Genomic DNA, 54,766 nt, shown 5'->3' with positions numbered 1-54,766 from the left:
CACGTGCTGGAACCCCTGGATGACGGGCGCACGAGGGTCACCGTGGAGGAGTCGCTCGCCGGCCCACTGCTGCCGCTCTTCTACCGGGAGCCCACGCTCCGGGCCAACCACGAGCGATGGCTCTCCGATCTCGCTCGCGCCGTCGCCTGAGCCGCTCCGCGCCCTCCCGTCGTCCCGTACGGGGAAGAAACGCGGGTACACCAAAAAGGAAAATTCGGCTTTTCGGGTAATTCGAGCTACCCGGAGGGCCTGTGGAAAACGTCAGCGAGTGATGTCTGGTGATGCTTTGATGAGCGGTAGCGAAACAATCGCCGGTCAAAGGGCAAAATCATGTTTAAGATGCTTCTCCAGCAAATGGTGGCACTGCTCGACGAGGACGACCTGCACCTGGGCGACGATGCGCATGCGCTCGACCCGGACGACTATGCGGACGAAATGGACGATTTGGACGACGACTTCTGACGTTTTACCCAAAATCCCCCCATAATCTAGAAAGCCCCCAAATGACGTTCACGCTTCACGACGTACGCTCTCGGACATATAAGGCGCGCGACGCCTGGTGGACCGTTTTCCTGGTGGATCCCCTGGCGGGCCGGTTGGTGGTGACGACCGCCAATCGCACGTCCATCACCCCGAACCAGATCACCTGGGGCGCCTTCGTGCTCGGTCTGGGCTCGGCCTGGTGCTTCCTCCAGGCCGAGTGGCGGTGGCTGGTGGCCGGGGCCGTCGTCTACCACGTGAGCTTCGTCCTCGACTGCATGGACGGGAAGATCGCGCGGCTCAAGGGGACAGGGACGGTCCTCGGCGGCTGGCTCGACTACGTCTTCGACCGGATCCGGGTGCTGGCCTGCACCGCCGCGCTGATGTGGGGGCAATATCGCGCGACCGGGCAGGAGGTCTACCTGCTCCTCGGCATCGCCGTCGTGTTCCTCGACATGCTGCGCTATGTCGACGCCCTGCAGATCGCGAAGGTGCGGCGCCAGATGCGCCGCACGCTGCGGCTCGCCTACGAGGAGTCGGCGTCCGGGGGTGCGGCCGCGCTGCCGGCGTCCCTGCTGAACGACGACCTCGACGGCGACCCCGACGAGATCAGGGTCCGCCTGACCGAGGCCGTGGACCTGCAGCAGGAGTTCCGCAGCCGCTTCTCCTGGTATCCCGGCATGCGCGAGTGGCTGCGCGAGCACCGGATCCGCACACACCTGGTGAGCGGCATCGAGTTCCAGATGGCGGTGTTCATCATCGGCCCGCTGCTCGGCGCGGTCGTCCCGGTCACGATCGGCGCGGCCGCCCTGTTGCTGCTCTTCGAGGCCCTCATCATGTACAAGCTCGTGCTGTCGTCACGGGACCTGAACCGCGCGCTGGCCGCGATCCGCTCGTCCGCCGAGCCGTCCGCCTCGGGGACGCCCGCCGGTTGAGCGTCTCACCGCTGCTCAGACCGATAGAGGCACCGTTGCGAGGGGTAGCGGTGGGACATGATGACCGAACGTGAGGAACCCACCGGCCTGCCCGATCCCGACCACCGCCGCCCCGAAGGGCTGGACGACATCACGGTCGACGCGCTGGGCAGGCTCAGCAAGGCGCTGGAGACGATCCACCGGGTCAGGGGCCACCTCTACTCCTTCCACCAGCTCACCGGCACGGCCGACTTCGAGCTGGACAACGCCGTACGGCTGCTGCGCCAGGCCGGGCACGACAAGTGGGCCGACCGGATCGAACGCGAGCTGATCGGCCGCAACGTCATCCAGGGCCGTTGGACCTTCCAGATCGTGGAGGAGTACGACGACGGCTACTACGCAACCTTCCAGGAGCTGGAACGCCAGGCCCGCAACGAACTGGCCGGAGGCCGCCGTCACCTCTACGAGGCCGAGCTGAAGCAGCAGCGGCGCACACCCGGGCAACCGGGTCACGAGACCACCCCATGAAACCCCGGTCCTCGGCTGGCCGACCACGAACTGTCACCGGCTGCGAGGGGCCGGCGCACGTCCAGGCTGCCCGCCGAGCCGGATATGCCCGCCCTCCCCGGCGGACGACGTTCCCGCCGTCAGGACGACGTGCCCGCCCGTCACCGGAGCCGGATCAGTGACCATCACGCCCGGCGAGGAGGTCCCCACACGCCGAGCGCACCAACGCCGCGCCGAACGCGATGGCCGAACCAGGTCAGTGGACCCTCACGCCCGCACAGGAGGCCCCACGTGCCGAGTGGTGCCAACGCCGCGCCGAACGCGATAGCCAAGCCGGAGTCAGTGAGCGTCACGACCGCCGAGGAGGTGGTCCCGGCCCCACGCGCCGAGCGGCGCAAGCGCCTCGTTCAGCGTGACGCCGAGCGGGGTCAGCGAGTATTCGACGTGCGGCGGCACCTCGTCGTACACCTCGCGGCACACGATGCCGTCGGCCTCCATCTCGCGCAGGTGTGAGGCGAGCACCTTCTCGGTCACGCCCGGGAGCATCCTGCGCAGTTCACCGAAACGGCATCGGCGTTCGTTCAGCGCCCAGAGGATCGAGCTCTTCCACTTGCCGCCGATCACCTCCATGGCCGCGTCGATCCCGCATTCGGACGCTATCGGACGCCGCGCGGTCCGCATTGCCCATCCCCTCCCGGCTGCTTGCTCACCCCGGGGTAAGCACCCACTTCAAAGTGCGTACTTGATCCTCTCGGGGCTCGTGACCAGCCTAATCGGCATGACTCACACCGCTGAAAAGCCTGCGTTGTCCCTTCTCGGGCTGGGCGCGATGGGCGGCGCGCTCGCCCGTGCCTGGCTCGCCGCCGGGCATCCCCTGACCGTCTGGAACCGTACCCCGGGGAAGGCCGAGGCCCTGGACGGCGCCCGCGTCGCCGCGACCGCCGCCGAGGCCGTGGCCGCGAGCGACCTGGTGGTCGTCTGCCTGCTCGACCACGCCTCGGTGGACGACGCCCTCGCCGACGCCGACCTGTCCGGCAAGGACCTCGTCGACCTCACCACCGGCACGCCGGAGGAGGCCCGCGCCCGGGCACGTTGGGTGCAGGAGCGCGGCGCCCGGTTCCTCGACGGCGGCATCATGGCGGTCCCGCCCATGATCGGGGTGCCGGGCTCCGGGGCGTACGTCTTCTACAGCGGCTCCCCGGCGGTGTTCGAGGCCCACGCGGACACGCTGGCCGCACCCGCCGCCACCGTCTACACGGGTGAGGACCCCGGGCTCGCCGCCCTCCACGACGTGGCGCTCCTCAGCGCGATGACGGGCATGTTCGCGGGTGTGTCGCACGCCTTCGCGCTCGTCCGGGACGAGATCCCGCCGAAGGCGTTCGCCGACCTCGTCGCGGGCTGGCTGCAGGCGATGGTCCCGTACGCGTACGGGGTGGCCGAGCACCTGGACAGCGGCGACTACACGAAGGACGTCACCTCCAACCTCGCGATGATGGTCAGGGGCAACGCGACCCTGCTGCGTACGGCCGAGGAGCAGAAGGTCAGCCCCGAACTGCTCACGCCGTTCATGACTCTCATGGCGCGGCGGCTCGCGGACGGCCACGGCGACGAGGGCACCACCGGGGTGATCGACCTGCTGCGGCCCTGATCCGGGGCCCTGATCCGGGGCCCTGACCCAGACATCGGCCCGCCGATCTCGGTGGTTATCCTCACAAGAGGATTGCGAGGTGAGGCCGTGACCGAACGCAGGCCCCTCGGAGTGAGCTTCGAGTCGTGGATCGACCGGCAGATTCGCGAGGCCACCGAGCGTGGCGAGTTCGACGACCTGCCAGGCGCAGGCAAGCCCATCCCCGGTCAGGGCAAGCCCCACGACGACATGTGGTGGATCAAGCAGAAGATGCAGGCGGAGAACCTGTCGTTCCCGCTGCCGGGGACGCTGGCGCTGCGCAAGGAGGCCGAGGAGGCGAGGGCGGAGGCGCTGGGCGCGCGCACCGAGGCCGAGGCACGCCGGATCGTCGAGGAGATGAACGACAAGATCCGCGACAGCTACCGCAGGCCCCTGTCCGGTCCGCCCGTCGTGCAGCCGCTCATCGACGCGGACGAGGTCGCCGCCGAGTGGCGGGCCCTTCATCCGGTCGCCGAGCGGAAACCCGCCCCCGCGCCCGCTCCCGAGAAGCGTCAGAGGCGTTCCTTCCTCCGGTGGTTCGGCCACCGCTGACCCGCCGAGGCCGCTGACCGGGCCGGGCGACCTGACGAAAGTCAGGTGAGGACCTCCCGATCGCCCGATGTGCCGCCCCTCCGGCCGCTCCTACCGTTCATGACCTGCGAACGGAAAGAGCCCGGAGGGGAAACTCGGTGCGAATGCGCAGGATCGCGGCGACCGCCGCCATAAGCGGTGTGCTGCTCACGACAGGACTGCTCATGACGGGACTGCTCATGACGGGACTGCTCATAACGGGATCGGGGGCGGTCGCCGCCACGACGCGGGCGGCGCCCTCGGACGGACGGCCCGGCCTGACCGCGGAGTCCGTCGACCGATACGTACGCGACTACATGCGGCGTACGGACCTGCCCGGCGCCGTGGTGACGGTCGTCAAGGACGACACGGTCGTGTACGCCGCCGGGCTCGGTCACACGGCCGGCGGCGAGGCGATCACCGCGGACACCCCCATGCCGCTCGCCTCGTTGTCGAAGTCGTTCACCGCCCTGGCGGTGCTGCGCCTCGCCGACCAGGGCAGGATCGACCTCGACGCGCCGGTGCGGCGTTATCTGCCCGAGTTCACCATGGCCGATCCCCGGGCCGGGCAGATCACCGTACGGCAGTTGCTCCAGCAGACCTCGGGCATGAGCGACCGGACCTTTCCCGAGCTGACGCTGCCCGCGCCGGACGACCTCAAGGACGCCGTCGCGATGCTCAGGACCGCGCCGCTCGCCGCCCCGCCGGGCACCCGGATGATCTATCACAACCCCAACTACGCGGTCGCGGCGCGGCTGGCCGAGGTGGTGTCGGGGACGCCGTTCGCCGACTTCATGGCCGCCACGGTGTTCAGGCCGCTCGGCATGACCTCCACCCGCACGGTGGACACCACGGAGGAACTGCCCGGCGCGGGCGCCGGATACATCCGCGCGTACGGCCGGCTGATCGAGCGCGCGCACCCGAAGTGGTTCGTCAACGGCTCCTACGGGGTCGTCAGCACCACACACGACCTGGGCAAATGGCTGATCACGCAGAACGGCCACGGCGACGCCCTCCCCCGAGACCTCGTCACGGCCACCCAGACCCCGTCCGGCGTGGGCGGCAGCACGTACGGCATGGGGTGGTCGGCCGAGCGGACGGCCGGAGGGGCCCAGATGCTGCGGCACACCGGCTGGCTGCTCACGCACAACTCGGCGCAGACCCTCCTGCCCGCGAGCGGGTGGGGCATCGCGGTCGTCACCGACACCGGGATGATCTCCGGTGACGATGCGCTGATCATCAGCGACGGCCTGGTCGACATGATCGAGGGACGTCCCGACGCGCACGCCGTGCCGTTCACCACGAGTGCGGACCCCTGGCTGGGCGGCCTGTCGCTGCTCAACCTGGCCCTCGGCCTGACCGGGGTGCTGCGCTCCCGCCGCTGGGCCGCCCGCCGCGCGCGGCGGCGCACCTGGCGGATGGCCGCACGGCTGGCCCCGTACGCGCTGCCGGTCGCGTTCTATCTGGGGCTGGCGGAGCTGGCCGGGCTGCTGCTCAACCGGGTGGGCACGCTGGGCCAGCTCACCTACGTGTGGCTCGCCCTCTACGTCTGGGCCGCCACCGGGGCGCTGGCCGCCGTCGCCGTCGTGGCCGCCCGCCTCGTCCACACCGCCCGCCTCGTCCACACCGCCCGCCTCGTGCACGCCGTACGGCTCCGGCGACGGGCCGTTGGTAGCGTCCCCGCATGGGCGAGCGAAACACACTAATCAGTCCACAAGGCGCAATAGGCCGGATTGAGGGAGAAACGCGATGATCCGCGTCCTGCTGGCGGACGACGAGGCGCTGATCCGCGCCGGCATCGCGAGCATCCTGGCCACGGCCGGTGACATCGAGGTCGTCGCCGAGGCGGCCGACGGGCACGAGGCCGTCGACCTCGCCCTGCGGCATCGTCCCGCCCTCTGCCTGCTCGACATCCGGATGCCGCGGCTCGACGGGCTCGGGGCCGCCGCGGAGCTGCGCCGGGTCCTCCCCGACGTCGCCGTGGTGATGCTCACGACGTTCAACGAGGACGACTACGTGACGAGCGCGCTCGGCTCCGGCGCGTCCGGTTTCCTCCTCAAGTCGGGCGACCCACGCGAACTGATCGCAGGGGTCCGCGCCGTCGCCGCAGGCGGCGCCTATCTCTCCCCAGCCGTCACGCGGCGGGTCATCACCCGCCTCCGGGAGCGCCCGCTCGGCACGGAGTCCGCCGCCCGCGCCCTCGTGGACGGGCTCGGCGACCGCGAACGCGAGGTGCTCGCCCTGGTCGGGGCCGCCCTGTCCAACGCCGAGATCGCCCGGCGCCTGCATCTCGTCGAGGGCACGGTCAAGGGGTACGTCAGCCAGATCCTCGCCCGTCTCGGCCTTCGCAACCGCGTCCAGGCCGCGATCCTGGCGTACGAGGCGGGTCTCGTGCCCGGCAGTCCGCTCGACCGGAGGGCGTGAGGTGGTGCGGCCGTCCCGTCTGCTCGACCTCGCGCGGTGGCTCGCGGTGTGGATAGCGGTGTGCGGGCCGCCCGTCGCGCTGGCCCTCGACGACCACGACGCCCGGGGGATGGCCGTGGCGGCCGTGGCCGTACCGCTGTTCGGGGCCGCCACGGCGGTGAGCCGGAGGTGGCCGCTGGCGGCGCTCGCCATCCCGGTCGCCGTGAGCCTGGCCCTGGACGCGCAGATGTTCGGCCCCCTGTCCTGGACGTGGGCGGCGCTGGTGGTCTTCGGCTACCTGACCGGGCACCGGATGGCGAGCGCCCGCCCAGCGCTGTGGTTCTTCTCGGCCGTCGCCCTCGCGGGGTTGCCGCTGTCCGGGCTCGTCCTGCGCGACCTGTGGGGCTGGCCGACGCAGCTCGTCACGCTGCTGCTCGCGGTCGTGGTGCCCTGGCTGCTCGGCCGCTGGCGCCGTCAGCACGCCGAACTGGTCCGTACGGGCTGGCTGCTCGCCGACCGGCTCGAACGCGGACAGCAGGCCGTCGCCGACCGCGCCCGCCTGCGGGAGAGGGCGCGGATCGCGGGCGACATGCACGACTCGCTCGGTCACGACCTCACGCTCCTCGCGGTGCGCGCCGGCGCTCTGGAACTCGGCCCCGGCCTCGATCCGCGGCGGCAGGCGGCCGTACGCGAGCTGCGCGAGGCCGCCGCCGCGGCGACCGAGCGGCTGCGCGAGATCATCGGCGTGCTGCGCGCGGACGATGAGGACGTCGGCACACCCCCGCGTGAGGAGAGCGTCGAAACGATCGTCGAACGCGCCCGCGGCTCCGGTGTGCCGATCGTCATCGAGCATCCGGCAGGCGACGCCGGCGTCATCGACGGGCTGCCCCCGATGACCGCGCTCGCCGTACGCCGCGTGCTCCAGGAGGCGCTGACGAACGCCGCCAAGCACGCCCCCGGCGCGACCGTACGCGTCCGGGTCGGGTCCGACGACGGCGTGGTCATCCTCAGGGTGGTCAACGACCCCGCTCCGGCTGGGGCCCCGACCGGCGTGGCCTCGGGTGGTTCCGGTCTCGTCGGGCTGGCGGAACGGGTGCGGCTGGCGGGCGGCGTCCTGCGAGCGGGCCCGGTTCCCGGCGGAGGTTTCGAGGTCGCCGCCGAGCTGCCCGTCACCGGGAGCCGGGCGGCGCGCGAACAGGCGCGGACGACGGCAGGCCTCGGCGTGCCCGAGACCACGGCGGCCCGGGAGCTGCACCTCGCCCGGCGGCGGGTGCGGCTGCGGCTCGCGCAGGCGGCCGGGGTTCCCGTGGCCGTGCTGACGGGGATCTTCGCGCTCCTGATCCCCCTGAGCTTCGTCAGCTCGTCGTTCTCCGTCCTCGACCCGGCGACGTACGAGGGGCTGAAGGCGGGTCAGTCACGCCACGACCTGCGGCTGCCGGTGTTCACCCGGGACGGCGCGCCGGACGGCGCTCCCGATCCGCCGCCGGGCCAGGACTGCGTCTATTACACGATGACGGCCGATTCCGGCCGGGCCTACCGCCTGTGCTTCGTCCGCGACCGGCTCGTCTCGAAGACCCTCGTGCCATAAGCCTCGTGCCATAAGAGCTCTCGTGCCGTATGAGCGCATCGCGATGCTCCTGACGTCGGCGGCGTCCCGCTGCCGGATGACGGAAACGCGACGAATGGTCTCGGCCCCCGGTTTTTGTCGGCGGCGGCTGCCACGATGTCGTGAAACGACCAAGGGAGCCCAGGTGCCCGATCATCTCGCCACCTTCCGGTGGCTGACGGCCCCCGCGACGGACAACGTGCACACCCCGCTGGGTGACGTCTTCAGCGTGTCGTTCTTCCATGGCCTGGAGCCCGCCGACGTCGCGGCCCGTTTCGAGCCGACCGCGGCGGCGGTCCGTTCGATGACCCTGGACGAGCTTCACGACGAGGTCGCGGAGTTCATCGAGGAGACCGACGGCGACGACGGCGGCGGATACGTCGGCATCACCCGCATCGGCGAATGGAGCGTTGCAATCGAGCCGTGCGGCCGGCACACCGCGCTGGGCGACAACCTGGCGCGCCTCGCCCAGGAGTGCGAGGCGGTGGCCGTCGGACGCCACGACTACGCCGAACACGCTTTCCTGTACGCCGTGGACGGCGAGATCGTCACCGCCTTCACGCCGCACGCGTCGGTCAACCGCTGGGGCAGCGACCCCGATCGGCTGAAGGAACCGATGCGCAGGGTCGGGCTGCCGCTGACCGCCACGGCCGGCAAGGCGGCCTGGGACACGCGCTGGGACGACGCGCTGCCGAAGGCGTTCGCGCTCGCCGCCACGATCACCGGGGTGACCCTCACCCCGCGCTCCTTCGACGGGCCGCTGCTGGTGGCCCCCATCACCGAGTGGGCCCAGGTCTAGACGCCGGCGTCCTGGCGGGTGTCTTGTCCGGGTGTCTTGTCGGGGGGCTCTGCTACACACGTGTCATGACCTCACCCGCCGCCCAGAAGCTCGGCATCGTGCCGTCCGTGTTCGCCGTCCAGCACCTGCCGCAGGCGACGTTCCCCGAAGACGACGACTGGATCGCGCTCGTGCGCGCCCCGGAGGGCCTCACCGTGATCCGCGAGGCCTGGCCGACGGGCTCCGGTGAGCGGTGGATCGGCCTGTACGGCGGGGGCACCGGACACGCGCTCGACGTCCCGGGCATGCTGGCGGCCATCGTCGGCCCGTTGGCCGAGGCGGCCATCCCGGTGTTCGTCGCCTCGACGTTCCACGCCGACCTGGTCCTCGTGCCCGAGCCGAGGGTCAAGGAAGCGGTCACCGTCCTGGAGGAGGCGGGCCACCAGGTGGACACCCGCCACCTGCACGCACCCGGCTCGTAGCGCTCGACGTCGTCGTCATCCGGGGATGCCGGACGGCAGGCGAAGCGAACGCGTTCAGCCGATCGGGTTCCAGCCGTCGGATCCGGCCAGGTACTTCTGCGGGGTGTAGTTCGCCGCCTGTGAGTCGCTCATCTGTGGGCGGTTGGAGTTCACCGTGGCGCCGGCTCCGGTGTTCCGGTATTCGAAGAAGCGGGCATTCTTCCAGGAGTTGCCGGACATGTCGGTCCAAGGCTGCGAGGTCTTGATCGTCGAGCTGAGCGACGATTCCCGATAGAGCACCTGGGCGTCAGGGCCCCAGGGCCTCCCGAGCTGGGTGGTGTTTCCGGTCGCGCCGGTGATGCGGGACCGGTAGACGAGGAAGCCGTAGGTCTTGGCGGCGTCGGTCCTGGCGGCGGTGATGGGGGCGCCGCTGCTGCGCTTCTCGTAAATGTCGCAGTCGTCGAGAACCGCGGTGCCACCGCCGAAAATGAAGTCGACGGTGCCCTCGATGTAGGAGCTCTTGACGTAGGCGCGGGCGGAGTCGTTGATCAGGAAGGTGTCCTGGTCGCCGAGCAGGCGGACGTTCGACAGGACCGCCCGGTCGGCGTTGAGGTTCAGCGCGACGGCCTGCTGGTTGACGGTGCTGCCGTCCTCCACGTAGTCGTTGGAGATCGTCAGGTTGGTGAGGGCGGAGTCGTGGCCGTTCACGAACGCGGTGGCGCTGTTGAAGGTGCCGCCGTTCCCCCCGGCGTAGTGATTGTTGACGATCACTACGTCCCCGGGCGACGAGCCCAGACCCTGCAGCGTGATGTACGGCTTGTTCGCCGGGATCGTGACGATCTCCCGGTAGGTGCCCGGCTTGATCGTGATCACCTTCCGGCTGGAGTTGCCCGATGCCACGGCGTCGATCGCCGCCTGCACGGTCCGGTAGGTGCCGGTTCCGTCGGCGGCCACCGTGGGCTTCCCACCGGTGGGCGACGGCGAGGGCGTGGGTGAAGGCGAGCGCGTGGGCGTGGCGGAGGGCGAGGGCGAGGGCGTGGCGGAGGGCGAGGGTGAGGGTGAGGGCGTGGGGGTCGGCGAGGGTGATGAGGTGGTGACGGAGCCGGTGCAGGTGACGCCGTTGAGCGTGAACGACGCAGGCTTGGGGTTGGACCCCGACCAGCTGCCGTTGAAGCCGATGGACACCGACGCGCCGGTGGCGATGGCCGCGTTGTAGTCCACGTTCGTGGCCGTGACGTTCTGCCCGCTCTGACTGAAGGTGGCCGACCACCCGGTGTCCACCTTCTGACCACTCGCCGGGAACGCGAACCCCAGACTCCAGCCGTTGATCGCGCTGCCCAGGTTCTGGATCGTGATGGCGGCGGTGAACCCACCCGGCCAGTCGTTGGTCGTATAGGTCACGGCACACCCGGTGGCGGCCTGCGCCGCCGGGGCGACGGCCACACCGGCCAGGGCGACCACACCGGCCAGAGCACCGATCACCCCGGCACCCGTTCTGGTTCTGCTTGTCACAACCGAGCTCCTTGCAGGTCACGCAGGGCCCCTGACCGAGGAAAGACTCCCGACCCCACAAGGCTTTTCGTGCACCCGAACGACATCCACACCCAGACATCCACACCCAGGAACACCGCACAGCAACGTACGACCCCACCGATCACCGGTCAACGACACCCCACAGCGGCAACCGCGCACACCGGCCCCCACAAGCACAGAAACCACCGGAGACGGCACACCGGAACCCGGGAATGGATGAAACTTGCACCCCGAGCCGGCACCGTCCCGGTGCTGGGTCACGGCATCAGGGGCAGCTTTCCCACGATCTTGTCCACGCGGTTGCGCGGGCCGACGACGCCGACCGCGCAATACTCGACGTCGTCGGCCGCGGTCTCCTTCATCGTGGCGAGGTAGTCGGCGTAGACCCGCGTCCGCTGGGCCGCGGCGGGCATGTCCGCCACGAAGCACCCGGCGGACGACGCGGCCTTCGCGCGAATGGCGCGCAGCGTGGCGGCGTCCGCGGCCAGCACGGAGCAGCCCGCCCACGGCAGCCCGGGATGGGCGCCACCGTCGGCGTCCACCGCGTCGTCGCCGAGAAGCCCGGTCACCGCAGTCGAGGTCGCCGCGGCCACGCAGACTGCGGCGTTCACGGCACGGCCCGCGGGAAGGTCGCGGTCGACCACGATCACCCACTTCAGACGGGCCGCCCGGGTCGGGAGGGCCGGGTCGATCTCCTCGGGGGCGAACCCGACACCCGAGGTCGTCTGTTCATCGGCCGTCATCCGGTTCTCCTGTGCATACGTTCGGACGTACGCCGACGATGCTAGGCACTCGTACGATTGACCTGCAAGAAGTCCGTATTTATATCGGAAACAAGGGCGAACAGGCGGTCATGGACGAACTTGATAAGGCGATCCTGGCGGAACTGCAGTCGGATGCACGGAAGACCAACCGCGACGTGGCCGCCGCGGTCGGGGTCTCGCCGACCACGGCACTCGACCGTACGCGGGCGCTCCGGCAGCGCGGTGTCATCCGGGGTGCGATCCTCGACGTGGACCTGGCGGCGATCGGCCGCCCGGTCCAGGCCCTCATCGCCATCCGGGTGCGTCCCCCGTCGCGGCGCAACATCGAGGGATTCCGGAACTGGGTCAGCGCTCTTCCCGACACCCTGGGCGTCTACGTGACGGCCGGCACGGAGGACTTCATCGTGCACGTGGCCGTGCCGGACAACGCCAGCCTGTACGCGTTCGTGATCGACAAGCTCACCGAACGGCCCGAAGTCGCCGACGTCCGCACGTCTATCGTCTACGAGCACATCCGCAACAACCGGATCAGCCCGATGTGAGGCGGCATCACCCACCTGACGCCGTCCGAGTCGGCCGATTCCCGGCCTCCGCCAAGTGCCGCGCCGCCCAGGACCCGGCCCGAGGGCCCGGCGATGCTCGCCGGCATGCGCGAGCGCACAGTGCATCCACGAGTGCGTCCGCTGCCGCCGGCCGGACGTCGCCTCTCGCGGTTTTGTCAGTGGCGGGACGTAGCATGACCTGGGTCAACGGCCCAGGACACGGGACCGCACGACCATGTTCCGCGACTCAGGCATGTTCCGCGAGTCAGGCGTGTTCCGCGAGTCAGGCGTGTTCCGCGAGGCAGGGAGGAGTCACCCGGATGGGCCTGCACATCGAGAGCCGCTCGTCCGACTCGCCCTACATCGAGCGGGTGTGGCGGAGCAGCAGCCGTGACGTGGCACAGATGACGGCGGTCGCGACCGCCCATTGGGACCTGGTCTTCTGGGAGCAGCGCGGCCAGGTCAGCGCCTCCGTCCATGGGCCGGAGACGAAGGCGAGCCAGGCCCCCGTACCCGAAGACGCCACGTTCTTCGGGATCAGCTTCGCGCTCGGCACCGCGATGCCCCATCTTCCGCTCGGCCGGCTCGTGGACGGGTCCGCGGAGATCCCCGGCACGACCCACACGTCCTTCTGGCTGAAGGGCTCCACCTGGCATCTGCCCGGCTGGGACAACGCCGAGACGTTCGTACGGCGGCTGGTGCGCGAGGGTGTCGTCGAGCGCGATCCGCTCGTCGCCGCGGTGCTCGGCGGCGCGCCGCCGGACGTGTCGGAGCGCACCGTGCAACGACGCTTCCTGGCGGCCACCGGGCTCACCCGTGGCGCGATCCGGCAGATCGACCGCGCCAGGCGGGCGGCGGTCCTGATCCAGGACGGCGTGCCGATCCACGACGTGATCCACCGCCTCGGATACTTCGACCAGCCCCACCTCGCACGGTCCCTGAGCCGTTACATCGGGCGAACCGCCACACAACTGGGCGATCGGCGGCCTGCCCAACCGCTGTCGCTCCTGTACGCGACCTGACCGCCCGCCCCGGCGGGATCGATCTTCTTGCCAGCCTCGGCGTCAGTAACGTACGTGGGCGGCGATGGCCCGCGCGCATGCCAGGGACTCGGTGTGCGTGGTGTCCACCACGAGGTCGTAGACCACGCCCTCGTGAACCACTTCCGCCTGCAACACGGCCATCCCCTCGACGCGGTCGCCCCGCGCGATCTCGCGTCCCGCGGCGACCGCGCTGTCGCACTTCACGCCGACCCAGAGCACCTCCAGCCCGGCGAGGGCCTTCTGCCAGCGTTGCTGGGAGGCCGCCCCGCCGAGGAACACGTCGTCCACGATGACCCGGGCGCCCGCGCGGGCCATGGCGGCGATCCCCTCCGTCCACGCCGCGTCCAGCGCCTGGAACGCCGGCCCGACATCGACCTGGCCGTCCGGTGCGAAAGTGATCCCCGCGTCCGATCCGCGCATGGAGGCGGGCAGCGCCTCGACCATGGTGTCGACCGAGAGGGCGAGCCACGGATCCGGCAGGACCGCCTGCAAACACCGGGAGATCCCGGACTTTCCCGAGCTGGAACCGCCATTGAGGACAATCACCTGCGTAGCCACTGCGCCACGTTAAAGGGCGACCCCTCGCGGCTCCAACACCTTTTCCCCTGACCCGCCCTTACCGTCCACGACTTACCGGGAGGCGCCCGGCACACGCGATTTCCCGTACGGCGACAGGCGTCGGACGAGCCACGACGGGACGTGCGCGAGATTCTCCGTTCGCTTGAGCGAATACCGTGGGCGCTGTTAGCTTCACCCTGGTGGACGACATGCGTGCACGGGCGGAGGCGATCGAGGACTTCGCGGCGGCACTGCGAGAACTTCGCAAATCAGTCGGGAACCCACCTTTTCGCGAAATGTCCGGCCGGTCAGGCGCGATTTCCCATACGACATTGCACGAGGCCACCAAGGGCAACCGGCTCCCGAGCTGGGAGACCACCGTCGAGTTCGTCAAGGCGTGCGGCGCCGACCCGGCCGCGTACCGCGAACGCTGGGAGAGCGCGAACCTCGCGGTCAGGTCGGCGAGCGCCGGAGCGCCGTCGAACCGCGCGGGCGCCGTGGCGGCCCTCCCGCCTCACGAAATCGAAACCGCCGCCACGGACGTCGTACAAGGTCCGTGGCCGGCCGCTGAGACCCCGGCGACGAACGGGCCGGTTCCGTCCGCGCCAGGAGGCCGGGGACGGTTCCGCCCGGCCCGCCCGGCCGCGGCCGCACTCGCCGTAGGGGCCGTCGGTGTGGCGACAGTGGTCCTCGTCGCGGTCACCGGCGATCGAGGCGCCGGGACCGACGGGCAGAGCGCGAATCCGCCCGAGAGCCCGTCGAACGCGAAACTCTCGGCAGCCGACTGCCCGGTGCACCCCACCAGTCCTCCGTGGAGCCCGCCCGCGCACGCGGGCGATTCGGCGAAGTTCATCGGGGACATCACGCTGCCCGACTGCTCGCACGTCGGCCCCCGCCAGACCGTGACCAAGGTGTGGCGGCTCAAGAACGCCGGGACGGTGCCGTGGAAGGGATATTCGCTGCACCGCCTCGATCTCCCGCAGCAGCCCGACCAATGCCAGACCATCTCCGACATACCGATCAAGGACACGCGCCCCGGAGAGATGGTCGACATCCAGACCGACATCATCACGCCGAAGAAGCCGGGCCTGTGCTACGTACGGTTCAAGATGATGGAGGGTTCGGGACGGGTCGCCTTCCCCGGCGGCCGGCCGCTGAACTTCCAGATCATCGTCGACTGACTGCCGTAAGACGCCGGTTCCCCGCCGTGCATGGCGGGCACGGCGGGGAACCGAAGGCGTACGCGGGGTCAGGATCCGAGAGTGATCCCCGTGTAGTAGTACGTGAGGATCCTGCGGTAGCTCCAGCCCGCCTCGGCCTTGTCGCGAGAGCCGGTCTGCGACATCCAGTCGCCGGTGACCCAGTGACGGCACTTCGTCGTCGTGGAGCAGTACTGGGCCTTGAAGATCTTCCCGTCGCGGGTCATCCGGACGCCCCAGGTCGCGTCCACCGCGGCGTTCGTGGCCGCCGTCGCGGAGCCGGGCTTGTACACCTGGCTGGCCGTGTCGTCGGTGACGTCGTAGCACTGGCCGCTCGGCGTCTTGCTCGCCGACCTCAGCGCCCAGTACCAGCCGAAGTGCTTGACCGCGATCGCCCCGGCCTTGAGCGACTCCGCCGGCCAGTGCGAACGCCACTCGTTGGGCAGGACGTTCTTGATGTACGTCTTGAAGTCCACCCGGTCGACGCGGTCGAGGGCCTTCCGGTAGACGAGGATCGTCGTGGGCAGCCTGGTGTGCGTTCCGTCGGTCTTGCACCCAATCGGCGGTGCGGAGCTCAGGAACCGATGCGAGGCGTTCTGGTTCTTGAGGCCGGGCTTGAGGTTGCCCTTGGCCCCGGGCGCGAAGTCCTGGTAGACGCTGCCGCCGTAGTCGCTGTTGTAGTAGACGCGTACGGTCTTACTGCTGCGGTTCCAGACCGAGGCGGCCTCGTTCTTGATGCACTTGCCCTTGCCGGCGCCGGGCCCCTTGAAGTCGTAGCAGGACGGCTGCTTCGTACCGTAATCGGCCACAGACCCGGTGAAGTCGGACACCGACCCCTGGTTGTCGCTGTTGAAGTAGTAACAGAACTCACCGGCCTCGCACACGCCGTTGCGCGTGGCCGCCGACGCCGGCGAAGCGGCCGCGAGCACCGTCCCGCCGAGCGCCAGCGCGGCGGCAGCCGCGGTGAACGGCGAGATCAGCCGTGCAGTTCGTGGAGACACAGGTGTCTTCCTCCTCATCGCAGGCCGCGATCCGCTAGCGGATGTTGTAGCCCTGGGAGATCCAGAACGAGTTCGGGTTCGGGTTGCTCAGCGTCGGGTCGCCGACGCTCTTGGCGGCGAGCGTCTTCCGTCCGGGACGCATCTCGACGTGGGTGTGCGCGGCCGAGCTGGACGAGATCCCGTGCCACGCCTCTTCCGCGATGAGCTGGCCGCGCGCGATCTGCTGGCCCACGCGCAGCGAGGACAGCGGATCGGAGTGGAGATAGATGATCGTCTTGTTCAGCGAGGCGTTGTAGATGGCGATCGTGGAGAGCCCCTTGCCGCCGTTGCGCCCGCGCACGACGTTGATGACCCGGCCGCTCACCAGGGCGTGGACGTCCGAACCGATGCTGCGGGCGATGTCGATGCCCTCATGCCGCCCGGAAGTGTGGACGTAACCGTCGAAGCCGCAGCTGATGCGACCACCGCTGGTCTTGTACAGCGCGTACGACATGTCGACGCGCGCCGACGACGACGGGCCGAACTGGTGGGAGGCGTTCTGGTTCTTGAGGCCGGGCTTGAGGTTGCCCTTGGCCCCGGGCGCGAAGTCCTGGTAGACGCTGCCGCCGTAGTTGCTGTTGTAGTAGACGCGTACGGTCTTACTGCTGCGGTTCCAGACCGAGGCGGCCTCGTTCTTGATGCACTTGCCCTTGCCGGCGCCGGGCCCCTTGAAGTCGTAGCAGGACGGCTGCTTCGTACCGTAATCGGCCACAGACCCGGTGAAGTCGGACACCGACCCCTGGTTGTCGCTGTTGAAGTAGTAACAGAACTCACCGGCCTCGCACACGCCGTTGCGCGTGGCCGCCGACGCCGGCGAAGCGGCCGCGAGCACCGTCCCGCCGAGCATCGTCGCGGCGGCAGCCGTGGTGAGGATCTTGCCGAACGTTCCCATGGTGTTCTCCTTCGTGTCTGTGCGGGCTGGGTTGTGGATCAGTGGCGCCGGTACTCCTCCCAGGTGCGGATGGGCACCTTCGGGCCGTCGTCCGGGGCACGCCCGGCGAGCCCGTTCAGGCCGAGGTAGTAGTCGCCGATCTGGTGCTGGGCCTGGCTGGAAAGGTCGGTGTCGCTGATGGCGGCGGCGTGGATGTGCCACGGCCAGTCGTCCTGATCGGGGTTGCGCAGCCATGCCGCGAAGCCGACACGCCGCAACGCCCGGACGGCGGCCGTACGAGTGGCGGAGCTCATCCCCTTGACCGAGATGTCCACGACGCCCCCGCCGTCGTGGGTGCCCGCGGACGTGGGGTCACCGCCGGGGTTGTACGACCCCTGCAACAGCACGAGGTCGCGGCCGAGCAGCCGCTTCGCCTCGGCCAGCATGCTCCGCGTACGGGCGTCCACGACGACGCCGCCGGTGGACACCCGGGCCCCCGGCCCGATGACGTGGGTGACCGTGAACCGGCCGGCTCCGAGCCTGGTGAGCGACGCCGTGTCCGGAAGGCCGCTGGCGGCCAGACCGGTGCGGCCGAGCGACCTCTGGAACTTGGCGAAGGCGGCGATCGTCGTGGTGCCGAAGTAACCGTCCACCCACTTCGCGTCGAGCAGGCGCCGGTCGCGCAGCGCCCTCTCCACGAGCAGCACGCTGGCCCTGGCCCCCGGGGTCAGCGTGTTGTCAGGCCGCCGCGGGTCGATCTGGGCTGCCTTGACGGTGGCTTCCATGTCCACGCTCGGCAGTGCCCCGGCCTCGGCCGCCTGTGCCGCCGGTGCCCCGGGCATCCCGGTCAGGCAGGCGAGCACGGCGGCCGCCATGAGGCCGGCGGCGCGTGGAGGCAGCTTCATCGTTTCTCCTGGTGTCCAACGCCGGCAGGTGACTCCTGCGGCGGGACCCACGGTTTCGGATCACGAGCTGCGTCCACAACGCGATCGTGTTGTCAGCCTGTACGGCAGGCACTCCGTACAGGCCGTACGAGCCGCCTGACAGGGCGGCGTCGCCCGGACTCCGGTGACGGGCCTTCTGAATGACGGAGACCAGGCCGCATTGCGCGCCTTACGGGATAGCGATGACGAACTGCCCCAAGTGGAGTGGAGGCAATCGCTCGCTCCACATACCGCTGAGACCCTCGCCGAGTCCGTCCGGCCGGTCCGCCGAACCGGGGGCGGCTCACGCTCGGGCGAGCAGACCGGCGAGGGTGGTCTGCAGGATCTCGCCGTACATGGTGGCGAAGTCCACCCGGGAGCCCGCGAGCCGGGGGTCGGACGTGGCCTCGACGATGGTCGGGGTCGGGTTGCTGAACGACCACAGGCCCACCAGCGCGACGACGGCGTACTCCGTCAGCGTGAGAGCGTCATCCGCGCCGAGGGCCGGCACCCGCTCCCTGACCAGCTCCGCCAGCCGGGTGCGGTGCTCCAGGTCGATGAACTTGTAGGCGCGCACGGTGCCGGCGGAGACGTTCCGCTCCAGGACGGTCGGCAGCAGACTCCACAGCTGGCACAGGACCGGCCGGGCGGCGAGCGAATCGGCCCAGGCCCGCATCACCTGGTCGGGCTCGCACGGCGCGGCCGGCCACTCGTCCGCCAGCGCGTCGAGCCAGGCCAGCCGGAGCCTGGCGAGCAGCCCCAGGAAGACGCCCTCCCGGCTCTCGAAATAGCGCACCACATGCGTCTTGGACACCCCGAGCCGGCGCCCCAGCTCCCGGAGGCTGATCTCCTCGGCGGGCATCTCGGCCAGCAGCGCCTCCGCGGCGTCCAGGATCTCCTGCTTGCGGAGCTCCCGGTGCTCGGGCCGCCTGGCCCGCTGGAAGGACGGCGTCTCCACCTCGTCCATCGAACCTCCTCGCGCACCGCTGATCATGGCAGCCCCATATTAGCGGTCCATCGGACACTTGTTACGTGTCCACTGGACCGCTATAGTCATAAAGGTCCGATGGACACCTACATGAAGGGTATTTCCGTGATCACCTACCCGAACCTGTACATCGGCGGCCAGTGGGTCGCCCCGGCCACCGCGGACGTCCTGGAGGTGCGTTCCCCGCACGACCGCTCGCTGGTCGGGACCGCGCCGCACGCCGCCCCCGCCGACGTCGACCGGGCGGTCGCCGCCGCCCGCCGGGCGTTCGACGAGGGCCCCTGGCCCCGGATGAGCCCGCAGGAACGGAGCGCCGTCGTGGAGCGGTTCTCCAAGCTCTACGCGGTCCGCGCCGAGGAGTTCGCGGCCCTGGTCACCGCCGAGAACGGCTCGCCGCTGTGGTTCACCCGCTGGACGCACGTGCAGTCCCTCCCGGAGATGACGGAGGCGTACGTGCGCGCCGCCGCCGCTCTCGGCTGGGAGGAGGAGGTGGGCGCCGTAGGCGACGCCACGACGCGGCTGCGCCGGGAACCCGTCGGCGTGGTCGCGGCGGTGATCCCGTGGAACGCTCCACACCAGTCGGCCCTGGTCAAGCTGGTTCCCGCGCTGCTCGCCGGCTGCACGGTCGTCCTGAAGGCCTCCCCGGAGACGGCGCTGGACGCCCTGGCGCTCGCCGAGGTCTTCGACGCGGCCGGGCTGCCCGAGGGAGTGGTGAGCATCCTGCCCGCGGGCCGCGAGACCAGCGAGTATCTGGTCGCCCACCCCGGCGTCGACAAGATCGCCTTCACCGGCTCCACCACGGCCGGCCGGCGCATCGCCTCCGTCGCCGGGGAGCAGCTCAAGCGGGTCAGCCTGGAGCTGGGCGGCAAGTCCGCCTCGATCATCCTTGAGGACGCCGACCTGACGGCGGTCGTGGCAGGCCTCAGGGCCCTGTCGCTGGGCAACAACGCCGAGAACTGCGTGGCCCACACCCGCATCCTCGCCCCGCGCAGCCGCTACGAGGAGGTCGTCGCGGCGCTGGCCGCCATGATGGAGGACGTCCGGGTCGGCGACCCTTCCGACCCCGAGACCTTCATCGGGCCCATGGTCCGCGCCGACCAGCAGCAGCGGGTGCGCTCCTACATCGAGCTCGGCATCGCCGAAGGCGCCCGGATGGTGACCGGCGGACTCGAGACCCCTGACGGGCTGGAGGGCGGGTACTACGTCCGTCCGACGCTGTTCGCCGATGTCGACAGCGACATGCGGATCGCCCGCGAGGAGATCTTCGGCCCGGTCCTGGTCGTCATCCCGTTCGACGACGAGGACGACGCGGTCCGCATCGCCAACGACTCCGAGTACGGACTCGGCGGCGGCGTCTGGGCCGCCGACCGGGAGCACGGCATCGAGGTCGCCCGCAGGATCCGTACCGGGTGGATGACCGTCAACGGCGCCGCGCCTACCTACGACGGCGCCTTCGGCGGCTACAAGAGCAGCGGCATCGGCCGGGAGTTCGGCGTCGCCGGCCTCGCCCAGTACGTCGAGTACAAGACCATCGCCGCCTGAGGACCAGGAGAACCATCATGAGCGAAGCCCGTGTCACCCTCGGGCACACCGACATCTCCGTCCGGCCGATCGGCCTGGGCTGCATGGGGATGTCCCAGTTCTACGGCGACGCCGGCGAGGCGGAGTCCGTCGCCACGATCCACGCCGCCGTCGAGGCCGGCATCGACTTCTTCGACACCTCCGACATCTACGGCGCCGCCGGCGCGGCCACCGGACAGCCCCAGAAGGGCTTCGGCCACAACGAGGAACTGCTCGGCCGCGCCGTGCGCGGCCTGCGCGACCGGGTGGTCCTGGCGACCAAGTTCGGGGCGCGGCCATCGGAGGAGGGCGGGGTGGTCTACGACGGCCGCCCCGAGTACGTGGCCGCCGCCTGCGAGGCCAGCCTGCGCCGCCTGGGCGTCGACCACATCGACCTCTACTACGTCCACCGCCACGACACCACCGTGCCGATCGAGGACACCGTCGGCGCGATGGCCGAGCTGGTGACCGCGGGCAAGGTGCGCGCGATCGGGCTCAGCGCGGTCGGTCCGGACATCCTGCACCGGGCGTCCGCCGTGGCGCCGATCTCGGCCCTCCAGAGCGAGTACTCGCTCTGGGCCCGCGAGGTGGAGCAGGAGGTGCTGCCCGCCTGCCGCGAGCTGGGCATCACCTTCGTCCCGTACAGCCCGCTGGGGCGGGCCGCGCTCGCCGGCCGCTTCACCCGCGAGACCTCGTTCACCAGTGACGACTTCCGCTCGACCCTGCCCAAGTTCCAGGCGGAGAACTTCGCGGACAACCTCCGCCTCATCGAGGGGCTGAAGGCGTTCGCCGACGAGCGGGGACACGCCCCGGGCCAGGTCGCCCTGGCCTGGCTGCTCGCCCAGCCGTACGACATCGCGCCCATCCCCGGCACCAAGCGGCCGGAGTACGCGCGCCAGAACGCCGCCGCGACGGCCGTACCGCTGAGCGCGGACGACGTCGCCCACCTGTCGGTCCTGTTCGACCCCGCGCGGGTGCGCGGCGGCCAGTACGGCGCGCTCAACGCGCGCCCCAGCACTGATCCGGAAGGAACCACATGACCGACACCCAGCGGGAACCCGGCTACGAGGCCGCGCTCGACACCGCCGCGCACCTGCTCGGCAGGAGGCTGGAGCCGTTCCTGGAACCCGGCCCGGGTGAGCCGGCCAACGCCGCCGACTTCATGCGCCTGGCCACCCGGCACACCTTCGGCGACGCGTGGCCGCGCACCGATGTCCTCGACACCCGCACCCGCGCCCTCGTCTCCGTGACGATCGCCGCGACCCTGGGCACGCTCGAACCGCTGCGCGGGCAGCTGCGCATCGCGCTCAACAACGGCGTCACCCCAGAGGAGATCGTGGAGGCGTTCGTGCACATCGAGGCGTACGCCGGCGCGGCCCGGGCCTTCGATGGTTACCGCGTCGCCCGGGAGGTCTTCCAGGAGGTCCACCAAGCGTAGGCCCGTTGCCGGGGGCGGCCTCATGATCGACACCGACAGGGACCAGAAGAATGTTCTCTTCGGCTGGAGGAGCTCCGGATGAGGATACGCGGGGGTCGTCGCCTGGCGGCGGCGTTGTCGGCGGTCGTGGCGGCCCGCGTCCCGTGGGCGCCCGCCTCGTGGGCGGGGACGCACAAGCACCGGCCCGTGATCTTCATGCACGGTTTCAGCGGGCCGGGCGCCCACTTCGAGACGCAGGCCAGGCGGCCGACCCGCAACGGCTGCTTCGAGTTCTTCGGCAACCGCGGGCGACGTCACCCAGTTCATCCGCCTGCTGGAGGCCATCCCGCCCGTCCGCGGCAAGCGCGGAGCTTGCCGCGGACGGCTCCGCCGACGCCCTGACGTCGTCGTCGGTGACCGCGGCTACGACCACGACAAGTACCGCAGGCACGTCCGGGCACTGGGCGTGCGCCCGCAGATCGCCCGCCGCGGCACCGAGCACGGCTCCGGCCTGGGCAAACAGCGCTGGGTCGTCGAGCAGACCATCGCACTTGCTGCACAGCTTCCGCAGACTGCGCACCCGCTGGAAAGTCCGCGAGGACATCCACCACGCCTTCCTCAGCATCGGCCGGCGCCGCCTCACCTCATTGTGCTGGTTTGTCAGTGAGGGATCTTGCCGTGACGACATGATCATCAATTGGACACATCATGTATGGCCTGCATATAGTCGCGACCCCGCCGGTATCCAGCGCGGGAAGACAGGGGGGGATCTTCCCGATGAGCAGCCGCTTCGGTCCGATCGCAAAACTCAGCGGTTGGTGGACATCCGCACTGCTGGCGGGCCTGGGATTCGGTGTTGTCACCAATCTTGCCCAGGGCTGGCTTCCAGGCGCCTGGAACCAAATCGCCAACTCCGGTGCCGTCTGGTGTGTCCCGGCGTTCGTCGTCGGCGCCCTGCTTGCCGGCTGGGCGTCAGCGCGGTCAGCCGCCGTCGCCGGCCTGTGCGCCTCGGTCGGTCTGGTCGTCGGGTATTACGGGTACGCGGAGTTCGGCCGTGACGGCATGGGCAGCCTCGCCTATCCGCTGATGTGGCTTGTGATGGCGGTCATCAGCGGCTCGTTGTTCGGTGTGGCTGGGCTGTGGTGGCGGAACGGACGCACCATCCGTAGCCGTGTCATCGGGCTCGCCGCGCTGGGAGGTGTCTTCGGGATGGAAGGCATCTTGTATGCCTTCGTCCTGCACTACGCCCCGCAAGCATGGGCCTGTCTGGCCGTCCTCGTCCTTGTACCGCTGGTGATGGCGCGTCGGCGAAGAGAGCGGGTGCCGACCCTGCTGACAGCCCTGGTCCTCGCGCCACTGGCGTACTTGGTCATCGGATTCCCACTTCAGTACGTGTCGATGTGAGGTGGATCGCAGACCCGCAGGCACTGTGGGGCCGCCTGGCTCCCAGTATCGCCGTCACCTTCTGTGACGCTACGGCATCATCTGGCGAGCCGTGCACGGGCACCTCATGGAGGGCGACAAGCGAGCGGCGACGGAAGCCATTTCGAGCGCTCTACTGGGCCGACGGAAACGGGTGGCTCCCAAGGTGGCTCCCACAGACACGGAAGAGACCGCGTGAAGCCCGAAAACACTAAGGCCCGTTTCCAGGTTTTCCCTGGTCACGGGCCTTCTATGATGTGCGCGGCCGAGAGGACTCGAACCCCTAACCTTCTGATCCGTAGTCAGATGCTCTATCCATTGAGCTACGGCCGCTTTGCTGCTTGTTCACCTGCGGTGCCCTGCAACGGGTGTAACTCTACCAGACCCGTCACCCCTGCTTGCGCCAATAAGGCGCTCCGCCCCCGGTCAAGCCGTCCCGTACGCGCGGGTCGGGTCACTCCTGGGGGACGAAGAGCGTGAGCGTGTCGGCGACGCAGGCCGGCCTGTCGGCTCCCTCGATCTCGATCGTGACGCGGAGGTTCGCGAGGGTGCCCGAAGGAGTGCCCTTGACGTCGACGATCTCCGCCCCCGCCCGTACGCGGGACCCGACGGGAACCGGCCGCGAGAAGCGCACCTTGTTGAGCCCGTAGTTGATGGCCATGCGCAGGCCGTCCACGCGGTAGAGCTCGCCGAGCAGCGACGGCAGCAGCGAGAGCGTGAGATATCCGTGGGCGATGGTGCCGCCGAACGGGCTCTCCTTCGCCCGGTCCAGGTCCACGTGGATCCACTGGTGGTCGTCCGTCGCGTCGGCGAAGGCGTTCACCCTCTCCTGGCTGATCTCTCGCCAGTCGGTGTATCCGAGATGCTCGCCCTTGGCCGCCTTGAGTTCCGAGAGGTTCGTGAAGATCCGCATGTCCGCAGCCTATTCACGCGAACCCGGGACCGGCCGGAATCGGAGGACCCGGAACGCGTTACCCTCCACACTGGTTCCATCGGGGGAGCGAGCGCGTGCTGCCAATAGGCAACAAACACATCACTGTGGGTGACGAACGGGCCATTGCCCGCGGGGGTATCTGCACAAGGCGGGGCGTACGCCGGAACACGCCTCGACGTGGAGGGAACGTGGACGAGCCATCCGGTCCACCCGGCAAACGGTATCGGCTTCGCGGACTCATCGCGGTCGTCGTCGCGGGTCTTGTCTGCTGGGCGCTCATCATCCTGCTGCTGGTCAAGCTGTTCGGGTGAGCATCGGGGGGACGTGCCGGCCGGAGACCAGCCCCGGCCGGCACCGGTCGTCGCTCACCGCTCCTGAACGCGCTTCCGGGCCACCACCCGCGACAGACGCGACCAGGACGATGCGCCGGCTCAGCATCAGGACATGACGCCCTAAATGCCTCATACCCACCAGTCGCGTTTCAGTCCACCACCGGCCGGTAGCCCCGCACGTAGTCGACCACGAACTCCTTGGGGTACGGCCCCACCCGCTCGGGCCCCTCGGCACCGAGAGCGTCGGGAAGGTCGGGAAACTCGTAGATGCCGAGCATGAGCTGCATCGGATAGTCCGGGGACTGCCGGATGGTCTTGACGTGCCGGCCGTCCACGAAGAACGTCACCCGGTCCGGGGTCCACTCGGCCGCGTACACGTGGAACTCACGCGCGTCGATGGGGAGGACCTCGGCGGCGAACTCGTCGGTGATCGTGGGGTCGCCGAACGGGTGGACGCCCATGCCGACCGCCGTCGCGTCCGGGCGTACGTCACGTCCGAAGATCTCGCAGACGCAGATCTCCGCGGACCGCTCGGGCGCGTCCTCGAAACCGATCATCCACAGTGCGACCATGGCGCGCGGATCGTCGGTGGCCCGGGCGCGCATCTCGATCAGGCCGAAGTGCGGGGTGTAGAGCCGCGCCTCGTCCTGTGCCTCGCGGACGACGGCCCGGCCGCCCCGGCCGTGCTGGCCGACGGCGCTGCCCACCGGCCCGGAGAACACGCCCGTCTGCAGTGAGGACACCCGCATCCGGCCCTCCATTTTCGGCGACCACGGCGGCTGGTCCTCCTCGATCAGCAGGCGCAGGTGGCCGTCCGCCACGCGATATCGGGCCGCCGAGGCGGCGCGTGTGGTCCATTGGGGCAGATAACGCGGGATCCAGCGGCTCTCGTCGAGCTCGTCCCCGTCGAAGGTGTCCTCGAACTCCAGCACGTAACCGGCCTTCGCCGCCGGATCCAGCGCGTACGTGTCGTTCATGCGTCAATCCTGGATCTATCCGTGGGGGAACGAAGCCTGCACAAGGGCATATCGGAAAAGGACGACGGGAGTTCACCGATCTCTATCTTGGTTCGTCCCGGTTTCGAGGTGATGCTGGCGAATGTCTGTCCCCTCGCCCCCACAAGGAGGTCTCGTGCAGACTCCGCGACGCTTCCGGCCGTCCTGGCCGGGACGGCTCGCCGTCGTGATCGCCGCCATCGTGTCCCTCACCGGGGTGACCGGCACCACCCCCGCCCACGCGTCGGTCTACAACTCCTGCACCATCTCGCGCTGCGCGGACGCCCGCTCGGCGAACACGATCTGGGCCGGGAAGGGCTATCCCACCAGCAGCGGCTGGTACTCCTGGCCGGACGGCAGGTACAACTACACCGGCGGGCGCTTCTACAACCGGGAGGGCCGGCTTCCGGCCGGCGCCACCTACTACGAGTACGACGTCTACTCCCGTGCGCGGGGCGCCTCGCGTGACGCGTACCGGATCGTCGTCAACCGCACCACCGGCGTGACCTGGTTCTCGCCCAACCACTACACCGACTTCTACCGGCTTTAAGGACCCCTATGGCCTCCGCCGAGCGTCCGCTGCCCCCGTGGCTCACGGTGACCACCGACACGGCCCCGGCGGTCGTCGACGGACGGGCCTGCCGGACCCGTGCCGCCTTCTTCGACGAGGTGGCACGGGCCCTGCGGTTCCCGGCGTACTTCGGCCGCAACTGGGACGCCCTCACCGACTCCCTGCGCGATGTCGGGCCGGTCCATCTGGCCGTGGAGCACGCCGAGGAGCTGCTCGACGCGGAGCCTCCCGGGCAGTTCGCCACCCTGCTCGCCGTCCTCGCCGACGCCGCCGAGGCCGGGCTGACCCTGACCCTCCACACGGACCCCGCTCACGAGCCCCGGCTCCGCCGCCGCCTGACCGAGTCTCTGCCCTGACCTGCCCGTACGGCCCTTCACTCAGCAGGCGGGACGAGGAGCGCCTCGGCGCCGATCGGCACGTATCCCGCGGCGAGGAACGCCCGTACGCTCGCGGCGTTGCCCGGGGCGATCTGCGCCCAGAGCGGGTGGGGGGTGAGATGCCGGGCCGCACGGGCGAGGGTGCGGCCGAGGCCGCGCCCACGAGCGGCCGGCTCGACCTCGATCGCGACCTCCCACCGCCCGCCCACTCCCCGTCCGACGAGCACGAGCCCGCCCGGACAGGTCCAGACGCGTACGTCGTCGCGATAGAGATGGGCACGCTCGACGCGCGGATGGGCGGCGTCGGTGACTTCGGCCAGCTCGACGGGCGGGGGACCTTCGGCGGGGGCGGCCAGGGCGAGCATGTCGATGTTGTTCACCCGGCGTCCCGTGCGTTCCTCCAGGTCGCCGAGGAACGGCGGGTTGAGCGGCGCCGACAGATCGTCGGCGGGCAGCCGTGACCTGATCCAGTCCTCGCCGACATCGGCGAAGATCACGTTGTGCGCGGTGAAGGCGATGACCCCCGCGTGCCGCGCGGACGGCTGCGGAACGACGGTCGGACCGCCGCCCGGCTCGGGCGGGTGCCCGCAGGCCGCGCGAGCGAGGACGTCAGCCAAGGTGATCACCGGAAAACGGTAGCCACCGGCCGCGACCCGCTCAAAACGGTCTCGGCAGCCACCACTACGCCTGTCACCACGGCACGGGCCCGGAACGGTCGATGAACCGGCCGGTTCCGGCGTCGGCCCCCTCGGTCGCCAGCGTCACGATCGCGTCGGTCCCCTCGGCCACGGTCTGGTGGCCGCTGTGCCCGTTGAGGTCGGTCGCCGTGTAGCCGGGGTCGGCGGCGTTGACCCGGATGCCGGGCAACGCCTTCGCGTACTGCGTCGTGAGCATCGTCACCGCGGACTTCGACGACGTGTACAGCGGCCCCACCACCGTCGACTCCACCCGGCCGGGGTCGTGGGTCAGCGCGAACGAGCCCGTGCCGCTGCTCACGTTGACGATCGCCGGGTGCTCCGACTTGCGGAGAAGCGGCAGGAAGGAGCTGGTCACGCGGATGATGCCCACGACGTTCGTCTGGTAGACCTCCAGGGCGTGGGCCGAGGTCAGCTCGTCGGCGGGCACGTGCGCGCCGATGATCCCGGCATTGTTGATCAGGACGTCGACGCGGCCCTCGTGCGCGGCGACGTCTTCCGCCGCGGCGGCGACGGACGCGTCGTCCGTCACGTCGATTCGCACGAACCGTACGCCGAGCTTGCCGGCCGCCGCCTGCCCGCACTCGGGGTCCCGGGCACCGAGGACGACGGTGTGGCCGAGGTCGACGAGGCGGCGGGCGGTCTCGAATCCGAGGCCCTTGTTGGCCCCGGTGATGAAGGTGATGGTCATGCGTCGAGCGTCGTCCTTCCGGGTGCGCACAGCCAGGGAGAGCTCGCCGGTAGGACAGGCAGTACCACCCTGGCCTCCGGCCGCCGCCGCAGAATGGGGCACATGACGACAGACGAGACGAGCCTCGGCGCGACGATCCGCGCCTGGCGCGACCGGCTCTCGCCCGCGGCTGTCGGACTGCCCGCCGGTCGCGTACGCCGTGCGGCCGGGCTGCGCCGCGAGGAGCTGGCCGACCTCGCGGGCGTCTCGGTGGACTACGTCGTACGGCTGGAGCAGGGCCGGGCGACCACGCCGTCCGCGCAGGTCGCCGCCGCGCTGGGGCGGGCGCTGCAACTCGACGCCGCCGAGCGCGACCACCTCTATCGGCTCGCCGGGCTGCAGCCGCCCTCGGACGGCGTGATCAGTGACCACGTTCCACCCGGGATGCAGCGGGTGCTCACCCGCCTGGGCGACGCGCCGGTCGCCGTGTTCGCCGCCGACTGGCGGCTGCTGTGGTGGAACCGGAGCTGGGCGGCGCTCCTCGGCGACCCTTCCGTGCTCGCGCCGGAGGAGCGCAATCTGGTGCGCTCGCGTTTTCCCGTGCCGTCCGATCGGGGGCGCCTCGCGGCATGGCCCGTGATCTCGGAGAACGTGGAGGCGACCGACCGGGCCATCGTCGCCGACCTGCGCCGCGCCTCCGGCCGTTATCCGCAGGACGCCCGCCTCAGCGGGCTGATCCGCCGGACGCTGGACGGCAACCCGCGGTTCGCCCGGTTGTGGCACTCCGGCGCCGTCGGCCGCCACGCCGAGGAGCGCAAAACGATCCGCCATCCGATGATCGGCGACATCACCGTCGACTGCGACGTGCTCGCCGACCCGGACAACGACCTGAAGATCGTCATCTACACGGCCGTCCCGGGCAGCGAGGACGAGACCAAGCTCGACCTCGCCCGCGTCGCCGGTGTCACGGCCCGGCTGTGAAGTTTCAGGCTTCCTCGGGGTCGCGCCCGAGTATCGACCGGCCTCCGTCCACAGGGATGGTCGCGCCGTTGACGAAACTCGCGTCGTCGGACAGCAGATAGGCGATGGCGGCGGCCACTTCCTCAGGGCGTCCGACCCTGCCGACCGGATGCAGCAGGCTCATCTCGTTCTCGATGCGTGCGGCCGCCGCGGGCTCCTGGCTTTGCAGGAACGCCTCATAGCGTTCGGTGCCGATCGAGCCGAGGGCGACGGCGTTGACCCGTACGCCTTGGGGTCCGTAGTTGACGGCGAGCGCCCGGGTGAGCCCTTCGACCGCGGCCTTCGCCGTCGCGTACGGCAAGGAGCCGCGCACCGGCCGCTGCGCCTGGTGAGAGGAGACGTTGACGATCGCCCCGCCCGCGCCGGCGCTGAGGAAGCGGCGGATCGCCGTCATGCAGCCGACGACCGCGGGGGCGAGGTTGGCGTCGATGTGCTCCAGGACCTCGCGCGCCGGCGGGCAGTCCAGTGACGCCTCGCGGAACACGGCGGCGTTGTTGACCCAGCCGGCCAGCGGGCCCGCGGCCTGCGCCAGGTCGGCGGCCCGCTCCGCGACGGCCTCGTCCGCGGCGTCCCCGGCCACCGCGATGACCCGCGAACCGGCCGGGTGGGTGCGGGTCCACTCGAGCGCCGACGGGTCGAACTCGATCACGACGACGCTGTTCCCGTCGGCGCTGTTCCCGTCGGCGCTGTTCCCGTCGGCGCTGTTCCCGTCGGCGCTGTTCGCGGCGGCGCTGTTCGCGGCGGCGCTGTTCGCGGCGGCGAGGAGCCGTTCGACGACCGCACGTCCGACTCCGCGGCCGCCTCCGGTGACAACGTACGAAGAGCCCACTTCCGCCCCTTTCGTGGATTGAGATCTACGGGAGCTTGCTGCGGCCTGCGCGGGCGCTGCCTGCACGAGCGGCGCCTCCACGGGCGACGGCGAGAGGCCGGAAGAGCGTAATAGGAACACTTATGCTTCATCGGCCTGCCGGGCGTCGCCGGTCAGAGCGGCCGCGGTCTGGGTGAGGTGCCGGGCCAGGACCTCGGCCGCGGTATCGGCGTCGCGGGCCAGCGCCGCCTCCTCCAGCCTGCGATGCTCGCCGATGCCGTCCCTGCCGGGGTCGCGCTGCGCCGCCCAGCGGCGGGCCAGCTCGCTCGCGGTCCACATCCGGTCGAAGGTCTCCAGCAGGACGGGGTTGCCGCAGCCCTCCAGCAGCGTGCGGTGGAAGACCCGATGGGCCTCCGACCATGCGCTGCTGTAGTGCTCGCCCTCCTCCCGTACGAACGCAGGGGTGCGAGCCAGACGGTGGTGGGCGGCTCGCACCCGGGCCTCCCAGTCGACGTCACCGCGCTCGATGGACATGCGCAGCACGACCGGTTCGATGGTCCGGCGGGCCTCCGCGATCTCCTGCCAGCGGCGGTCGGAGAAGGCCGGGACGGCGAAGCCGCGGTTGGGCAGCCGGTCGGCGAGCCCCTCACCGACCACCCGTACGAGCGCCTCGCGCACCACCGCCAGGCTCACGCCCTGTTCCTTGGCGATGTCCTGCGGTTTGAGGGCGTCACCGGGAGCGTAGACCCCGCGCATGATCGCGTCCCGCAGGTGGGCGTAGACCTGCTCGGAGAGCATCTGCTTCCCCGGGGAAGCCGGAGGGGCGACCTGATCCATGCACACATCATAGACGATTGCACAAATAATCGATTATTGATGCTCGCCCAACGACGTCCGCGAGGCCCGCTTCATCGGCGCCGCGCCGCCGGCCGGGCACGGCCTGCACCGCTACTTCGTCGTCGTACACGCCCTCGACGTCGAGTCCATCGGCGTCCCGGCCGACGCCACCCCGGCCCTCCTCGGCTTCACCATGGCCGGCCACACCCTCGGCCGCGCGGTCCTGATCGCGACCGCCGAAACCCCCGCCTGACGAACCGCATGTCCGGGCTCATCGACACCACGGAGATGTATCTCCGTACCGTCCTGGAGTTCGAGGAGGACGGCGTGGTCCCCCTGCGTGCCCGCATCGCCGAGCGCCTGCACCAGCGTGGCCCCACCGTCAGCCAGACCGTCGCGCGCATGGAGCGCGACGGTCTGCTGTACGTCGCGGGTGACAGGCGCCTGGAGCTGACGGAGCAGGGACGGCGGATCGCCACGCGCGTGATGCGCAAGCACCGCCTCGCGGAGTGCCTGCTCGTCGACGTGATCGGGCTGGAGTGGGAACACGTCCACGCGGAGGCCTGCCGCTGGGAGCACGTGATGAGCGAGGCCGTCGAACGCCGCGTCCTCGACCTGCTGGGACACCCGGCCGAGTCGCCGTACGGCAACCCGATCCCGGGCCTGGAGGAGCTCGGCGCGAGGCCGACCACGGATCCGTTCCTCGGCGAGGGCGTCGTCAGCCTCGGCGATCTGCAGCCCGGACCGAGCATGAGCGTGGTCGTACGGCGCATCGGGGAGCCGCTCCAGACCGACCCCCGGCTGATGTACGCCCTGCGGCAGGCAGGGGTACGGCCCGGCGCGGTCGTGAACGTGACGTCGTCACCCGGCGGCCTGCTGGTCGGCAGCAGCGGGGAGCGCGCCGAGCTCCCCACACGGGACCGCCGCCCACATCTTCGTGGCCAAGCGCTGAGCCCAGCCGGTCCGACCGGCGGGCGCGCGCCGGGCCCTGGCGCGGACGGGGATCCTGGCGCGCGGCTGTGGCCCAGCGGCGGTCAGGACAAACCGGGCGCGCGATCAGACGGTGTCGCCCAACTGCTCGGCCACCCGCTCCAGGCCACCCTTGATGAGCCGCCCATACTCGTCGTCGCCGAGCGCGCCGATCCCGTCCCGGGCCCGCTGGAGTGCTCACGCGCACGGGGGGAGGCCGTCACCCAGGCCGCCCACGGCTGAGTCGTCAGGATCGGCGGACCAGCAGGGAGACCAGCGACAGCACCATGAGGACCGCGGCCAGCGTGATCGCCGTGTACCAGCCGTAGGAGATGGAGACGTGGAAGCTCGTTCCGAGCTCGCGCAGATCATCGGCCGTCAGCATCCCCGCGCTGGGATGCTTGGAGTGCAGGTCGTCCTGACGGATCCAGAACGCGGCCATCGACGCGGCCGCGACGCCGCCGGGCACGACCGCCCAGGCGGCGGACAGACGCCGGGTGAGCGCGTCGGTGACGGCGACGGCCATCGCGGCCACGGCCATGACCAGGGTGATGACTCCCCACTGTGTCGCGAGACCGGCGACGTCGGCATTGTCGATGGGCTGAGTGATCGACCCGAGCAGCTTCCCGACCCTTCCCCAGGGAAGGAACGTCGCGGCGCCCAGGAAGAGGGCCGCGGCCGCGACCGCGTATGCCGTCGCCCGGCGGCCCGCACCGGTCCGCTCGCCGCCTGGCGCCGCCGGTCGCGCGATCCGCCGGGTAGGCGGCTCCCCGAGCGGCCGGGTGGGCTCAGCGGAAATCAGGGTGCCTGATGCCGAGGCCCGCGCACCCGCGATGAGCAACGTCTCCGGTGCCGACGAGGACTGCGTCCCGCCGAGCAGACGGAGCAGGATCGCGCGTGCGCTGGGGCGCCGGGCAGGGTCCTTGGCGAGGCATTCGGTCACGATGCCGTGCAGCGCTCCCCCAAGCCGGCCGAGGTCGGGCTCGCCGGTCAGGATGCGGTGCATCACCGCGGGGATCGAGTCCTGCCCGAACGGCGTGACGCCGTTGGCGGCGTAGGCGATGGTGCACGCCCAGGCGAAGACGTCTGCGGCCGGGCCGACCTCGCCCCCCTCGATCTGCTCGGGTGCCATGAAAGCGGGCGTGCCGACGATCGCACTCGACAACGTGCCGGTCGCGTCCAGGACTCGCGCGATGCCGAAGTCGATGACGCGTGGCCCATCGGCGCCCATGATGACGTTGCTGGGCTTGAAGTCGCGGTGCACGATCCCGGCCTCGTGGATGGCGGCGAGCGCGGTCACCGTCGCGATCGCCAGCCTCTCCAGTGCGGGCCCCTGAGGCGACCGGCCGGCCGCGATCACCTGGGAGAGCGCCGGACCGTCCACGAACTCGCTGACGATGTAGGGCCTGTCGCCTTCCACGTCCGCGTCCAGCACGCGTGCCGTACAGAACGCGGCGACCTTTCCGGCGTGCGCCAGCTCAGCCGCGAACCGCGCTCGGGCCTTGGCGTCCCCGCTGAACCGCGCGTGCAACAACTTGACCGCGACAGGCTCGGCGTTCACCCCCACGCCCCGGTAGACCACGCCCTGGCCGCCTTCACCGAGCAGACCGACGATCCGGTACGCACCGACCTGACGGGGATCATCCGTGCGAAGCTGCTGCGACCCTTGCAACTCATCCTCCACGGGTACGCGGAAACGGAGGCGACGTTACCGGAGCCGGTGTTCTTTCCGACACGAAACGATCGTCAACGCGGACGGGGTCCAGTCAATACGATCCCGCTTCGTAGAGGAACCCGCCGGTGTGATCGCCGCTTCCACCGTCAGGGCCGGCCGAGGGGAGCCGCGCCTGCTTCCAGACCCACGAGCCGTCCGCGTCCAGAGGGATGACGTCAACACTCCGGAGCCCTCTGCACAGGTTCCCCTCGGCCGGTGGACGATCCGTAGCAAACCCTCGCCGAAGCGCACCCTGTCTGCGGCCGTCTGGACGCTCCTCGTTGAGCAGGGCGTCCATGTCTGGGTCGTACAGGAGATCCTCGGCCACGCGCGCGTGACGCCGACCCAGCGTTACACCTACGTCGCCAGTCCCCAGGTGAAGGACACCGGCGAGCGCAAGCGGCGCCGCTCTCGGGGAGACGACCACCAATTGCAACTGGAACTGCAACCCGCACGGGTCTGGAAATCAAAAGCCCCTCTCACTGGAGTCAGCGAGAGGGGCTTTGAACTGCGGAGGCTCGGGGATTTGAACCCCGGATGGGCTTAAGACCCAAACCGCATTAGCAGTGCGGCGCCATAGACCTGACTAGGCGAAGCCTCCTGGTAGCGCGTTGCTCAGCACAGCGTACCGGCGATCGTCCAAGGCGGCAAAGCGGATTGCCGAGCGTCGTACGGGATCATTCCAGAGATCCCACGCTGCGGGCGTTTGGATGGATGCACAGCCCCTGTCCACAGGATGTGGACAAGGGCTGTGTACGCAGTGTGGATAACCCGCCTCAGCCTCAGCACGGGCTACGCCTGGCGGACGGCCTCGCCCTCGATCTCGATCTTGACCTTCTTGCCGACGAGGACGCCACCGGTCTCCAGGGCCTGGTTCCAGGTCAGGCCGAACTCCTCGCGGTCGATCTCGGTCGACGCTTCGAACCCGAAGATCTCCTGGCCCCACGGGTTGTTGGCGGCGCCGTTGAACTCGACCTTGAGCTCGACCTCCTTGGTCACGTCACGCACCGTGAGGTCGCCGACGAGCGTGAACTCGTTGCCCGACAGGTTGCTCACCCGCTTGCTGCGGAAGGTGATCTCGGGGAACTTGTCGGCGCTCAGGAAGTCGTCGCTGCGCAGGTGGCCGTCGCGGTCGGCCGCGCCGGTCTCGATGGTGCCCGCCTTGATCACGACGTCCACGCTCGACTCGAGCGGGTTCTCGGCGATGGCGATCTTGCCGTCGTAGTCGGCGAAGTGGCCGCGGACCTTGCTGACCATCATGTGCTTGACGACGAAGCCGACGCGCGTGTGGGCCTTGTCCAGCGCGAACTCGCCGGCCGACGGGACCTTCAGGCCCTCCCACTCACGGATGCTCATGGCTGCTCCCCTGATTGTTGCTGTGCGGATGTCTCACTCAGCAAATGTCTACCGGAGAAATATTCCTCGCGTCAACTATCGTGGCGTAGACTTGGACCATGGACCCATTCGACGACCCCCGGCTCACGGCGATGGGCCTGTTGGCGGAGGTTTACACCGGGCTGTGCAGCAAGACCAGCCCGACGCTGGCCGCCGCCGGACTCTCCGAGGTCGACTTCGAGACCCTGCTCCGTCTTGCCCGCTCGCCCGAACGGCGGCTGCGGATGAGCGACCTCGCCGCCCAGACCTCACTGTCCACGAGCGGGATCACGCGCGTGGTCGACCGACTGGAACGCGACGGGCTCGTCGAGCGGCATGGCTGTGCCACCGACCGCCGTGCCTCTTACGCCGTGCTGAGCGAGGCGGGAGCGGAACGCCTGCGGGCCGTGCTCCCCAAGCACATCGACGACATCGAGACCTGGTTCACCGGGCTGCTGCCCGAAAACCGGCTCGCCGACTTCCTGGAGACGCTGCGGATGATCCGCGACGTCGTACGGCCCTGCGCGACCGCCGGCGTACGGGAGGTGAGCAGGGCGCCGAGGGCCAAGACAGGCTGATACACCCCGGAACGTGATTCCTGGGAACCGACCGGACGGGGTGGCGTAAACGATCGTTTTCTGGTGGACTCCATAATCCAGGAAACGGCTTTCCGACAGCCGACGCAGCCCCCCGTACCCGAGCCCATGGAGCACCCGTGCGTTTCCCCTCGCACGCACTCGCCATCCTCGCCACCGCCGTCCTCGCGGTTCCGGTCGCCGCTTCCACCTCCGCGTTCGCCGCGGCCGCGGCCTCACCGAGCCCGAGCCCCAGCCCGACGCCCGCTCAGACGCAGACGCAGACGGCCGCCGCCACGAGCCCGAGCCCGCAGCCGGTGGTCACCGTCACCAAGACGATCACCCCGAAGCCGGCCCCCAAGGCGACCCAGACCACGACGGCCAAGACGCCGAAGACGACGACGGCCCGGCCGAAAGGCGTGCCGAAGGACACCGTCCAGGTGACCGTCAAGAAGATCCTGGACGGCGACACCGCGGACGTCGTCACCGCGAGCGGCAGGACCGTACGGATCGGCCTGCTGGAGGCGGACGCCCCCGCCAAGGGCGCCTGCTGGTCCGAGGAGGCGCTCGCCCGCCTCATGACCCTGCTCCCGCCGGGCAAGCCGGCGTACGTCCAGGCCGCCGAGCAGGTGCCCGATCAGGGGCGCATCCTGATCTACCTGTGGTCGTCCACGGGGGTCTACGTCAACGGCGACATGGTCAGGACCGGCCTGGCCCAGGCCGTGAACTCCTTCCCCGAGCACAGCTTCACCGAGTGGCAATACTGGGAGCAGGTCCGCGCCCAGATGGACAAGCAGGGCCTGTGGTCGGGGTGCTGGGCGGCCGACACCTACGACAAGCGCTCGGGTGTGCAGACCCCCTCGGGGACCGGTGGCGACGCCCTGACCCCGGCGCCGATCGAGCCGGTGGACGCGTCCCCGGCCCCGCCCGGCACGTCGTACTCCCCCGAGCCCATCCCGCAGGGCGACACCAACTCGGTCGCGGTCAGCCCGTCTCCGACTCCCAGCCCCAGCCCGGGCGCCACGACCGACCCCAAGTTCGGCACCTGCGCGGAGGCGAACGCCAACGGCTACGGCCCGTACTACCGCGGGAGAGACCTCGAGTACGAGTGGTACGACGACCGCGACGACGACGGCATCGTCTGCGAGAGATGACGGTCAGTTGACCCTTTTGCGGGCGTCGGGCACGACCAGGTCGCCGCGCAGTTTGGCCATGCCGCGCGAGACCGAGCTCTTGACCGTGCCCACGCTGATCCCGAGGGTCCTGGCGATCTCGGGCTCGGTCATGTCCTCGTAGTAGCGCAGCACGATCGCCGTACGCTGCCGTGCGGGGAGGCGGTCGAGCGCCTGCTCCAGCTCGTCGTACCGGTGCCGCGCGTCCTGCTGCACCGGTACGTCGGGGAGCTCCTCCGAGGGGTATTCCTCCAGCTTGCGCCGCCGCCACCAGGAGATGTTGATGTTCACCATCGCCCGCCGCACGTAGCCGTCGAGCGACGACCGATCACGGATGCGGTCCCACGCGAGGTACGTACGCGCGAGAGCGGTCTGCAGAAGGTCTTCGGCGTCGCAGGGATTGCCGGTCAACTGGTTGGCCACGCGGAGCAGGGCCGCCCCGCGAGACTGGACGTACGTGCGAAACTCCTCATGGTTCACGATCTGGGATCACCAACCCGGCCAGAGAGGCATCTCGTGCCAGAATCGCAGCCGCGCTGCTGGATCCGGCTGAACCGAAATCCAGGTTTCGCACCTGCCTGGGCAAAGAGCGGGCAAGCCGGTGGCGGCCCGTCGCCCGTGCCGTACGTCCTGCCGGGCTGTGGTTTGCCCGAAACAGGTGGCAACGCCTTGCACCGGGAGGAGGAATATTGATCCCGGACGCCACCATCGCCCGGAAAACTACCTCTCCATCCCCCTCCGGCATGTGAGGCTGGAGAGCGTGGAAGGGGCGAAGCCGTACCGGGCCGGAGAGCGCAGGCGGAAGCTGGCGGCGGCCGTTCTCGGCCGCGACCCCCGGCCCGCGCCGCGGTCGCCGGAGGAGACGGAGCCGTTCGACGTGGTCAGCGGCGAGCTGCTCGACGTGAGCCCGCATCTGCTCATCGTCGAGACCGCAGGCGGCGAGCAGCGGCGCCTGGTGATCGCGCCGTGGGCGACCGCCTGGCGCGGGGGCACAGTGGCGCCCGCCGACCTGCCGACCGGGGCGCAGATCGTCGTCCGGGCGCTGCGCGGCGGCACGGTCGCCGAGCGCATCTGGGCGGACATCACCCGGATCACCGGCGTCATCCGGGAGGTCGGCGGCAGGCGCGACCTCACCGTCGAGCTCGACTGCGGCCCGCACCGAAGGGAACGGTCCATCGTCGTGCCCTACCGCTCGTCCGGTCGCATCCGGGTGCGGCATCCCAAGCTGGAGCCGGGCTACCTGTTCGACGCGATCGGGCTGCTCGACCAGGGCACGGCGCTCGCGCATCTGCCCGCGACCTCGCAGCCGCCGTACCGGGCCACGGCCGTGCCCCCGCCGCAGGCGACGTACGGCGGGAACGAGACGGGCATCTCGGGAACGGCGGTGTGGGCCGATCTCACCGACTTCGCGGACCTCCCGGACCTCCCGGATTTCGCGGAGAAGGGCGTCGCGGAGAACGGCGTCGCCTATCCCATGCTCGAACGGGAGGACACCGGCTGCGGCGACGCGGGCGTCTCCTGCGCCGGCCTGCCCTATCTCGCGCTGGGCTCGGTGCTGCGCGTACGCAACGTGTGCGACGGCCGGGCGGACGTGCTGCCGATCGTCGCGTGCGGATGCCTCACGGGGCGGTTCTGCGACCGATGTCTGGAATGCGGCACGTCCCCGCGCGGGAGGATCGTGGAACTGACCGCGTCCTCGTACGTCGCGCTCGGTGGAGACTTGACCAAGGGCTGCTTCAATGCCCGCGTCGGATTGGGGTGACCGGTGCTTTCGACCATCGCGGCTGCCGCGCTGCCGATCCTCGTGGTGACGCTGGTGCTGGGGGGCGTCGCCAAACTGGCCACGGTCGGGCGCGAGACGTCGCCGGGCGCGCTGGCCCGGCTCGGCCCGGCGGTGCTCATGCCGGAACGCTTCGCCAAGGCCGCCATGATCGTCTGCGCGCTGGTCGAGTTCGCGCTTGCGGCCGGCCTGCTGGTCGTGGACCACCCGGCCGCCCGGTGGCTGCCGGCCGTGTTCTTCGCCGTGGCGACGTACGTGCTGTGGGATCTGCGCAGGCGCCGGCCGGACGTGGGGTGCGGCTGCTTCGGAGACGTGAGCGACACCCCGGTCGGACTGCGGTCGATCGGCCGGGCCGCGGCGCTGACCGCGATGGCGGCCCTGATCGGGGCCGAAAACCTCACGGGACTGCCGCATCTCACCGCGGAGACCATGCCGTGGATCGGCGGAGGGGTCGCCCTGCTGCTCGCCTGCTCACCCGAGATCGACGGTGTCGTCTCGCGTCTGCGTCACCGGGCGCCGTGCGAGCAGCGGCCGATGCCGCCAGGGCGGGCGCTGTCGCGGCTGCGGGCCAGCGCGGCGTGGCGGGCCCACGCCGGGTCGCTGGTGGCGGACGAGCCCTCCGACATGTGGCGTGAACTGTGCTGGCGGTTCTTCGTCTTCCCGGCCCGGGGCGAGGCGGAGGTCGTGTTCGCCGTGCAGCTCAGCGGGCGGCGTCCCGCCGTACGGGCCGTCATGGTCGGGGCGGACGGCCAGGTGGTCGCGCCCGACGAGCTCGGCGACGCCTCTCTGCGGGAATCTACGCCTGTATCAGCCTGACGCTATACACGCGTAGATTCCCGCATCGAGGTCTTTCACTTCAGCTCTCTACGGCTCTCTAGCTTCCCCTCTAGAAAGCCGTAGAGAGGTCGATGGGCGCGCCACTCATAGCGGCTGCGCGCGGAGGAACCTCCCGAAATGCGGCACGGTGAACCCGATCACGCCGCGCTCGGCGCTGTAGATCAGGCCTTTCTTGATCAGGCTGTCGCGAGCCGGGGACAGGCTCGACGGCTTGCGGCCCAGCGTCTCGGCCACCTCGGCAGTCGGCACCGGGTCGTCCCCGAGCTGGGCCATGGCGTGCATGTAGTCGCGCTCGGCGGGGGTGGCCCGCTCATATCGGCTGCCGAAGAAGCCCACCGCGAGCTCCTCCTCGGCCTCCGGGGCCGAGACCTTGATGTCCTCGGCCGTGATCGGGCTGCGCGGGGCGAGGTCCCAGGCGACCTTGCCGTACGCCTGGACGAAGTAGGGGTAGCCGTCGGCCGCCTCATACAACGCGTCGAGCGCGTCGGGAGTGAACTCGACGTCCTCGCGGGCGGCCGGGGCGATCAGCGCCAGGTCGGCGGCGTCGCGGTCGAGCCGGTCGATGCGGGCGTATCGGAACAGCCGCTCGGAGTAGCTCTTGCTCGCCGACAGCACGCTCGGCAGGTGGGGCAGGCCGGCGCCGACGACGATCAGCGGGCCGCCGTTCTGCGACAGCTCGTGGCAGGCCGCGCACAGGGCCGAGACGTCGGGCGCCTGCACGTCCTGCATCTCGTCGATGAACAGCGCGATGCCGACACCGAGGTCGGTCGCCACGCCCGCGGCGTCGACGAACAGCTCGGTCAGGTCGATCTCCAGGTCGCCGGAGTCGGCCCGGCCGCGCGCGGCGGGCACGTCGATGCCGGGCGACCAGTGCGAGGTGCCCTTCGCCGCGGCGGGGTCGCGCATCGCGAACGCCTTGAGCACGCCGAGGAACTCCTCGATCCGCTCGGGGGCGCGGTGCCGGGGCGCGAGCTCCCTGATGGCCATGTGCAGCGCGGCGGCAACCGGGCGGCGGATCGACTGGTCGGGCCTGGCCTCGATCTTGCCGGTGCCCCACAGCCGCTGCATGGCCATGGACTTGAACGTGTTGAGCAGGACGGTCTTGCCCACGCCGCGCAGGCCGGTGAGGACCATGCTCCGCTCGGGGCGGCCACGGGCGACCCGCTCGAGCACGATCTCGAACTGCTGCAGCTCGCGGTCGCGGCCGGCGAGTTCCGGGGGGCGCTGGCCGGCGCCGGGGGCGTAGGGATTGCGCACGGGGTCCACGCTCTCGGACTTTATGACGGGATATAGCGGCCGTCGTAGATTTCCGTAGAGAGCGGTAGGGCGTGTCGCCCGGCGCGGCCGCGGCACGCACCGCCCGGCGGTGGGCGGAGCCTGAGCCGGGACGACCGGGACGACGACGGGCGGAGCCGGGGATGGCACGACCGGATCGAACACCACGGATGCGCCGCCGGCCGGAGCAGGGGCGACGGACACCGTGGAAACAGCCATCACACACCCCTTACCAGCCGAAACTCGACCGAACCCGTGTTCGATCCGATGGCCAAGACTGTAGCGCGTCATCGAACACCTGCGCGAGCTTTCCGCGAAAGCTCCGTCAAACACCGTCGTTCAGCGACGCACTCACAGGGGTTCCGCGGCCCGGCCGGCGGGTCGGCTCCAGTCGGTCAGCCCCAGTAGTCGCGGTCGGGGAGCCTTACCCACGTGTCGGGCTGCCCCGCTATCGGTCCCGCGTCCGTCGGGCGTATGCCCGCGCCCGCACAGCAGTACGCAACGGCGTGCCTGTTGAAGAGGTACCTCCGGAGGATCTCCTCTGCCGGGTTCTCCGGCGACGGATCGCCACCACCGGGATGGGTGTCCCACTCCACGATCTCGCCGTCCCGGGCGACGCTGCCCTGGTTGCCGCTCTTGGGGTTGGCGAACATGGCGTAGCAGACCGTGCCGACCGACAGGCGCTCCGTGACACCGGGTGTTGACGGCGTGTATCCCCACGGCTGGCTGACCACACAGCCGCCGGGAACATCGGTGACGCCGACGACGGCGAGGCTGTCGTCGAGGTCCATCCACGGATCTTCCATGAGCGCTTCGGGATCGACCGCCTCCGGGCCGGCTCCCAGGCGGCGTACCACCTCGGCGGCCGTTATCCCTGCCACACAGGCCACGCTCAGGCCGTCGTCGGGGAAGCCACCCACGGCGGCGATCAGACGTCCGGCTTCCTGCACGGCGGCGGCCTCGGCGTCGGTCAGACGGGGCCGCCCGCCGAGATCGCCGAACAGGCCGGGGGTCGGCGTAGCCAGGCTCAGCCGTCCGGGCGACCAGCCGTTCATCATCGGCCGCCACGGGTCGGCTCCGGCCTCGGCCAGGATCCGGGCGTTGTCCGGACGGTCGGCGAAGACGGCCGTCCACAGCGCCGTACGGCCCTCGTGCTCGGCGTCCACGTCGTCGACCCGGGCGGCCAATTCCGCCACCACCCCGGGAGAGCCCCATTCGGCGGCTCTGTGCAAGGGTGGCCCGAAGTAAAAGTCGGCCGCATCGGGGTCGGCGCCCGCGTCGAGCCGGGCCCGGATCAGCCGCAGGTTCTTCCAGGCGTCCCAGCCGATGCCAGACCAGTCCGCTTCCCGGGCGGCAGCCATGATGCTCCCTCGGTGAGTAGGTACGCAGATCATGGCGAAGCCCACCGACAAATTCCGTGACGGAGCGGGTCTCGCGAGAACCAGGCCTTGCCGGGCTCCCCTTGATCATGTGACACGATCGCGGAATGCTGCGACTCACCGATTTCATCATCGACTGCCCGGACACGATGAAGCTGGCGGCCTTCTACTCCGCGGTGACGGGCCGTCCGATCAAGGAAGGCAGCGACGGCAACTGGGCCGGCATCACGTTCGGCGAGATCGAGCTGGCTTTCATCCGAGTGGACGACTACCGCGCTCCGCAGTGGCCCGACAGCGAGCACCCCAAGCAGTTCCACCTCGACTTCGAGGTGGACGACATCGAGTCCGAGCAGCGCCGCGTCCTCGACCTCGGCGCGACGCTGCAGCAGGACTTCATCGGCCCCGAAGGCTACGGCTGGCGGGTCTACACCGACCCGGTCGGCCACCCCTTCTGCCTGTGCCGCAACAAGGGCGTCATCTGGACCGACCAGGGCCCGATCTGGCCCAAGCGCGACTGAAGCCGCATCACCCTAGCGGGACACGTGCGGGAGCACGAGGGCCGCCGCGGCGGCCAGGGCGATCACGCCCAGGTAGGCGAGGACGAGCCGGGTGTCCCTGAGATAGCACTTGCTCCTGGTGAGCCCCGCGCGGCGGGCCCGCCAATATCCGGCGAGCCCCAGGGCCGCGAACCCGAGCACGGCCCACGCCCCGAACAGCCAGGCGAGCAGCGCCACCGTCGCGTAGACGCACAGCTTCAGCGGGTCGTACGGCGTGGCCTGCCCGCCGCCGGACGCCTGGGCCTGGGCCGTCTCGGCGGCGCGCGCCTGCTCGTACGCGACGCCGGTCGGCCGGTCGCCGGGCTCCCCGTGCGGGAGGCTCACGTGATCTCCACCAGCGGGAGCCGTACGCCTGCGTCGGCCGCGGCGACGGCGGACAGGCGCTGACGCGAGAGCGCCGGCCAGGCCTGGACCGCGCAGAACGGCGCGCACTGGTCCTGGTCGGAGCGGGTGCCGACGTGGACACAGCACTGCACCAGGCGCTCCTCCAGCATCGTGGACATGTCCATGAAGGGCTTGACCGTGATGCGTACGACCCGTTCGCCCAGCAGCCGGCGCAACCGCCGCTTGCGGCCGGGCAGGGCCGAGGACGCGAGGGTCAGCAGGGTCGTCAGCCCGAGGTCGCAGTTTTCGCAGATGTCGCGCCAGACCTTGCCGATCTCGGGATGCGACAGCGACGACTGCTCCGACAGCAGGCCGAGCAGCGACTCCTGGACGGCCATGCGGAGCTGGCGGGGGATCTCCGAGTCGGCGATGCGGTTGGAGACGAGCCCGAGGTTCTCCTTGAGGCGGTCGTGCCCGATCAACGCGGTCAGCGAGCGCCACTGATCGGCATCATCCTTGATCATGTAGCCGACCGAGCAGCAGTGCGGATGCGAGCACGGCAGCGCGGTCAGGTCGCGCCAGGTGACCAGGCCGTCCGTCTGGGGGCCGAGGCGTTTGAGCACCCCGGTGTGGGTGAGCCGGTCCATCGGGTCGATCACACCGGACCGCCCCGAGCCGAACTGCGGCTGGATCGACACCCCGCCGACGTACGGCGTGTCGAGGGCCAGGCGCACCACGTCGCCGATCTCGGCGTCGTTCACGCCGAGGGCGGCCGTCATGACCAGCGTCGTGAAGATCTCCCGTTCCGACAGCCGCCGGAGCGCCTCCGCCTTGAGCCGCCGCAGGTCGCCACCTCTGTGGTGCCGGGACGCCTCGGCCGACACGCCGTCGTACTGCAGGTAGACCTCGACGCGTTCGCGGTGCTCGGTGAGCAGGTCGAGCAGGGCGTCGTCCCTGGCCACCAGGAGCCCGTTGGTGTTGATCAGGATGCGGGTGACGGGCCGGGCCGTCAGCTCGGCGAGCAGCTCGGGCAGATCGGGGTGGAGGGTCGGCTCGCCGCCGCTGAGCATGAGCACGTCGAGACGGCCGTTCTCCCGGGCCAGCCGCTGGTCCACGTTGGCGAGCACCTCCCGGACCGGCACGATCCCCCGCAGATCGGGCGAGGAGTCGGTGAAGCAGGTCGGGCAGCGCAGGTTGCACGCCTCCGCGACGTCTTCGAGGAGGATGCATGTGTGCTGGGTCTGCATCTCCGGCAGCCCGCGCAGGTACGCCTCCGGGACCGGATCGAAGTTCCCCGCGACGTCGGGCAGATGCGCCTTGGTGGGAGCGGTCCATTCCTCCAGGTAGGCGAGGATCTCCGGGTCCTCGTCGTAGAGGGTCCTGACCATGCCGTGGGCGCGGCAGCCGCGCTCCAGGTAGACCCGGCCGTCGCGGGCCGCGAGCCAGCCGGACAGCCGCGGCACCTCCGCCAGCGGGCGGTCCGGCCGCTCCTCGTGGCAGCGCGGGCAGAACGCGTTGACGTAGCGGAGGATGCGGTCTCCCCGCAGGGGCATTCCGGTGGTCACAGAAAACCGTCCGTGTAGAGCGAGGGGTTGACGCCGGTGCAGAAGCCGGCAGTGAAGATCGTCAGGAGCGCCCAGCCGATCATCAGGCCCATCCCGAGCCCTCGCGACCACGGCTTGCGGAGGAGGATCAGCAGCGTTCCGCCACCGAACGCGATCAGGGCGAGGACCACGGCTCCGCCGACGAGCGCGAGGCTCTTGTTGTCGCTCGCGACTCCGTCCGCCACCGCGAGGGTCACGAGGAAGAGCACGAAATTGACGATCCCGTAGGCCACGACCCCCACGATCGCCAGCGCGATGACCACACCGGTCGTGTTCGGGGGCGGAGGCGGCGGCCATGCGCGCGGCGGCCCTGGCGGCCCTGGTGGCCCTGGTGGGCCGGGAGGGCCGGGAGGGCCGGAGGGGCCATACGGCCCACCGGGTCCGTACGGCGCACCCGGGCCGTACGGGCCGCCGGGACCGGGGCCATGCGGCCCGCCCGGGCCGTGAGGCGGCGGACCTGCCGGGCCGTGAGGCGGCTGGGGGTCGCCCGGCTGGGGGTCGTGCGGCCGCTCGGGCGGCTCGGGGGGTGTGCTCATCTCTCCTCCTCGCCCACAGGCGACAGACGGACGGCCGGTAACAGCGGTCGCCGCTCGCCCCGGAAGGGGAGCAGCCGATCATAGAACCCCTTGCGATATCCGATCCCGAGGCGGACGGCGAGGAGCATGAGCCCCGGGACGAGGAACCACTGCGGGCGGGTCAGGTCGAGCCAGACCGTCTCGTTCGCCCTGGTGAACTCCACGAGGAACCGGAAGACGGCGTACGCGCCCAGATAGAGGGTGAACAGCTCGCCCGGCCTGTCGACCCGGCTCCGCGCCCACAGCAACGCGCCGAAGGCGGCGAGCTGGAACACGGTCTCGTACAGGTGCGAAGGATGCATGGCCTGGCCGGACAGGCATCCGGGGCATTCCGGCACGGTGGCGGGCGCGTGGACGCCCCAGGGCAGGCTCGTGGGACGGCCGGGGGCCTCGGTGAGGAAGCAGCCGATGCGGCCGACGGCCATGCCGAGCGCGACGGCGGGCGCGAACAGGTCACCGGTGCGCTCCCGGTAGCCGATCAGCCGTTTCGCCACCAGCACCCCGGCGTACGCGCCGGTCAGGCCGCCGAGGATGCTCCGGGCGCCGAACATCCACGCCTCGACGAGGCTCGGATTGAGCGCGGGGTCGAGATGCTCGGCCCAGCCGGACAGCCGTATGCCGATCGCCCCGCCGACGAGCGCGCCGGTGACGGCGACGAGCGACTCCTCCCGTAAGGCTCCCCGGCGCCGCGCCTCCAGGACGAACACCACGCTCGCGAGGATCACGCCGAGAGCCACGAAAAACGCGTGGGTCGGCACGCTCACCCCACCGAAACGTAGTTGCTCAAGCACGACGCCACCCTAGCCGCGGCCCCCGACGATTCCGATCGTCAATTCGTACGGCTTGCAGCCCCTCAATACGGCGATTCCGGCCAATTGCCCCAGGCTTTATCCACAGGAGTCCCGTTGTCCACAGAAGCGGGCGCAACCCGCGTGCGCACGTTTCGGCCGCGGGTAACCTGCGCCTATGACCTCCTTGTGGAACCGCAGGTCAGCGGTAGTGATGGCGGCCCTCGTCGGGATGACCGGCTGCGCCGGGGTCGGTGACGCCGGCGCGTCCGCCACCGCCCGGGCCCGGGTGTCCGCGCCCGTCCCGGCGTCATCGGCGCCGGGCTCGTCCGCGCCTGCCGCTCCCTCCTCCGCACCGGCCTCCTCCGCCCCCGCCACCCCGTCGTCCGAGGCGCCCACGCCGAGCCCGAGCGGGCCGCCGCCCTTCTCCTCCAAGATCGAAAACGTGTCCCGCGACGAGGTCCGATACTCCTGGCGTCCGGGCTGCCCGGTTCCGCTGAGCGGGCTGCGGAAGATCACCATGACCTACTGGGGCTTCGACGGAAAGGCCCACACCGGCACCCTCGTGGTCAACAAGAAGGTGGCCGAAGACGTGGCCTCCGTCTTCGGCAAGCTCTACGAGATGCGCTACCCGATCCGCCGGATGGTGCCCGTCGACGTCTACAAGGGCAGCGACTACGACTCCATCGACGCCGACAACACCTCGGCCTTCAACTGCCGCAACGCCACCGGCTCCGGCAGCTGGTCCAACCACGCGTACGGGCTGGCGGTGGACGTCAACCCGCGCGAGAACCCGTACGTCTACGCGGACGGCTCGCACGCCCACCGCAACGCGGACGCCTTCGTGGACCGGCCGCTCAAGAAGCCCGGCGTGATCAACAGCGGAGACCGAGTGGTGCGGGCCTTCGCGCGGATCGGCTGGGGCTGGGGCGGCTCCTGGTCCGGCGCCAAGGACTACCAGCACTTCTCCGTCAACGGCCGCTGAGACCGGGGGCGATATCGCGGACAGGCCTCTGACCTGCGATTCGGCCCCTCATCGTTTCTCGACGTTTCCGGGCGTCTCGCATCTTCGTGTGCCCCCGTTGTGCCCCGCGCGCCTAGGATCGTTTCGTCCCGATCTCTTCGATACGAGCCCTGGATGAGAGCGCGAGGGCAGATCAATGGGTGCCAACCAGTGCCGTCAAGTCCAGCTCGGATGCTGCCCCGTGGGCCGCGTAGCTGTGTCAGCGAACCTGCTGACGAGTCCACTCCCGTCCGCCAGCGTCCAGCGTCGTTCGTCGACGTTGTCACGCAGTTATGCACGCAGACAAGGCACGCCGGCCCAGGCCAGGGATCATAAGTGGTAGATCTGCTTTCCGCGGACCAAGTTCCTATTGACTGAATTTCCTGTACAGATCGCGGTCGCGCCATGAATCAGAGAAGGCCTCCAGCATCGCTTCATAGAGTCGAAGATCACTGACATTCCTCCTGGGCTCCGAAATCCTACTCCTAATCGCTTCCTCAATCACCGGCCACCGCAACTCGTACATGACGAACGAAACCAATTCGACGACACCCTCCCTAATTGAGTCGATCAGGGTGGTGAGCTCGGTCTCAAATTGGGGCCTCAGGTCAGGATTTCGCTGCAGCACCGCGAGCGCACGCTCTAGATCTCGCTCAAGATCCTCAACTCCGCACGTAGCCTCAGCCGTATGCAAGACCTCTTGGATGATGAGCCGAAACTCGGAGACGGGATGAGCAACTGGGAGGTTCCCATCAGACACACTTTCCATCCGCACTGATTCCATTTCTATTTGAATGCGTCCGCGAGCGTCCAAAGTATAGATCGGGTTTGTCCTCAAGGTCGTCCTGTAGGCCGGGTTCTAATTCTGCAGGCTCCTCACCTGCATCGAATCGCCCTACGTGACTAGCAACCTGCGAGAACGCTTCCGTTCGTTGTCATCGCTTGCCAGCACTTTCCGACGCCGTGTGCCCCCAAGTGCCCCGGCCCGTTGGGCAAACCGCACGCTCGAAGTCAGAACGGCACTTCGACTCCGGCGTCACGCAAGTACGCAAGCGCGAAAGAGAGGCACTGCCCTGCGCTGACCCCATCAGTCCGAATGCCTTGGCTCAGTGGGCCGCCGCTAACGGCGAACGTCCATGGAGGCAGTCCCTCAGCCAATCTTTCCGCGTCAACCCTGATCATGGCGTTTATGCCTTGCTCAGCTAACCATTCCAGGATGAGCAGCGCGGCATCTTCGATGCCGCTGTTCTGATCGACCTTTGGCCATCGCCTCTTATGTGCCGTCACGACAGGACCCTACCGACAGGCCGAGCAAATGAGCAGCCCGTATCCTGATCTCTCGTCTGCCGTCGACCCATCGCGAAGCGACAGCGGGCCGGGGACGGAGGGTCAAGCCCTGCCTCGCGTGTACCTGCTCCCGGTGACCTTCCCCGCACGCTGGTTGCCCTACCGGCACGGCTGGGCTTGACCTGGAGGAGCCGGACTGCTGGGCTTGCCTGGGTCGATGGCAGGCGAGCGATCAGGACTTCCACCCCAGCCCGCTACGGCGCCAGCTCGCGGCTCCCTCTCGGAGTCGGAGGCCCCGGGGTTTGGGGCAGCGCCCCAAGGTCCTGTCCCCCTGCACCTTCCGCCTGCCTCCCCTCCCCGCCCCCTTCTTCCTCTCTCCCCTCGTCTGCCAGCGTCGCCCTCATGGTCTCCGGGTTCTTCGGCGTCGTGGTGCCGCTCATAGCCAACGACCCCGTTCACCACTTGGGGAGAGAGATCACTTCTCGCACATTGCCGCTTTGCCGCCATCGGTTGAACACCCGCGCCGCTTGTCGGCGCAGGGTGCGCGCCGCCTGCCGGCGGGACCGGCCGGAGAGCCGCAGCCCGCCGGCGGGGCGGGCGCGCGGCCCAGCGGGAGACACACTCGTGTCCGCGTGCCTTCCCCTTCGGGAGTGCGGGCCGTGATGGCTTCTGGCTGCGCTGTGCCTCCCACCGTCGTTCGACCCCCTCACGGTGTCACTGGAAGACAGCTCAGGAAACAGCCCGCTCCTCTGCCGATCCCTTCCCCGGCGGGTCCTCCTCTTGGTGGCCCGCCTTCTGTCTTGGATCGTCGAGCCTGCCGCTCCCTCGCGCATCCTCCCCGCGGTGCCTTCCCTCCCCTTCCACCGCTCCCCGCCGAAGGCGGCTTGAAGACGTAAGCGAATCCGTAACAGCGCCTACGCTGGCTCGGCGGTCTCGGCCAGTATCCAGTTCAGATATTTCTGATCTCCGCTGGTGATCGGCAGTGTGACCACGCATGGGACCTCGTATGGATGCTCCCGGTTGGTGCGCTCGATGATCTGCGGGACGAGATCACGCCGCGTGTGAAGCGCTACGCGGCCTTCTGGGCGGTCGTAGATCTCGCCCTGCCATCGGTAGATGGAACGGATCGGCGCGAAGTTGTGAGCGGCTGCGCATAGCCGGTCAGCGACGAGGCTTCGGGTGAACTCGACAAGCCAGTCGGGGTCCGGGGCCGTGATGATGACTTCGCAGACCTCATCCAACGCTCTGGCCATCGCGTTCCTTGAGCTCGGCAATGAGGTCTCGGGCCTCGTCTTCGGTCTTGGCCATGGATCCCCAGCCGGTCATGATCTGGCCGTCGTAGCTCAGGCCGACCCACCGACCGGCCATGTTGATGCCGTGGGTGTGCAGGACGAAGTACATCGTCCCCTTGGACCGTACGGAGCCGTCGTTGGCGGCGTACCAGCCCATCAGGATCTCGTTGTCCCACAGCCGCAGCTCACCACGCCACATGTATCCCCCGTCCTCGACGGAGATCCCACGGGTGATGGTCTCGAGCTGGATCAGTTCGCCTTGCTGGCGGAATCGCACTTCCTGGGAAGTGATGATCTCTTCGCCGTCCTTGAAGGTCTGCCAGGCCGCCCACCAGTCGCCGCTGAGGTTGACGCGGTGCTCGGGCATGCCGGCCAACTCGCCGACGGATATCTGTAGGGCGTTCGCGATCGCTACCGCGACGGACAGGAGCGGTTGCTGGTCTCCCGCCTCGTAGCGGCGGATCTGGCGTGTATCGACACCGGCAGCGCGGGCGAGGTCGGCCTGGGACATTCCCAGCTCGGTGCGCCGTCGGCGGATGACTTCGGACATCTCCACTGCTCCATTCTCCGAGGACTTATTAGTCCTTGACAACCGGACTCCTACGTCCTCATCATAGGACCTGTAAGTCCCCCATAGGACTAAGAGGGCAAGAGCGAGACATCACAACAGAAAAGGCCCCAGTGGGCTGCCACCCACTGAGGCCAGAGCATCGAGAGTTAGGACCCCTGCGATGCATGTTCAGGTTACGCCTGCGCTTGGTTCGGTGGAGACGGTACCGACCGAGGTAGCTCTCGGATCGATCCGAGAGGTGCCCTTCGGGGAACTGATCATCGCCCTGTACGCCTCCGACATGCCGGACGCCGGTCCGGCTCCCGAGGATCTTCCTGTCGGTCAGCTCGTCGGCTGGGCCGTGCAGGGCATCGCCCGGTTGGGTGAGGTCGAAGTCTGGCACCGCGACTACCGGATGCGCAGGAGACAGATCGACTCCTGCGAGGTGTTCGGCAACGCCACCCGCGAGCAGTACGCCGCCGATCTGGCCCTGCGCCTGGACGAGGCCATGGAGCAGATCGGCATCGACCGTGAGCCGCCCTTCGGCTGGGTCTGGGTGCTGCCGGACGGCGAGGACTTCGCGTGGCAGCAGTGGATGTCGCTGCGCGATGTGGAGTTCTGCTTCCGCCTGTGCGGCCACAGTCCGCAGGAGGCTCGGCGGCGGCTGGCGGAGGTCACCCAGTGACCATCACCGCCTCCCCGGCATCCGCGACCATCGCCCCCGCCCCCGGTGCCTCCGCTCGGCCAAGCGGGTGGGGGACACAACCGGCCCACCGCTGAGCGGCGCCGACAGATCCGCCGGTCCCTGGCCAAGCGCGACGGCGCGTGCTGCTTCTACTGCGGCACCGCCTTCGCCGACCTGGCGGAAGCGACCTTGGACCACCTGATCCCGCAGGTGCAGATCCCCGGCTGGAAGCTCGCCAACCTGGTGCTCGCCTGCTACCCGTGCAACCAGGCCAAAGCGGGGATGCTCCCGCAAGGCTTCCTGCGCCCGGTCGGCCGCTTCGCCCCGGGCCTGCGCCCCCGCCCGACCCTGCTCGATCGCCTGCGGGCCGCCTTGATGCGTCTGCCGCTGGCCGTCCGGCGTGCCGGGGGCCGTCGCTCGCTCGGTGCGGGGGTGAGCGCGTGAGCATGGCCGTTGATCCGGAGATCTCCCGGTACTTCTCCCTCGTCGGCGGGCTCAAGCGGCGCTATCGCGACCTGTCCCGCCTCGGCGGCTGCTCCCAGCCCATCCGCGTGCGCGGTGAGCTGTCCCGCGTCGATACCGACGGCGTGCAGCGAAAGATCTACAGCACCCGCCGCGAAATCGGCGGCGTCATGCTCGTCGCCTGCGGCAACCGGCGTGCCTCGCGCTGCCCGTCCTGTTCGGAGGTCTACCGGGCAGACACCTTCCACCTGATCCGCGCCGGTCTGCTCGGCGGAGACAAAGGCGTCCCGGAGACGGTGCGCGAGCATCCCCGCGCCCTGGTCACGCTCACCGCGCCATCGTTCGGGCCGGTCCACGCCCACCGCACCCGCGAGGACGGGACCGTTCTGCCGTGCCGTCCGCGCCGGTCTGCCGGCACCTGCCCGCACGGCAAACCGCTGTCCTGCACAGAGCTGCACGGGCCGGATGACGTGCTGGTCGGGCAACCGCTGTGCGCGGAGTGTTACGACTACGACGGCCACGCGCTGTGGAACGCCCACGCCCCGGACCTGTGGCGCCGCTTCACCATCTACCTGCGCCGCGAACTGGCCTACGCGGCGGGCATGACCGCCAAAGCCTTCAACGCACAGGTACGGGTCTCGTTCGCCAAGGTCGCCGAATACCAGGCGCGCGGCATCGTCCACTTCCACGCCGTGGTGCGCCTCGACGGCCGCAGCGAGGACAACACGCCGTTGCCGCCGCCGGACTGGGCGACGGTGGATCTCCTCGACCGTGCGGCCCGCACCGCTGCCGCCAGCGTCCACGTGGACTCCCCGCACTGCGAACAGGTCGGCGGGGTGCGTCGCCTGGTGTTCGGCTCCCAGGTCGACATCAAGCCCATCGTCGCCGGTGAGCTGACCGAGGACGCGCTGACCGAAGCTCAGGTCGCGGGCTACATCGCCAAGTACGCCACCAAGGGCGCGACCACCGAAGGCACCGTCGATCGCCGGATCAAGGACCTGTCGGAGCTGAACGCGGTCACGCTGACCGCTCATCAGCGGCGGCTGATCGAAACCTGCTGGCACCTGGGCGACCTGGAGGAGTTGAAGCCGCTGCGGCTGCGCGGCTGGGCGCACATGCTCGGCTTCCGGGGCCACTTCTCCACCAAGTCCGGCTCCTACTCCACCACCCTCGGCAAGCTGCGCGATGCGAGGCGTTCCTTTCGCGCCCGCCAAGCCCGCGAGCACGGACACGACGCCCTGACCGGCACGCCCGCCGATGACTCCACGCTCGTCGTCGGCTCCTGGCGCTACGCCGGACAGGGCTACACCCATCCGGCAGATCTGTACGTCGCCCAGCTCATCCGCGAGGAACGCGAAGAACGCCGCCGCTCCCGCTGGCCTGTTGCTGCTGAGGGAGCCGCCGCATGACTCGGAAGGAGGGAACGCTGACGGCGGAAGCTGATCGTCTCTGGAGCGTGGAGGAAGTCTCAAGGTTCCTCGGTGTGCCGGTGGCCACGGTTTACCAGTGGCGCTATCTGGGTGTGGGCCCAAAGGGGCACAAGGTCGGTCGGCATGTGCGCTACATCCCGGCTGACGTGTTGTCGTGGGTGCGTGAGCAGCCGTGACGGTCTACGACCGGTGGCACAAGTCTCGACCGAAGGCGGGCGAGAAAGCGTGCTCGGAGCACAAGCGCGTGCCCTCGACGGATCACGGGAGGGGCGAGCGTTGGCAGGTACGCTGGCGCGACGATCGCGGAGAACAGCGAAAGCGGAACTTTGACAAGCGTGCCGCCGCGGAAGCCTTCGATGCCAAGATCAAGCATGATCTCTCGCTGGGGACCTACGTGGACCCCAACGCGGGCAGGGTCACCTTTCGCGAGCGGGCCGAAGAGTGGTTGAAGTCCGCTCCGTTCGATGAAGCCGTACACGATCAGGTGGCCATGCGGCTCCGCAAGCACATCTACCCCGTGCTCGGTCACCACGAAGTGCGAGTCCTGGCTAACCGTCCCTCGCTGGTGCAAGCCTGGCTCCGAGGGCTGCAAGGCAAGCTCGCGCCTTCTTACGTCAAGGTCCTGCTTGCCCATGTCTCGGCTGTCTTCGCTGCCGCGCTAGACGATGGGTTGATCGCTAAGAATCCCTGCAAGGCATCTGTCGTTCGCCCGCCCGCACTCGTGAAGGAGAAGATCAAGCCCTGGAAGCTTGAATGGGTCGAGCGCATGCGGAAGGAGCTCGCGCCGCGCTACTCCGCCATGGTGGATGTCGGAGCGGGCCTCGGTCTTCGGCAAGGCGAGATTTTGGGGCTGAGCGTTGACGACATCGACTTCCTCCGTCGCGTCGTGCATGTACGTCGCCAAGTAAAGATCGCAAGAAACAAGCAGCTCTTCGCCCCTCCCAAGGGCGGCAAGACGCGAGACGTGCCGCTGCCGGACACGGTTGCCCTTCGCCTTTCCGTGCACCTGGCCGCGTTCCCGCCCGTCGAGGTGACTCTCCCCTGGGTTGAGCTGGCGGGCAAGCCGGTGAGCCACAGGCTCGTCTTCACGACGCCCAACGGGCGGGCCGTACATCGGGAGTACCTGAACGAACGCCAGTGGCGACCGGCTCTTGAGCGGGCCGGCATCGAGGTCCCGCCCAACGAAGATGGTCAACGGCGGTCGTACAGGGAGAACGGGATGCACGCCCTACGGCACTTCTACGCCTCGGTGCTGCTCGATGGCGGCGAGAGCATCAAGGCCCTGAGCGAGTACCTCGGTCACCATGATCCGGGCTTCACACTGCGGACCTACACCCACCTCATGCCATCGAGTGAAGACCGCACGCGGAAAGCCGTCGACAGTGCCCTGGGGGCACACGGCGCGTCCCCGAGTGCCCTGGATGTGCCCTCGGCGGACGACTGAGGGCCGTTGTCCCAGGTCAGCCGGTGCGGGTGCTGGGTATTTGCGGACTACCAGCACTTCTCCGTCAACGGCCGGTAGTCAGCCGCCTCGCCCCGCCCCTCCCGAGCCGCCTGTGGGCCGCGTTCGCCTTACCGCGCCCGCGTCTGAACGTGGCCCTGAACCGCCCGCAGAGGCACGGACGGCTCGCGCCCCCCGTCGGGGCGCGAGCCGTCCGTGCGTTCGTCAGCTCTTCTTGAAGGACCAGACGCCGTCAGCCTTGATCGTGACGAGAATCGTCCCGCTGGGCAGTGGAACCTCACCGTGCCAACTGCCGATCTCGTTGACGATCAGTTCCCTGCTCGTCTCGGTCCAGGCCTCGACGATGAAGTTCGCGCTCCCCGAGTGCCGTGCGTTCACCGTCGTGAGGCCTACGCTCGGCGGGGCGACGATGGCCACCTCGTCACCACGACCTGTGAGCGAACCACCGGACCACACGCGGGCCATCGACAACGGCTTCAGCACGATCGTCCACGCCCCGTCGGCCTGGATCTTCAGCGCGGCCGTCTCCTTGCCGTCGTCCTCGTTCAGCAGGACGCTCCCCTTGTAGTCGCCGATCTCGTTGACGATCGCGCCCTGCTCGGCGCCGCCCGGGTCCAACGGGGAGACGATGAAGTTCGAGCCTCCGCGATGGGTGAGCGTGACCAGCCATACGGCCGTCCAGTCGCTCTTGCGCAGCTTGAGGACCTTCGCCCCGGCCCCGCTGTAGGTGCGCGGCTTGGGCTGCGAGCTGGGCGGCGAGGACGGTTCCTCGCTCGCGCCGGCCTTCTCGGCCGCCGTGGCGTCGGAGTCGGCCGCCGCGCTCGGCTTGTGCGTCTTCGCGGCGGTGCTCGTCGTGCTCGACCTGTCGGAGGCGAGAGACCCGACGGCGGCCATGCAGCCGAACAGCAGGACGAACGGGAGCCCGATCACCAGCAGCCAGAAGCCGGGCCCCTTGCCCTTCTTCCGATGCGGGGGCGGGGGCTGCCAGGCGGGTGGCCGCTGAGCAGGCCCGCCGAACGGAGGCTGGTGGGGGTGTCCGCCGTACGGGTGCTGGCCGGCGGGTGATCCGTACGGACCGTTCGGGGGGCTGGGCTGCTGATGCATGCCGTTACTCCAGAGGCTCGGGTTGCTCCGTGCGGTAGGGGACGTGCTCTCAACGGGCAGGGTTGGCGGCCGAGATTGGACCGT

The 54,766-nt window shown here is 69.7% G+C and carries 59 protein-coding genes, 2 tRNA genes and 3 pseudogenes (1 of these 64 only partly in view); 35 read left to right on the top strand and 29 right to left on the bottom strand.

The annotated features are described in order from the left end of the window. The 3 genes from HCK04_RS27460 to HCK04_RS27450 form a co-directional block, all read left to right on the top strand. On the top strand, nt 1-150 hold the 3' end of the coding sequence (locus HCK04_RS27460; RefSeq protein WP_240971850.1) for an SRPBCC family protein. It extends 363 nt beyond the left edge of the window; the window shows 150 of its 513 coding nt (coding positions 364-513); the start codon falls outside the window, past its left edge; the stop codon is at nt 148-150. 353 nt (nt 151-503) lie between these two features. Then, nucleotides 504-1,415 carry a CDP-alcohol phosphatidyltransferase family protein gene (locus HCK04_RS27455; protein ID WP_142650273.1) on the top strand — a complete coding sequence of 304 codons (912 nt, stop codon included), beginning with the start codon at nt 504-506 and terminating at the stop codon, nt 1,413-1,415. Between the two features lie 57 nt (nt 1,416-1,472). After that, complete coding sequence (locus HCK04_RS27450; RefSeq protein ID WP_142650272.1) at nt 1,473-1,922, top strand: hypothetical protein; 450 nt, start codon at nt 1,473-1,475, stop codon at nt 1,920-1,922. Nucleotides 1,923-2,240: 318 nt separating this feature from the next. On the opposite strand, the gene HCK04_RS27445 is transcribed toward HCK04_RS27450, so the two are convergent. Next, nucleotides 2,241-2,582: a helix-turn-helix domain-containing protein gene (locus HCK04_RS27445; protein ID WP_142650271.1), complete on the bottom strand. Its 342-nt coding sequence runs from the start codon at nt 2,580-2,582 to the stop codon at nt 2,241-2,243. Nucleotides 2,583-2,679: 97 nt separating this feature from the next. Between HCK04_RS27445 and HCK04_RS27440 the strand changes: the two genes are divergently transcribed. From HCK04_RS27440 to HCK04_RS27410, 7 genes are all read left to right on the top strand, one after another. Continuing rightward, on the top strand, nt 2,680-3,549 hold the full coding sequence (locus HCK04_RS27440) for an NAD(P)-binding domain-containing protein (protein WP_142650270.1): 870 nt from the start codon (nt 2,680-2,682) through the stop codon (nt 3,547-3,549). An 87-nt stretch (nt 3,550-3,636) separates the two neighbouring features. Next, nucleotides 3,637-4,119 carry a DUF1992 domain-containing protein gene (locus HCK04_RS27435; protein ID WP_142650269.1) on the top strand — a complete coding sequence of 161 codons (483 nt, stop codon included), beginning with the start codon at nt 3,637-3,639 and terminating at the stop codon, nt 4,117-4,119. A gap of 143 nt (nt 4,120-4,262) precedes the next feature. Continuing rightward, nucleotides 4,263-5,843, top strand: a complete 1,581-nt coding sequence (locus tag HCK04_RS27430) for a serine hydrolase domain-containing protein (protein WP_205830771.1) — start codon at nt 4,263-4,265, stop codon at nt 5,841-5,843. A gap of 43 nt (nt 5,844-5,886) precedes the next feature. Continuing rightward, nucleotides 5,887-6,561, top strand: coding sequence for a response regulator transcription factor (locus HCK04_RS27425; RefSeq protein ID WP_142650268.1), 675 nt, complete (start codon nt 5,887-5,889; stop codon nt 6,559-6,561). A gap of 4 nt (nt 6,562-6,565) precedes the next feature. Then, on the top strand, nt 6,566-8,128 hold the full coding sequence (locus HCK04_RS42785) for a sensor histidine kinase (RefSeq protein ID WP_205830770.1): 1,563 nt from the start codon (nt 6,566-6,568) through the stop codon (nt 8,126-8,128). Between the two features lie 163 nt (nt 8,129-8,291). Continuing rightward, entirely contained in the window at nt 8,292-8,945 is a 654-nt protein-coding gene (locus tag HCK04_RS27415; RefSeq protein ID WP_142650267.1) for a DUF6461 domain-containing protein, read from the top strand. A gap of 65 nt (nt 8,946-9,010) precedes the next feature. Then, on the top strand, nt 9,011-9,406 hold the full coding sequence (locus HCK04_RS27410; protein ID WP_142650266.1) for an ACT domain-containing protein: 396 nt from the start codon (nt 9,011-9,013) through the stop codon (nt 9,404-9,406). 54 nt (nt 9,407-9,460) lie between these two features. On the opposite strand, the gene HCK04_RS27405 is transcribed toward HCK04_RS27410, so the two are convergent. Both HCK04_RS27405 and HCK04_RS27400 read right to left on the bottom strand, forming a co-directional pair. Beyond that, a complete protein-coding gene (locus HCK04_RS27405; RefSeq protein ID WP_142650265.1) occupies nt 9,461-10,897 on the bottom strand; it encodes a pectinesterase family protein in 1,437 nt (478 codons plus the stop codon). Nucleotides 10,898-11,175: 278 nt separating this feature from the next. Beyond that, on the bottom strand, nt 11,176-11,661 hold the full coding sequence (locus HCK04_RS27400; RefSeq protein ID WP_142650264.1) for a DUF2000 domain-containing protein: 486 nt from the start codon (nt 11,659-11,661) through the stop codon (nt 11,176-11,178). Nucleotides 11,662-11,771: 110 nt separating this feature from the next. On the opposite strand from HCK04_RS27400, the gene HCK04_RS27395 reads away from it, so the two are divergent. Together HCK04_RS27395 and HCK04_RS27390 are read left to right on the top strand one after the other, a co-directional pair. Beyond that, nucleotides 11,772-12,224, top strand: coding sequence for an Lrp/AsnC family transcriptional regulator (locus HCK04_RS27395; protein ID WP_076443313.1), 453 nt, complete (start codon nt 11,772-11,774; stop codon nt 12,222-12,224). 320 nt (nt 12,225-12,544) lie between these two features. Continuing rightward, entirely contained in the window at nt 12,545-13,246 is a 702-nt protein-coding gene (locus HCK04_RS27390; protein WP_142650263.1) for a helix-turn-helix domain-containing protein, read from the top strand. Nucleotides 13,247-13,288: 42 nt separating this feature from the next. Here HCK04_RS27390 and cpt read toward each other — a convergent pair whose 3' ends face one another. Continuing rightward, nucleotides 13,289-13,813, bottom strand: coding sequence for a chloramphenicol phosphotransferase CPT (cpt, locus tag HCK04_RS27385; protein ID WP_142650287.1), 525 nt, complete (start codon nt 13,811-13,813; stop codon nt 13,289-13,291). A gap of 344 nt (nt 13,814-14,157) precedes the next feature. Between cpt and HCK04_RS27380 the strand changes: the two genes are divergently transcribed. After that, nucleotides 14,158-15,006, top strand: coding sequence for an NBR1-Ig-like domain-containing protein (locus HCK04_RS27380; RefSeq protein ID WP_168066305.1), 849 nt, complete (start codon nt 14,158-14,160; stop codon nt 15,004-15,006). A gap of 68 nt (nt 15,007-15,074) precedes the next feature. Here HCK04_RS27380 and HCK04_RS27375 read toward each other — a convergent pair whose 3' ends face one another. The 4 genes from HCK04_RS27375 to HCK04_RS27360 all read right to left on the bottom strand — a co-directional run bounded on the left by HCK04_RS27375 (nt 15,075) and on the right by HCK04_RS27360 (nt 18,825). Next, nucleotides 15,075-16,025: a SpoIID/LytB domain-containing protein gene (locus tag HCK04_RS27375; protein WP_205830769.1), complete on the bottom strand. Its 951-nt coding sequence runs from the start codon at nt 16,023-16,025 to the stop codon at nt 15,075-15,077. A 34-nt stretch (nt 16,026-16,059) separates the two neighbouring features. Continuing rightward, nucleotides 16,060-16,956, bottom strand: coding sequence for a peptidase inhibitor family I36 protein (locus tag HCK04_RS27370; RefSeq protein ID WP_142650260.1), 897 nt, complete (start codon nt 16,954-16,956; stop codon nt 16,060-16,062). Between the two features lie 38 nt (nt 16,957-16,994). After that, nucleotides 16,995-17,840 carry a peptidoglycan-binding protein gene (locus HCK04_RS27365; protein WP_205830768.1) on the bottom strand — a complete coding sequence of 282 codons (846 nt, stop codon included), beginning with the start codon at nt 17,838-17,840 and terminating at the stop codon, nt 16,995-16,997. 322 nt (nt 17,841-18,162) lie between these two features. Beyond that, nucleotides 18,163-18,825 (bottom strand): TetR/AcrR family transcriptional regulator, encoded by a 663-nt coding sequence (locus tag HCK04_RS27360; protein WP_142650259.1) that lies wholly within the window; start codon nt 18,823-18,825, stop codon nt 18,163-18,165. A gap of 99 nt (nt 18,826-18,924) precedes the next feature. Here HCK04_RS27360 and HCK04_RS27355 point away from each other — a divergent pair, with 99 nt between their 5' ends. From HCK04_RS27355 to HCK04_RS27335, 5 genes and pseudogenes are all read left to right on the top strand, one after another. After that, entirely contained in the window at nt 18,925-20,388 is a 1,464-nt protein-coding gene (locus tag HCK04_RS27355; RefSeq protein WP_240971848.1) for an aldehyde dehydrogenase, read from the top strand. 17 nt (nt 20,389-20,405) lie between these two features. Continuing rightward, entirely contained in the window at nt 20,406-21,446 is a 1,041-nt protein-coding gene (locus tag HCK04_RS27350) for an aldo/keto reductase (protein ID WP_142650258.1), read from the top strand. Next, on the top strand, nt 21,443-21,844 hold the full coding sequence (locus tag HCK04_RS27345) for a carboxymuconolactone decarboxylase family protein (RefSeq protein WP_076438604.1): 402 nt from the start codon (nt 21,443-21,445) through the stop codon (nt 21,842-21,844). Before HCK04_RS27350 ends, HCK04_RS27345 begins: the two co-directional genes overlap by 4 nt. Nucleotides 21,845-22,133: 289 nt before the next feature. Further along, nucleotides 22,134-22,443 (top strand): annotated as a pseudogene (locus tag HCK04_RS27340) (transposase); the annotation flags it as partial. 157 nt (nt 22,444-22,600) lie between these two features. After that, entirely contained in the window at nt 22,601-23,227 is a 627-nt protein-coding gene (locus HCK04_RS27335) for a DUF6518 family protein (protein WP_205830767.1), read from the top strand. Between the two features lie 278 nt (nt 23,228-23,505). Here HCK04_RS27335 and HCK04_RS27330 read toward each other — a convergent pair. Beyond that, nucleotides 23,506-23,578, bottom strand: a tRNA-Arg gene (locus HCK04_RS27330). Nucleotides 23,579-23,699: 121 nt separating this feature from the next. Next, a complete protein-coding gene (locus HCK04_RS27325) occupies nt 23,700-24,158 on the bottom strand; it encodes a MaoC family dehydratase (RefSeq protein ID WP_142650257.1) in 459 nt (152 codons plus the stop codon). Between the two features lie 209 nt (nt 24,159-24,367). On the opposite strand from HCK04_RS27325, the gene HCK04_RS43785 reads away from it, so the two are divergent. Then, entirely contained in the window at nt 24,368-24,490 is a 123-nt protein-coding gene (locus HCK04_RS43785) for a hypothetical protein (RefSeq protein WP_260617419.1), read from the top strand. A 170-nt stretch (nt 24,491-24,660) separates the two neighbouring features. Here HCK04_RS43785 and HCK04_RS27320 read toward each other — a convergent pair whose 3' ends face one another. Beyond that, entirely contained in the window at nt 24,661-25,488 is an 828-nt protein-coding gene (locus tag HCK04_RS27320) for a glycoside hydrolase family 16 protein (RefSeq protein ID WP_168066304.1), read from the bottom strand. A gap of 154 nt (nt 25,489-25,642) precedes the next feature. On the opposite strand from HCK04_RS27320, the gene HCK04_RS27315 reads away from it, so the two are divergent. Together HCK04_RS27315 and HCK04_RS27310 are read left to right on the top strand one after the other, a co-directional pair. Beyond that, nucleotides 25,643-26,056, top strand: coding sequence for a ribonuclease domain-containing protein (locus HCK04_RS27315; RefSeq protein ID WP_205830766.1), 414 nt, complete (start codon nt 25,643-25,645; stop codon nt 26,054-26,056). A gap of 8 nt (nt 26,057-26,064) precedes the next feature. Beyond that, a complete protein-coding gene (locus HCK04_RS27310) occupies nt 26,065-26,433 on the top strand; it encodes a barstar family protein (protein ID WP_142650255.1) in 369 nt (122 codons plus the stop codon). A gap of 17 nt (nt 26,434-26,450) precedes the next feature. Here HCK04_RS27310 and HCK04_RS27305 read toward each other — a convergent pair whose 3' ends face one another. Further along, a complete protein-coding gene (locus HCK04_RS27305) occupies nt 26,451-27,080 on the bottom strand; it encodes a GNAT family N-acetyltransferase (RefSeq protein WP_142650254.1) in 630 nt (209 codons plus the stop codon). A gap of 64 nt (nt 27,081-27,144) precedes the next feature. Next, entirely contained in the window at nt 27,145-27,840 is a 696-nt protein-coding gene (locus tag HCK04_RS27300; protein ID WP_142650253.1) for an SDR family NAD(P)-dependent oxidoreductase, read from the bottom strand. A 102-nt stretch (nt 27,841-27,942) separates the two neighbouring features. Between HCK04_RS27300 and HCK04_RS27295 the strand changes: the two genes are divergently transcribed. Further along, nucleotides 27,943-28,800: a helix-turn-helix transcriptional regulator gene (locus HCK04_RS27295; protein ID WP_205830765.1), complete on the top strand. Its 858-nt coding sequence runs from the start codon at nt 27,943-27,945 to the stop codon at nt 28,798-28,800. A gap of 4 nt (nt 28,801-28,804) precedes the next feature. Here HCK04_RS27295 and HCK04_RS27290 read toward each other — a convergent pair whose 3' ends face one another. Both HCK04_RS27290 and HCK04_RS27285 read right to left on the bottom strand, forming a co-directional pair. Then, a complete protein-coding gene (locus HCK04_RS27290; protein ID WP_142650251.1) occupies nt 28,805-29,668 on the bottom strand; it encodes an SDR family oxidoreductase in 864 nt (287 codons plus the stop codon). Between the two features lie 120 nt (nt 29,669-29,788). After that, nucleotides 29,789-30,484 (bottom strand): GntR family transcriptional regulator, encoded by a 696-nt coding sequence (locus HCK04_RS27285; protein ID WP_142650250.1) that lies wholly within the window; start codon nt 30,482-30,484, stop codon nt 29,789-29,791. Nucleotides 30,485-30,539: 55 nt separating this feature from the next. Here HCK04_RS27285 and HCK04_RS27280 point away from each other — a divergent pair. Both HCK04_RS27280 and HCK04_RS27275 read left to right on the top strand, forming a co-directional pair. Continuing rightward, a pseudogene (locus HCK04_RS27280) lies at nt 30,540-30,737 on the top strand (YbhB/YbcL family Raf kinase inhibitor-like protein); the annotation flags it as partial. 8 nt (nt 30,738-30,745) lie between these two features. Continuing rightward, a pseudogene (locus HCK04_RS27275) lies at nt 30,746-31,436 on the top strand (metal-dependent transcriptional regulator). 264 nt (nt 31,437-31,700) lie between these two features. Here HCK04_RS27275 and HCK04_RS27270 read toward each other — a convergent pair. The 3 genes from HCK04_RS27270 to HCK04_RS27260 all read right to left on the bottom strand — a co-directional run bounded on the left by HCK04_RS27270 (nt 31,701) and on the right by HCK04_RS27260 (nt 34,523). Next, nucleotides 31,701-33,125, bottom strand: coding sequence for a serine/threonine-protein kinase (locus HCK04_RS27270; RefSeq protein WP_142650249.1), 1,425 nt, complete (start codon nt 33,123-33,125; stop codon nt 31,701-31,703). Between the two features lie 553 nt (nt 33,126-33,678). Next, nucleotides 33,679-33,768 (bottom strand) — tRNA-Ser (locus HCK04_RS27265). Nucleotides 33,769-33,959: 191 nt separating this feature from the next. Beyond that, nucleotides 33,960-34,523 carry a YceI family protein gene (locus HCK04_RS27260; protein WP_142650248.1) on the bottom strand — a complete coding sequence of 188 codons (564 nt, stop codon included), beginning with the start codon at nt 34,521-34,523 and terminating at the stop codon, nt 33,960-33,962. Between the two features lie 98 nt (nt 34,524-34,621). Between HCK04_RS27260 and HCK04_RS27255 the strand changes: the two genes are divergently transcribed. Then, nucleotides 34,622-35,119 carry a MarR family transcriptional regulator gene (locus HCK04_RS27255; protein ID WP_142650247.1) on the top strand — a complete coding sequence of 166 codons (498 nt, stop codon included), beginning with the start codon at nt 34,622-34,624 and terminating at the stop codon, nt 35,117-35,119. Nucleotides 35,120-35,256: 137 nt separating this feature from the next. Then, nucleotides 35,257-36,270: an excalibur calcium-binding domain-containing protein gene (locus HCK04_RS44345; RefSeq protein ID WP_147944560.1), complete on the top strand. Its 1,014-nt coding sequence runs from the start codon at nt 35,257-35,259 to the stop codon at nt 36,268-36,270. Between the two features lie 3 nt (nt 36,271-36,273). Here HCK04_RS44345 and HCK04_RS27245 read toward each other — a convergent pair whose 3' ends face one another. Then, on the bottom strand, nt 36,274-36,771 hold the full coding sequence (locus tag HCK04_RS27245; protein WP_142625083.1) for a SigE family RNA polymerase sigma factor: 498 nt from the start codon (nt 36,769-36,771) through the stop codon (nt 36,274-36,276). Between the two features lie 277 nt (nt 36,772-37,048). Here HCK04_RS27245 and HCK04_RS27240 point away from each other — a divergent pair, with 277 nt between their 5' ends. Together HCK04_RS27240 and HCK04_RS27235 are read left to right on the top strand one after the other, a co-directional pair. After that, entirely contained in the window at nt 37,049-38,050 is a 1,002-nt protein-coding gene (locus HCK04_RS27240) for a hypothetical protein (RefSeq protein ID WP_142650246.1), read from the top strand. A gap of 3 nt (nt 38,051-38,053) precedes the next feature. Beyond that, nucleotides 38,054-38,884: a MauE/DoxX family redox-associated membrane protein gene (locus HCK04_RS27235; RefSeq protein WP_142650245.1), complete on the top strand. Its 831-nt coding sequence runs from the start codon at nt 38,054-38,056 to the stop codon at nt 38,882-38,884. 105 nt (nt 38,885-38,989) lie between these two features. Here HCK04_RS27235 and HCK04_RS27230 read toward each other — a convergent pair whose 3' ends face one another. Both HCK04_RS27230 and HCK04_RS27225 read right to left on the bottom strand, forming a co-directional pair. After that, the gene (locus HCK04_RS27230) at nt 38,990-40,171 is read right to left on the bottom strand and encodes an ATP-binding protein (RefSeq protein ID WP_142567879.1); all 1,182 of its coding nucleotides are present in this window, start codon (nt 40,169-40,171) and stop codon (nt 38,990-38,992) included. 404 nt (nt 40,172-40,575) lie between these two features. Further along, nucleotides 40,576-41,541, bottom strand: coding sequence for an ankyrin repeat domain-containing protein (locus tag HCK04_RS27225; protein WP_142650244.1), 966 nt, complete (start codon nt 41,539-41,541; stop codon nt 40,576-40,578). Nucleotides 41,542-41,666: 125 nt separating this feature from the next. On the opposite strand from HCK04_RS27225, the gene HCK04_RS27220 reads away from it, so the two are divergent. Next, nucleotides 41,667-42,077, top strand: coding sequence for a VOC family protein (locus tag HCK04_RS27220; protein ID WP_142650243.1), 411 nt, complete (start codon nt 41,667-41,669; stop codon nt 42,075-42,077). A gap of 12 nt (nt 42,078-42,089) precedes the next feature. Here the strand turns inward: HCK04_RS27220 and HCK04_RS42775 are convergent, their stop codons facing one another. From HCK04_RS42775 to HCK04_RS27200, 4 genes are all read right to left on the bottom strand, one after another. Further along, nucleotides 42,090-42,440, bottom strand: coding sequence for a hypothetical protein (locus tag HCK04_RS42775; protein ID WP_240971847.1), 351 nt, complete (start codon nt 42,438-42,440; stop codon nt 42,090-42,092). Then, entirely contained in the window at nt 42,437-44,005 is a 1,569-nt protein-coding gene (locus HCK04_RS27210; RefSeq protein WP_142650242.1) for a radical SAM protein, read from the bottom strand. Before HCK04_RS27210 ends, HCK04_RS42775 begins: the two co-directional genes overlap by 4 nt. Next, complete coding sequence (locus tag HCK04_RS27205) at nt 44,002-44,307, bottom strand: hypothetical protein (RefSeq protein ID WP_205830764.1); 306 nt, start codon at nt 44,305-44,307, stop codon at nt 44,002-44,004. Before HCK04_RS27205 ends, HCK04_RS27210 begins: the two co-directional genes overlap by 4 nt. A gap of 269 nt (nt 44,308-44,576) precedes the next feature. After that, a complete protein-coding gene (locus HCK04_RS27200; RefSeq protein ID WP_221889978.1) occupies nt 44,577-45,383 on the bottom strand; it encodes a prolipoprotein diacylglyceryl transferase family protein in 807 nt (268 codons plus the stop codon). Nucleotides 45,384-45,585: 202 nt separating this feature from the next. On the opposite strand from HCK04_RS27200, the gene HCK04_RS27195 reads away from it, so the two are divergent. Then, a complete protein-coding gene (locus HCK04_RS27195; RefSeq protein WP_142650239.1) occupies nt 45,586-46,392 on the top strand; it encodes a M15 family metallopeptidase in 807 nt (268 codons plus the stop codon). 385 nt (nt 46,393-46,777) lie between these two features. Here HCK04_RS27195 and HCK04_RS27190 read toward each other — a convergent pair whose 3' ends face one another. The 3 genes from HCK04_RS27190 to HCK04_RS27180 all read right to left on the bottom strand — a co-directional run bounded on the left by HCK04_RS27190 (nt 46,778) and on the right by HCK04_RS27180 (nt 49,539). Beyond that, nucleotides 46,778-47,194: a hypothetical protein gene (locus tag HCK04_RS27190; protein WP_142650238.1), complete on the bottom strand. Its 417-nt coding sequence runs from the start codon at nt 47,192-47,194 to the stop codon at nt 46,778-46,780. A 1,417-nt stretch (nt 47,195-48,611) separates the two neighbouring features. Then, on the bottom strand, nt 48,612-48,950 hold the full coding sequence (gene cutA, locus HCK04_RS27185; protein ID WP_142650236.1) for a divalent-cation tolerance protein CutA: 339 nt from the start codon (nt 48,948-48,950) through the stop codon (nt 48,612-48,614). Beyond that, on the bottom strand, nt 48,931-49,539 hold the full coding sequence (locus HCK04_RS27180; RefSeq protein WP_142650235.1) for a helix-turn-helix transcriptional regulator: 609 nt from the start codon (nt 49,537-49,539) through the stop codon (nt 48,931-48,933). Before HCK04_RS27180 ends, cutA begins: the two co-directional genes overlap by 20 nt. A 214-nt stretch (nt 49,540-49,753) precedes the next feature. On the opposite strand from HCK04_RS27180, the gene HCK04_RS27175 reads away from it, so the two are divergent. Genes HCK04_RS27175 through HCK04_RS44340 form a run of 5 tightly spaced genes read left to right on the top strand, consistent with a single transcriptional unit; the run spans nt 49,754 to nt 53,560 of the window. Continuing rightward, nucleotides 49,754-50,224, top strand: a complete 471-nt coding sequence (locus HCK04_RS27175) for a hypothetical protein (RefSeq protein ID WP_142650234.1) — start codon at nt 49,754-49,756, stop codon at nt 50,222-50,224. A gap of 45 nt (nt 50,225-50,269) precedes the next feature. Further along, nucleotides 50,270-50,668, top strand: coding sequence for an HNH endonuclease (locus tag HCK04_RS42770; RefSeq protein ID WP_142650233.1), 399 nt, complete (start codon nt 50,270-50,272; stop codon nt 50,666-50,668). Between the two features lie 2 nt (nt 50,669-50,670). After that, nucleotides 50,671-52,095 (top strand): replication initiator, encoded by a 1,425-nt coding sequence (locus HCK04_RS27165; RefSeq protein WP_312845774.1) that lies wholly within the window; start codon nt 50,671-50,673, stop codon nt 52,093-52,095. Further along, nucleotides 52,092-52,292: a helix-turn-helix domain-containing protein gene (locus HCK04_RS27160; RefSeq protein WP_142650231.1), complete on the top strand. Its 201-nt coding sequence runs from the start codon at nt 52,092-52,094 to the stop codon at nt 52,290-52,292. The genes HCK04_RS27165 and HCK04_RS27160 overlap by 4 nt, the downstream gene beginning before the upstream one ends. Further along, nucleotides 52,289-53,560 carry a site-specific integrase gene (locus HCK04_RS44340; RefSeq protein ID WP_142650230.1) on the top strand — a complete coding sequence of 424 codons (1,272 nt, stop codon included), beginning with the start codon at nt 52,289-52,291 and terminating at the stop codon, nt 53,558-53,560. The genes HCK04_RS27160 and HCK04_RS44340 overlap by 4 nt, the downstream gene beginning before the upstream one ends. Before the next feature lie 222 nt (nt 53,561-53,782). On the opposite strand, the gene HCK04_RS27150 is transcribed toward HCK04_RS44340, so the two are convergent. Next, nucleotides 53,783-54,682, bottom strand: coding sequence for a hypothetical protein (locus HCK04_RS27150; protein ID WP_142650229.1), 900 nt, complete (start codon nt 54,680-54,682; stop codon nt 53,783-53,785). Between the last annotated feature and the right edge of the window lie 84 nt (nt 54,683-54,766).

The organism is Microbispora sp. CL1-1 (genome assembly GCF_012034195.1).
Taxonomy (GTDB): Bacteria; Actinomycetota; Actinomycetes; order Streptosporangiales; family Streptosporangiaceae; genus Microbispora.
This window is presented reverse-complemented; position numbering and strand designations above follow the sequence as displayed.

Bases quoted from the DNA above. Each gene is read 5' to 3' on its own strand.
- HCK04_RS27195 (WP_142650239.1), top strand. From the start codon at position 45,586: ATGACCTCCTTGTGGAACCGCAGGTCAGCGGTAGTGATGGCGGCCCTC.
- HCK04_RS27345 (WP_076438604.1), top strand. From the start codon at position 21,443: ATGACCGACACCCAGCGGGAACCCGGCTACGAGGCCGCGCTCGACACC.
- HCK04_RS27335 (WP_205830767.1), top strand. From the start codon at position 22,601: ATGAGCAGCCGCTTCGGTCCGATCGCAAAACTCAGCGGTTGGTGGACA.
- HCK04_RS27225 (WP_142650244.1), bottom strand. From the start codon at position 41,541: ATGGCTGCCGCCCGGGAAGCGGACTGGTCTGGCATCGGCTGGGACGCC.
- HCK04_RS27220 (WP_142650243.1), top strand. From the start codon at position 41,667: ATGCTGCGACTCACCGATTTCATCATCGACTGCCCGGACACGATGAAG.
- HCK04_RS27440 (WP_142650270.1), top strand. From the start codon at position 2,680: ATGACTCACACCGCTGAAAAGCCTGCGTTGTCCCTTCTCGGGCTGGGC.
- HCK04_RS27450 (WP_142650272.1), top strand. From the start codon at position 1,473: ATGATGACCGAACGTGAGGAACCCACCGGCCTGCCCGATCCCGACCAC.
- HCK04_RS27160 (WP_142650231.1), top strand. From the start codon at position 52,092: ATGACTCGGAAGGAGGGAACGCTGACGGCGGAAGCTGATCGTCTCTGG.
- HCK04_RS27445 (WP_142650271.1), bottom strand. From the start codon at position 2,582: ATGCGGACCGCGCGGCGTCCGATAGCGTCCGAATGCGGGATCGACGCG.
- HCK04_RS27165 (WP_312845774.1), top strand. From the start codon at position 50,671: ATGGCCGTTGATCCGGAGATCTCCCGGTACTTCTCCCTCGTCGGCGGG.
- HCK04_RS27180 (WP_142650235.1), bottom strand. From the start codon at position 49,539: ATGTCCGAAGTCATCCGCCGACGGCGCACCGAGCTGGGAATGTCCCAG.
- HCK04_RS27310 (WP_142650255.1), top strand. From the start codon at position 26,065: ATGGCCTCCGCCGAGCGTCCGCTGCCCCCGTGGCTCACGGTGACCACC.
- HCK04_RS27395 (WP_076443313.1), top strand. From the start codon at position 11,772: ATGGACGAACTTGATAAGGCGATCCTGGCGGAACTGCAGTCGGATGCA.
- HCK04_RS27325 (WP_142650257.1), bottom strand. From the start codon at position 24,158: ATGCGGATCTTCACGAACCTCTCGGAACTCAAGGCGGCCAAGGGCGAG.
- HCK04_RS27285 (WP_142650250.1), bottom strand. From the start codon at position 30,484: ATGGATCAGGTCGCCCCTCCGGCTTCCCCGGGGAAGCAGATGCTCTCC.
- HCK04_RS27295 (WP_205830765.1), top strand. From the start codon at position 27,943: ATGACGACAGACGAGACGAGCCTCGGCGCGACGATCCGCGCCTGGCGC.
- HCK04_RS27320 (WP_168066304.1), bottom strand. From the start codon at position 25,488: ATGAACGACACGTACGCGCTGGATCCGGCGGCGAAGGCCGGTTACGTG.
- HCK04_RS27255 (WP_142650247.1), top strand. From the start codon at position 34,622: ATGGACCCATTCGACGACCCCCGGCTCACGGCGATGGGCCTGTTGGCG.
- HCK04_RS27300 (WP_142650253.1), bottom strand. From the start codon at position 27,840: ATGACCATCACCTTCATCACCGGGGCCAACAAGGGCCTCGGATTCGAG.
- HCK04_RS27355 (WP_240971848.1), top strand. From the start codon at position 18,925: ATGGACACCTACATGAAGGGTATTTCCGTGATCACCTACCCGAACCTG.
- HCK04_RS27390 (WP_142650263.1), top strand. From the start codon at position 12,545: ATGGGCCTGCACATCGAGAGCCGCTCGTCCGACTCGCCCTACATCGAG.
- HCK04_RS27370 (WP_142650260.1), bottom strand. From the start codon at position 16,956: ATGGGAACGTTCGGCAAGATCCTCACCACGGCTGCCGCCGCGACGATG.
- HCK04_RS27410 (WP_142650266.1), top strand. From the start codon at position 9,011: ATGACCTCACCCGCCGCCCAGAAGCTCGGCATCGTGCCGTCCGTGTTC.
- HCK04_RS27365 (WP_205830768.1), bottom strand. From the start codon at position 17,840: ATGAAGCTGCCTCCACGCGCCGCCGGCCTCATGGCGGCCGCCGTGCTC.
- HCK04_RS27430 (WP_205830771.1), top strand. From the start codon at position 4,263: ATGCGCAGGATCGCGGCGACCGCCGCCATAAGCGGTGTGCTGCTCACG.
- cutA (WP_142650236.1), bottom strand. From the start codon at position 48,950: ATGGCCAGAGCGTTGGATGAGGTCTGCGAAGTCATCATCACGGCCCCG.
- HCK04_RS27190 (WP_142650238.1), bottom strand. From the start codon at position 47,194: ATGGAATCAGTGCGGATGGAAAGTGTGTCTGATGGGAACCTCCCAGTT.
- HCK04_RS27350 (WP_142650258.1), top strand. From the start codon at position 20,406: ATGAGCGAAGCCCGTGTCACCCTCGGGCACACCGACATCTCCGTCCGG.
- HCK04_RS27360 (WP_142650259.1), bottom strand. From the start codon at position 18,825: ATGGACGAGGTGGAGACGCCGTCCTTCCAGCGGGCCAGGCGGCCCGAG.
- HCK04_RS27400 (WP_142650264.1), bottom strand. From the start codon at position 11,661: ATGACGGCCGATGAACAGACGACCTCGGGTGTCGGGTTCGCCCCCGAG.
- HCK04_RS27425 (WP_142650268.1), top strand. From the start codon at position 5,887: ATGATCCGCGTCCTGCTGGCGGACGACGAGGCGCTGATCCGCGCCGGC.
- HCK04_RS27455 (WP_142650273.1), top strand. From the start codon at position 504: ATGACGTTCACGCTTCACGACGTACGCTCTCGGACATATAAGGCGCGC.
- HCK04_RS27150 (WP_142650229.1), bottom strand. From the start codon at position 54,682: ATGCATCAGCAGCCCAGCCCCCCGAACGGTCCGTACGGATCACCCGCC.
- HCK04_RS27260 (WP_142650248.1), bottom strand. From the start codon at position 34,523: ATGAGCATCCGTGAGTGGGAGGGCCTGAAGGTCCCGTCGGCCGGCGAG.